Raw genomic sequence first — 56,405 nt, forward strand, 5'->3', positions numbered from 1 at the left:
TGGTCACCGGCGTCTCGGCCGGCCTGGGCGTCGAGACCGCCCGTGTGCTGGCCGCCCACGGCGCGCACGTGGTCGGCGCGGCTCGCGACCTGGCCAAGGCGAAAGGCGCGACCGAGGTCGTCCGCGCGGCCGCGGCCAAGGGCGGTTCGCTGGAGCTGATCGCCCTCGACCTGGCCGACCTTTCGAGCGTGCGGGCCTGCGCCGACGCCCTGGTCGCCGATGGTCGTTCGTTCGACCTGGTGATCGCCAACGCCGGGGTGATGGCCCCGCCGTTCGGCAAGACCGCCGACGGCTTCGAGACCCAGTTCGGCACCAACCACCTGGGCCACTTCGTGCTGATCAACCGCATCGCCAGCCTGCTGAAGCCCGGCGCGCGGGTGGTGTCGCTGGCGTCGTCCGGCCACCGCTTCTCGGACGTGAACCTCGAGGACCCGAACTTCGAGACCACCGAATACACGCCGTTCGGCGCCTATGGCCGCTCCAAGACCGCCAACATCCTGTTCGCCGTCGAGTTCGACCGCCGCCACAAGGATCGCGGCGTGAGGGCCGTGGCCGTGCATCCGGGCGGCATCCAGACCGAGCTGGCTCGCCACCTGGACCCGGCCTTCCTGCAGGGGTGGATCGACGACCTGGCCGCCCAGGCGGCGGCCAAGGGCGAGGCGCCCATGGAATGGAAGACCATCCCGCAGGGCGCGGCCACCAGCGTCTGGGCCGGGGTCGTGGCTCCGATCGAGACCGTCGGCGGCCTCTATTGCGAGGACTGCCACCTGGCCCCGCCAGTCGAGGACGCCGCCGAGGTGCGCTTCGGCGTGCGGGCCTACGCCCTCGACCCCGCCAACGCCCAGGCCCTGTGGGCGCTGAGCGAGCGGATGGTGGGGGAGGCGTTCTAGCGCCTAGCTTCCCTCTCCCCTTGCGGGAGAGGGTGGCCCGCGAAGCGGGTCGGGTGAGGGGTCGCACGACCGGATCCGCCGCGATGGGCGGTCGACACTGGGCGCCAAGCCGACAGGGCTATCGACCCCTCATCCGTCAGCTTCGCTGACACCTTCTCCCGCAAGGGGAGAAGGGATTTACCCCGGCATCCCCTCGAACCGCGTCACGCCTGGGGCCACGGTGTCCCAGGCGTGGCCGCTGGCGGCGAACATCGCCACGGTCGGCTGGTAGCGCTCGGGCTCGTCCAGGCTGCCGGCATGGACGATGAAGATCTCCGGCATGGCCGGGAAGGTCAGGTGGGTCGGCGTTCCGCAGGTCGGGCAGAAGTTGTGGCCCTTGACCGTGCCGAGGTCGCCGGTGACGTGCCAGATCGCGGCCTGGCCGGAGACGGTCACCGTCGCGTCCTTGAAGGTCAGGTATGAGCCGTGGCCCGTGCCGCTGCGGTGCTGGCAGTGCCGGCACTGGCAATCGTTCATCATCAGCGGCTCGCCGGCCACGGCGTAGCGCACCGCGCCGCAGGCGCAGCCGCCGGTGAAAGGTTTCTGGCCGCTCATTGCCCGTCCTCGCCCAGTACGGTGTCCAGCTTCTGGACGACCTTGGTCCAGCCGTCGCTCATGTTGCGGTAGGCGCTGTCGTTGCGCGGCAGCACGAAGCCCGAATGGACCAGGCGCACCCGCGTGCCGCCCTCGCTGGGCGACAGGGTCCAGGTGACCACCGTCTCCAGGCGCGAGCCATAGCCGACATTGGACTCGTGGCCGCCGGTCCAGGCATAGGCGAAGCGCTGGGTCTCGACCACTTCCAGCACCTGGCAATGGATGGTCCCGTCCCATTCGCCGGCCGGGGTGGTCTTGAAGGTGAAGCGGTGGCCCTCGACGGCCGCGAAGTCGGTCGGCGGCATCAGCCAGCGGCCGATCAGGGCGCCGTCGGTCAGGGCCTTCCAGACCACGGCGGGCGTGTGCGGGAAGACCTCGTCGACGACGATCTCTTGGGTGGCGGCCTTTTGGGCGTCGGGCTGGAGGGCCAGGCTGGTCATGGGTTGGGGTCCTTGGGAGAAGAGGGTTCGGGGGGATCGATGTCCTTGAGCAGGGCGCGCAGGTCGTCGAAGCGGTCGCGCCAGAAGACGCCGTACAGGCTCATCCAGTCGACCAGCGGGGCCAGGCCCTTGGGCTCGACCCGGTAGTAGACCTTGCGCCCCTCGGGCCGCTCGGCGACCAGGCCGGCCGTCTTCAGGGACTTCAGGTGCTGGGAGACCGCGCCCTGACTGACGCCGCTGTGGCGGGTCAGGTCGGCCACGGTGATCTCACTGGCGCGGACGATGCGCTCGTAGACCGCCCGCCGGGTCGGATCGGCCAGGGCGCGCATCACGGCGTCGAAGGGGATGGTCTCGGTCATGTCGATTAATTAGTAGTGGCTAATACATTAGTCAATGCTAATTGATTTTGGTAAAAGAAAACCCTCTCCCCTTGCGGGAGAGGGTGGCCCGCGCAGCGGGTCGGGTGAGGGGTCGAAGGCGAGGTCCGCCGCGACGGCGGTGGCGCTGGATGAGGGGCTGACAAGCCTGTCGACCCCTCATCCGGCCCTTCGGGCCACCTTCTCCCGCAAGGGGAGAAGGCAAACCACTACGCGTAGTGGATGTCGTAGTTGCCCGCGCCCGTACCGACCGTCAGGCCGGTGACGCCGACCAGCTTGATCAGCCCGTCGCCGGTGTTGACGCTGGCGCCCATGTTGACGCCGACCGTGGCGTCCTGGGTGTAGACATAGGTGTCGCCGTTCCAGGTGAAGACCGCGGCGGTATTGACCGCGACGTGGGCCGAGACGGCGATCAGCGCGTCGGTCAGCGAGGCCTTGCCGTCGGCATAGGTCTGGACATTGGCGGTGATCGCGTGGGTCAGGGCGTCCAGCACCAGGTGATCGACGCCCTTCTGGAAGCCGATGATCTCGGGCGGACCGCCGACGGTGGTGTTGTTGCGGATGTACAGGTTGGCGAGCGAGGCGGCGCTGGACGCGCCGCCCGCGATCGGGCCCTGGATCATCGTTCCGATGGCGCTGACCGTATCGGCGCCGGCGCCCAGGTAGAACCTCACCGCGGCCGGGTCGAGGTTCGGGGTCAGCGCGCCGCCGAAGAAGACGCTCAGCTGGTTGGTCCCGTCGCCCAGGCGGACGGTCTGGGCGAGGGCGGAGGTCATGGCCTCGTAGGTCAGGGTCAGGTCGCCGGCCTGGGTGGCGTCGACATTGGTGAAGTTGCTGGCGATCTGGGCCGTCAGCTTGCCCGCCCCGGTGATCGTCAGGTTCGACAAGGGGCCCTTGAAGCTGGCGCCCAGGCCCGCGTTGGTGGCGTAGCCGTAGATCAGGCCGGCGGTGCTGTCGGTGTCGACGTGCAGCGCCACCGTCGCGCCAGGGTCCACCGGGCCGGCGGTGTTGGTGACCACGCCGATCGCGCCGCCGTTGGGGATGTAGACGCCGCCCGACGCCGCGTTCACGGCGGTCGTCGGGGCGCCCTGGAAGTTCTGCAGGTGCAGGTCGAGCTTGGTCCCCGAGGTCGCCACCACCGGCATGTCGATCCTGACCGCGTTGGCGGTGTCCTTCAGCACCACCAGCTCGCGGTTGCCGACGCTGATCCCCACTGTGGCGCCGTTGAGGGCCGGCGCGTTGACGACGTCGTAGATCACGGTCGCGCCGGTCACCCCCGGCATATAGAGCGAGTGCAGGTAGACGGTCTGGAAGCCGCTGATCGTTCCGTTGTAGCCGGTGAAATCCGCCGCGCCGGGACGATCGACGTGCAGCGTGTTCGCCGTGCCGGCCGCCGTCAGGCTGGTTCCCTGGGCCATGTCGCCCTTCAGGGTGACCGTATTGCCGTCCGCCCCCAGGGCCACGGTTCCGTACTGGGCCGGCACGCCCAGGGTGGGAGTCGAAGCGCCCAGGGTTCCCAGCGTGACCGTGTCGCCGCCGTCGGCGGTGCTGATCGCGCCGTAGATCACGCCGGTGAGGTTGATCGTGTCGTGACCGGCCCCGGCGTCGATGCTCTGCAACGGGTTGAGGCCGGCCGTCCCGGTGAGGGTGTCGTTGTTGGCGGTCGACCTCAGCAGCGGGTCGGCGGCGGTCGGGGAGATGGACTTGTCGGCGGCCACCGTCAGGGTCGCGCCGGGCGAACCCGCCGCGGGCGTCCCGTAGGCCGCGACCAGGCCGCTGCGGAAGGCGGCCACGCCGTCGAGGCCGAGATCGGCCAGGAAGGCGTCATTGGCCTTGGCGTAGGTCCCGACGTCTTCCCCGGCGGCCGCGGCCAGCAGCCAGCCGACCATCGCCGCCTTGGTTCCCTGGCCGTTCAGGCCATCGCCGCCGTACGCGGCGAAGTACTGTTGCCGGGCGTAGGTCCCGCCCTGGCCGTCGGGCACCTGGTCGTTCAGCAACGCCGTGACCTTGGCGGCGTCGGGCGTGGTTCCGAAGATCTCGGCATAGGCCTTGGTCAACGACTGGCTGAGGGTCAGGGCGCCGTAGTTCGCCGTGAACCACGCCTGGCCGTCGCCGGTCTTGCCCAGGTTCATGGCGAAGTTGATGTAGCGGTTCTCGACGTTGAACGACTGGTAGTAGGCGGAATTCAAGTTGTTGGCGTTCGGGCCACTCGCCGACACCAGATAGTCGAAGCCGTGGCTGAACGGCGTCGACCCGGTGAAGAAGTTGTAGGCCAGGCTGGCGACCGAGGTCGTGTCGTTGGCCAGCTTGGTGATCTGGCTCCGGGCGTCCGCGACGCTGAGCGTTCCGCCATCCACCTGGGTCGACAGGCTGGCCAGCAGCGTCTGGTGCGCCGCCGGGATATGGGCGAAGTCCGCCCGCATGACATTGTCGTAGTAGGTCTTCAGGGTCAGCAGGGTTGTGGCCATCACGCGCGCTCCAATCCCTCGCCTTGCGGCGAACGGTCCTCAATCCCGATAGCCATACAGAGCTCGCCAAACACCCTCAAGCTGAGCCGCGAGGGTTTATCTACCCGAAGGTAGAGTTGGCCGTGGGGACCTGGCTCAGCCCTGGCCCACGGCGTGTTCGAGACGTGGCGAGGCCTCGGTTCCAACCGCGCCCGGATCGAGCGGGAACGACGCCTCGACCGTGAAGCGGCTGCCCCGGCCCGGCGCGCTTTCGACGCTCAGGTCGCCCTGCATCATCTCGACGATCTGGTGGGTGATGCTGAGGCCCAGCCCCGCGCCGCCGCCGCGGCTCAGCTGGTCGCCGACCTGTTCGAACGGGCGGAAGATGTTTTCGATCTGGTCGGCCGCGATACCGACACCGGTGTCTTCGACGATGAAACGCAGCCGCGCCGTCTCTTCGTTCGAGGCGACGGCCACGACCCGCAAGGTGACCGCGCCCCGCTCGGTGAACTTGATCGCGTTGCCGACCAGATTGATCAGCACCTGGCGGATGCGCTTGCGGTCGGCGACGACGGCGGTCGGGACGCCGGGGGCGATCTCGACCGCGAAGTCGAGGCCCTTCTCTTCGGCCGGCAGGCGGAACATCTCGCCGACGCCATCCACGCAGTCGTGCAGATCCAGCGGAGCGGCCAGCAGCTCGAACTTGCCGGCCTCGATCTTGGCGATGTCCAGGATGTCGCTGATCATGGCCAGCAGGTGCTCGCCGCTGGACTGGATGGCCCCGATCGCCTCGCGTTGCTTGGCCGACAGCTCCGTGCGGTTCAGCCAGTAGGCGTAGCCGATCACCGCGTTCAGCGGCGTGCGCAGCTCGTGGCTCATATTGCCCAGGAAGCGCGACTTGGCGCGGCTGGCGGCTTCGGCCGAGGCGTGGGCGCCGGCCAGCAGGCGGGCCTCGTCGGCCTGGCGTCGCTGGCGCGCCTCATAGGCCCGCCGCATCTGGAAGACGCGCAGCACCAGGAAGCCGCCCGCCACGACCAGCCAGACCCCCAGGATGACCAGGTAGAACTGCTCGGTCGAAAAGTGCGTGCCCCTGAATTCGACTTGGTCGACCGTCACGGCCTGGGCGCTCGGCGCCTTGGCGTTGCTGGTGGCGATGGCGACGATGTGGACCTCGTCCAGCACCGGCGCGGCCTCCTCCGGCGACAGTTTGTGGTTGGCCACCCACCATTGTTCGGGCGCCAGCTCGCTAAGTGGCAGTCGCACCACATTGACGCCCTGCACGACCGGGAAGTCGGTCGCCAGCGGCACCAGCTCGCCCTTCAGCTTGGCGCGCAGGGCGGCCGGCGGCGCGCTTCTGACCAGCAGCCGCAGCCGGTCGCCGTCGCCGTGATAGGTGAAACGCAGCGTGACGGTCTGCAGGGTCGAGAAGTTCAACCCCTTGCCGTCGATCGCCCCGGGCTTGCTGGCGGCGTCCAGCTGCAGGCCGTAGCCGCAATAGGGGTAGGTGACGCCCGCGCGGATCTGGCACGACCAGGACAGCGGCCTTTTCGGATCGGCCGAGACGACCGAGCGGCCGCCGTCGTCGGCGTCCGAGAAGGTGTAGCCCGCGAAGCGCCCGGAGTCCGGCGACAGGTCTAGCGTCTGGCTGGTCAGGGCGCTCTTGCCCAGCACCGCCGCGAAGGTGACGGCCAGCAGCAGGAAGATCGCAGCCTCGAGCTTGAGGTTGGCGTAGGCCAGCCAGGGCTTTCGACCATCCCTGACGTCGGCGCGCGCGGGGGCGAGCTCCGTCGAGGATGGGCGATGATCCGGACCGTTCGACACCCTCTTCCCCTCGCCTGCCTCGACGCGGGTCGAAGGCGCTGCGCAGAAACCTGCGTTACTCGGCTTTAGAGCGTCAGCGTTTCCCCATCGTTGAGGAAAGGGGCGGTGCGACATTTTGTTGCGAGGGGGAGGGGCGGCCGTACTCAATTGAACGACCCCTTTCATGTGTCATCCCGGCCGCAGCGAAGCGGAGAGCCGGGACCGCGGAAAGCTCGGCGTTTCCGGCGGTCCCGGATAGCCTCTGCGAGGCTTCCGGGATGACACGGATATGAAGGAGCCTACCGCCGCCCCATCTTCGCCAGCGCCGCCCGCATCGCCGCCGCCTGGGCCGCTGGGGGCTTGGCCCCGGCCGGCTCAGGGGGCGCGGCGTCGGCGGCGTCCATGCGGTCGAAGGCCTCGCGCAACGCGGCGGGCGCGAGGCGGGGCTTTTCGTTGCGGCGTGGGGGAACCAGGGCGGCGATCCGGCGGGCTTCGGCCGCCAGCTGGCCGGCCAGCCGGGCCTTGTCGCGAACCTTGGCGATGACGGCCGGGTCGTCGCTCTTCTCGGCCAAGGCCCAGGCGGCGTCGATCGCGTCCATCAGCTTGCGCTGCAGGACTTCGCACCAGGTGGAGACGGGGGTGTGGGTGTCGCTCATGGAGATAGAGCATGAGGCCGCCGGAAGGGCCGGGGATAAGAAACGTGCGTTTTCCTGTAACGGCCTGTCGAAGAACGGAAACGTTGGTTTTTTAGCGGGGATAAGCACGGGAGTTTCCCTCTCCTCCCCCTCTGGGGGAGGGGGACCGGCGAACGCCGGTGGAGGGGCCCTGTGAGGTGGCGAGTTCACGACCGCTTCGCGGACCCCCTCCGTCTCCGTGCGTATCCGCACGGATCCACCTCCCCCYAATGGGGAGGAGAGATCGGCCCTGTGGATAACTTTTCCCGCTTACGCCCCGAACCCCGCCGCCACGACAGCGTGGGCCAGCTCGGCATGCACCGCGTTGCGGGCGTCGTCGTCGGCGCTGCCGCGATCGTGGAAGGCGGCGATCAGGATCGGCTTGCGGCCGCGCGGCCAGGCGATGGCGATGTCGTTGGTGGTGTCCTTGCCGTTGTTGCCGGTCTTGTCGCCGACCCGCCAGCCGCGCGGCAGGCCCGCCCGCAGGCGCTTGTTCCCGGTGCGGTTGGCCACCAGCCACGCGGTCAGCTGCTTGCGCGAGGCCGGGGAGAGGGCGTCGCCCAGCAGCAAGGTCTTCCAGGTCCCCAGGATGGCCGAGGGCGTGGTGGTGTCGCGCGGGTCGTCGGGGGCGCCGGTGTTCAGCTCGGGCTCGCGGCGGTCGCAGCGGGTGGTCTGGTCGCCAATGGCCCGCAGGAAGCGGGTCAGGCTGGCCGGCCCGCCCGCGCCCGGGCCCAGCGCGTCGAGCAGCAGGTTGGCGGAGGCGTTGTCGCTCCAGGTGATGGTCGCCTCGCACAGGGCGGCCACCATCATGCCTTCGCCGAGATGCTTCTCGACCACGGGTGAATTGCCCATCAGCACGTCGCGGCCGTAGGTGATCCGGCGGTCCAGCTGCTCGCGGCCCTGGTCGACCCGGCGCAGAACGGCGGCGGCCAGCGGCATCTTGAAGGTGCTGCACATCCGGAAGCGGTCGTCGCCGCGCCAGGCGAAGCGACGGCCCGTCTGAGTGTCCAGAACCGCCACGCCCAGGCGGCCGCCGCTGCGCTGCTCCAGGTCGTTAATACGTGAATTAAGGGCTGCCGAGCCCTCTTCGGCGGCCAACGAGAAAGTAGGCAGCACGACGGGCGCGGCCGCCAGGGCCGTGAGGAAGGTTCTGCGATACATGTGAGGTCTCCTTGCCCGCCGAACCTGCCCGGGGCTGGTCATCGCCGCAAACGACGATACCTTGGCTGAGCCCCTAGTTTAATTTGGGTCTACCGCATGAGCCGCGCCCAACTGCCCTTGAATGCCCTGCGCGCCTTCGAGGCGTCGGCCCGGCATCTGTCGTTCACCCGCGCCGCCATCGAGCTGTGCGTGACCCAGGCCGCCGTCAGCCATCAGGTGAAGGGGCTGGAGGCGCGGCTGGGCGCGAGCCTGTTCCGCCGCCTGCCCCGGGGCCTGGCCCTGACCGACGAGGGCCTGGCCCTGCTGCCCAGCGTGCGCGACTCGTTCGACCGGCTGGGCGACACCCTGGCGCGGTTCGAGGGCGGCCGGGTGCTGGAGGTGCTCAGCGTCGGGGTGGTGGGCACCTTCGCGGTCGGCTGGCTGCTGCCGCGCCTGCCGGCTTTCCGCGAGGCCCACCCGTTCATCGACCTGCGCCTGTTCACCAACAACAACCGCACCGACCTGGCCGGCGAGGGCCTGGACTGCGCGGTGCGGTTCGGCGACGGGGCCTGGCACGGGACCGAAGCCGCGCCGCTGTTCGAGGCCCCGATGAGTCCGCTGTGCTCGCCCGCCATCGCCGAGCGGCTGACCGAGCCGGCGGCCCTGTTGGCCGAGACCCTGCTGCGCAGCTACCGCGCCGCCGACTGGCCGGACTGGTTCGCCGCCGCCGGCCTGCCGCCGCCGCCGATCCGCGGGCCGGTGTTCGACAGCTCCTGGGTGATGGTCGAGGCCGCCATGCAAGGAATAGGGGTGGCCCTCGCGCCGCCAATGATGTTTGCTCGCGATCTGCAGCAGGGACGCCTGGTTCGGCCGTTCCCGACTCAGGTCAGCGCGGGTCGCTACTGGCTGACCTGGCTGAAGTCCAAGGCCCCGAGTCCCGCCTTGCGAGCCTTCCAGGCGTGGCTTTCGAGCACCTCCAGTGAATAAAAAATCCCGGGAACCAAAGTCCGTGGACGGCGCTCGCGCGCGGTATAGAAAGTGCTCGAAATAGGCTGCGATATCAACGGTCTAGCTTGGCTTCGAAAGGCCGGAATCGCGCCCATCTTTGGCCTAGTTTGGCTTGCCGATTTGCAACGGCGAGCGTTGCAGGACGTCTCGCACCCCCTACTACGGACGAGACCCAGACAATGATAGCAAGCACGAAGACCATGATGGTCGCCGCCGCCCTGGTGATGGGCGGCCTGTCGGTCAGCGGCTGCGCGACCAAGAAGTTCGTCAATCAGCAGGTCGGCCAGGTCGAGACGCGGGTCAGCGCTCACGACACCCAGATCGGCGAACTGGACAAGACCGCCAAGGAGGCGCTCGATCGCGCCACCGCGGCCGGCAAGCTGGCGGAGGGCAAGTTCCAGTACGCCCTGGTGCTCAGCGATGACTCGGTGAAGTTCCCGGTCAATGCGGCGAACCTCTCGCCGGAAGCCGAGCAACGCCTCGCCGAGTTCACCGAGAAGCTGAAGGCCGACAACAAGAACGTGTACCTGGAAATCCAGGGCCACACCGACAACTCGGGCGCCCCGACCTACAACGAGGAGCTGGGCGAGAAGCGGGCCGAAACGGTGCGTAAGTTCCTCAGCCAGCATGGCGTGGCGCTGAACCGCATGGCCACGATCTCGTACGGCGAAGACGCCCCTGTCGCCCCGAACGAAACGCGCGAAGGCCGGGCCCAGAACCGCCGCGTCGTCGTGATGGTGCTTTCGTAAAGTTCGCGTTCCAGGTCGGCTTCCCGGTAGGCATCAACCCGGGAAGACCGATCAGGGCGGACTCGCCGGCGCGGGAGTGAGCGCCGCGCCGGCGAGGTTTCGCTTCACCTAACAGTAGGCTTAAGCGGCCTTGAACCTGTCCGCCGGATAGCGGCGCGACAGGTTCGGGGCCAGCTTGCCGCGGGCGCCTTGGAAGGCGTCCCAGTCGGCCGGATCGGGCAGCGACGGGATGGTGACCAGCTCGCCCTGGTCGAAGCCGGCAAGCGCCGCGTCGACCAGATCGTCGACGTCCATCACCGTGTTCGGGTCGAGCGCGTCGACGTCGTGGCCGGCCCGTTCCCAGATCTCGGTGCGCGTGGCGCCGGGCAGCACGGCCTGCAGGCGCACGCCGGCCGGGAATTCCTCGCGCAGGGCCTGGGTCAGGTACAGGACGAAGGCCTTGGTCGCGCCGTACACCGGCAAACGGAATTCCGGCATCACCCCGACCACCGAGCCGAGGTTGATGATCGTCCCGCGGTCACGCGGCACGAAGGCCGAGGACGCCGCCTGGGCCAGACGGGTGACGGCCGTGACGTTCAGCTGGATCAGCCGGTCGATCGCGTCGCGGTCGCTGACGGCGAAGCCGGCGAAGCCGCCCGCGCCGGCGTTGTTGACCAGCAGCTCGATGGTCGGGTCGGTCGCCAGGCGCTCTTCCAGCTTCACGAGATCGGCCTTGTCGGTCAGGTCGGCCTTGATGACCTCGACCTTGACGCCGGTCTCGGCGCGCAGGCGCTCGGCCAGGGCGTTCAGGCGGCTTTCGTCGCGGGCCGCCAGGATCAGGTCGTAACCACGCTTGGCCAGGCGGTCGGCATAGACCGCGCCGATGCCGGTCGAGGCGCCGGTGATCAGGGCCACGCCTTTGCTGTTGTTGTCGCTCATCGTCGTCTAAGTCCTTTGCCGAGGCCCCAGCGGTCCGGCGTCCACCCTAGCTATGAGGTAACTTGCATTTCGCAAGTGAGTGGCCAATTTAATCGTCATGAGCAAATCTGAACGCCCTGCCACCCAATGTCCGGTCGCCCGCACGCTGGAGCGGGTCGGCGACGGCTGGACCTTCCTGATCTTGCGCGACGCGGGCCAGGGGCTGACCCGCTTCGACCAGTTCGAGAAGAGCCTGGGCGTGGCCCCCAACATCCTGACCAAGCGGCTGGCGGCCCTGGTCGAGAACGGCCTGCTGGAAAAGCGCCGCTACCAGGAGCGGCCGCCGCGTTTCGAATATCTGCTGACGGACCTCGGCCGCGACTTCGACGCGGTGCTGACGGCGATGATGGCCTTCGGCAACCGCCACTTCGCTCCGGAGGGCGCGGCCAGCCAGCTGGTCGATCGCCAGACGGGCCGGGTCGCCGAGCCGATCCTGGTCGACCGGGTCAGCGGCAAGCCGATCACCGAGGAACACTTCGCCTATTCCCCCGGCCCGGCCGCCGGTCCCGAGGTGCTGGCCCGGGTGGCGTTCATGGCCGAGCGGGCGGGGAAGTAAGAAACCCGACCTCCCCGGCGAACGCCGGGGCCTAGATCTCATGGCGTTTGGGCTGACGGGAAGGGCGCGGCGTTCAAAGAGCCCACCCCAGCGCTCTTCCATCTGGACCCCGGCCTTCGCCGGGGAGGTCGGAAGTTTGGGGGAAGCCGGGAAAGTGTGTTGTCTGAAGATGCGGGCAACGGCAACGTTCGGCCTCAGTTGCTCCGGAGCCCGCATGCGTCTGCCCATCATCCTCGCCGCAAGCCTGGCCCTCGCCAGCGCCGCCCATGCGGAAACTCCGGCGCCTTCCACCGACCAGCCGCTGCTGCGGACGATCGCCGCCGATGTCGATCCCAAGGCGCTGGAGGGCACGATCCGTACGCTGGTCGGCTTCGGCACCCGCCACACTCTGTCGGACACCAAATCGGACAAGCGCGGCATCGGGGCGGCCCGCCGCTGGGCCAAGGCGCGGTTCGAGGCGATCGGCAAGGACTGCGGCGGCTGCCTGACGGTCGAGACGCCCTCGCAGGTCTTCACCAACAAGCGCGCGCCCAACCCGACCGAGGTGATGGACGTGCTGGCCATCCAGAAGGGGACCAGCGACCCCGGCCGGGTGATCATCATCGCCGGCCACCTCGACAGCCGGGTCACCGACGTCATGGACTTCACCAGCGACGCTCCCGGCGCCAATGACGACGCCTCGGGCGTGGCGGCGGTGGTCGAGGCCGCCCGGGTGCTGTCCAAGCACAAGTTCCCGGCCACCCTGGTGTTCGCCGTCCTGTCGGGCGAGGAGCAGGGCCTGCTGGGCGGCAAGGTGCTGGCCGACTACGCACGGGCCCAGGGCTGGAAGGTCGAAGCCGACCTCAACAACGACATCGTCGGCAACAGCCATGGCCAGAGCGGGGTGATGGACAACACCCACGTCCGCGTCTTCTCGGAAGGCACCAAGGCGGTCGAGACGCCCGAGCAGGCCAACGGCCGCCGCTACAACGGCGGCGAGGTCGACAGCCCCTCGCGCAACCTGGCCCGCTTCCTGGACGGCCTGGCCGACCGCTACCTGACCAATTTCGACGTGACCATGGTCTACCGCACCGACCGCTACGGCCGGGGCGGCGACCAGGTGCCGCTGCTCGAGGCCGGCTATCCGGCCGTGCGGGTCACCGAGGCGATCGAGAACTACGACCGCCAGCACCAGACCCTGCGCACCGAGAACGGCAAGGCCTATGGCGACGTGATCGAGGGCGTGGACTTTGCCTACCTGGCCCAGGTCACGCGGCTGAACACCGTCGCCATGGCCAGCCTGGCCTCGGCCCCGCCGCCGCCGTCGGACGTCAAGATCGCCGGCGCGGTCAGCCCCGACACCAAGGTCTCGTGGGCGGAGACGCCGGGCGCGGCCGGCCACCGGGTGTGGTGGCGCGGCACCATCGACCCGACCTGGCGCTTCAGCCGCTGGGTTCCGGACGGCGTGACGACGACCTTGAAGGACGTGGTCATCGACGACTTCTTCTTCGGGGTGTCGGCGGTGAGCGCCGACGGCTGGGAGAGCCCGGTGGTGTTCCCCGGCGCGGCGGGCAGCTTCGAGAGCGTGGTTCCGGCGCCCAAGCAACCCTGAAGCTGTCATCCCGGACAAGCGCGCAGCGCGCCGATCCGGGACCGCCGGAAGCTCTGAGTCTGTGGCGGTCCCGGCTCTCCGCTACGCTGCGGCCGGGATGACAGGTTTGTTGAGGGATATGGACCTAAGCGATCAGGTCCGGATCGTTCCGCTTCAGCCAGGCGGCGGCGTAGGCGCATAGCGGGGTGATCCGCATGCCCTCGGCGCGCGCCGTCTCGGCGACGCGGGTCATCAGGCGTCCGGCCGAGCCCTTGCCGCGCAGGGCGGGGTCGGCCTCGACGTGCGGGATCACCAGCCGGTGCCCGGCCCGCTGATAGTCGGCCCAGGCGAGGAAGCCGTCTTCCTCCAGCTCGTAGCGGCTGAGTTCGGGGTTGTGGCGGAAGGTGTCGGTCATGACGAGGGAACGCGTTTCGCTATGATCTGATCCTCCCCCGCGATGCGGGGGAGGTGGCCCGGAGGGCCGGAGGGGGCCAACGCGGCATGCTTCCAGCTCGCCCCCTCAGTCGCTCCGCGACAGCTCCCCCGCATCGCGGGGGAGCAGACTCGAAGTCTTAAACCAGCTCGATCGCCATCGCCGTGGCCTCGCCGCCGCCGATGCACAAGGACGCCAACCCCTTCTTGCCGCCGCGCGCCTGCAACGCCGAGATCAGGGTGCAGAGGATCCGCGCCCCCGAGGCGCCGATGGGGTGGCCCAAGGCGCAAGCGCCGCCGTTGACGTTCAGCTTGTCGGGATCGAAGCCCAGCTCCTGCTGGGCGATCATGGCGACCACGGCGAAGGCTTCGTTGACCTCGAACAGGTCGACGTCGGCGACCTCCCAGCCGGCCTTCTTCAGCGCCTTGCGCATGGCCGGGACCGGGGCGGTGGTGAACAGGCCCGGCTCGTGGGCGTGGGCGGCGTGGCCGACCACCTTGGCGACGATCGGCAGGCCGAGAGCCTTGGCGACGCTTTCGCGGGTCATGACCAGGGCGGCCGCGCCGTCGCTGATCGACGAGCTGTTGGCCGCCGTGATGCCGCCGTCGCGGGCGAAGGCCGGGCGCAGGGTCGGGATCTTGGCCGGGTCGGCCTTCAGCGGCTGCTCGTCGGTGTCGACGACCTCGGTCCCCTTGCGGGTGGTCACCGTCACCGGGGCGATCTCGGCCTTGAAGGCCCCGCTCTCGATCGCCGCCTTGGCCTTCATCAGGCCCTTGGTCGCGTAGTCGTCCATGGCCTCGCGGGTGAACTGGTAGGTCGCCGCCGTCTCTTCGGCGAAGGCGCCCATCAGCTTGCCCGGGGTGTAGGCGTCCTCGAGACCGTCCAGGTACATCGAGTCCCACATCTGATCGTGGCCGATCCGGGCCCCGCCGCGATGCTTGGACATCAGGTAGGGCGCGCCGGTCATGCTCTCCATGCCGCCGGCCACCACCACGTCGACCGAGCCGGCCGCCAGGGCGTCGTGGGCCAGGATCGCGGCCTGCATGCCGCTGCCGCACATCTTGTTGACCGTGGTCGCCTCGACGGAAAGAGGCAGGCCCGCGCCGATCGCCGCCTGGCGGGCGGGAGCCTGGCCGAGGCCGGCGGGCAGCACGCAGCCCATGATGATCTGCTCGACCTTGTCGCCGGCGACGCCGGCCCGCTCGATCGCGGCCTTGACCGCCGCCGCGCCCAGTTCGGTGGCCTTCACCCCGCCCAGCGCGCCCTGGAAGCCGCCCATCGGCGTGCGGGCGAAGGAGACGATGACGACGGGATCAGCGACGGACATGGATTAGGCTCCCTGAGCGGATTTTGAGGCGAGATAGGCCTTCATGGTCTCATCGTGCGCAAGAGGATTGCGAAGATGTGATGAGAAAGGGGCGAGGCGTCGTTGGGTGGGCCCGCGACGCCTCGCCAGTCGTGCAATAACCGAGAGAGTCAATTGCGATTAAAAACCTATGCCGGTTCATCTTCAAACGCAACGGTCTCTTGCTTTCCCTCGCGGAACGCCGCACCCTGCCAGAATGGGCCGCACTGCTGACTACACCAACGAACGTTGCTCGGTCGCCGCCACCCTCGAGGTCGTGGGTGATCCGTGGACCTTGCTGATCCTGCGCGACGCCTTCACCGGCGTGAAGCGTTTCGAGCAGTGGCAGGAGCGACTGGGCGTCGCCCGCAACGTCCTGGCCGCCCGGCTCAAGACCCTGGTTGCGAACGGCGTCATGGAAACCCGCCGCTATTCGGAGCGCCCGCCGCGCCACGAATATTGGCTGACCCCGAAGGGCCTGGCCCTGTCGCCGGTGCTGCTGACCATGGCCGAGTGGGGCGACCAGCACGTCTACGGCCGTGACAAGTCGCCGGTGATGTTCCGCCACAAGGGCTGCGGCTGCGCCTTCCACCCCGTCCTGGCCTGCGAGGAATGCGGCGAGGTGGTCCAGCGCCGCGACCTCGAACGCGCCCCGCAGGAAGACCAAATGCAGACCGTCGGCGAGGCGCTGGAAGCCTCCCGTATCGCGGCCGAGTGAGCTACCGCTTCCACGTCCATCACACGCGGCCGGCGTACAGGCTGGTAATCGCCGAGGGCGCGCCGTTCCCGGCGGCGGCCCGCGAAGAGGACTGGCGTTTCACCATCTCCCGCGAGCGCGACGACACCGCCGCCGACGTCGCCCGTCTGGTCGACGAGACCGGCTATTGCCTGTTCAAGGTCGGCCTGAGCTTCGAGGAGTTGGCGCGGGCTGAAGACGGATAGCGCAGCGGCGTTGGACTAGTCCGCGATCCCGGCCCGCAGCGGATCCTCGCCCGTCAGGTCCTTGATGTGCTGGCGCTGGCGTCGCACGCCCGCCGCCTTCGTCTCGGCGGCCGGCTGAGGCGTCTTCGGAGCCTTCGGTTTGGGCTCGGGTTTTTTCGGCTTCATCACAGACCTCGTTCAGCGGCGCGGCAGGGCGCGGGTGACCAGCTGGGCGGCGCCGACGGTCAGGGCGTCCTCGACCAGGCCGGTCGAGGTCTGGCCGAACCGGCGCATGGCCTTCATCCGGGCGCCGAAGGTGACATAGGCGGCGGCGACCGCCGCGCTCGCCCCGACCACGGCGCCGAGCACCACCCGTCGCCGAGGCGCGAGAGCCGCGCCGGCCAGGCCGCCGGTGACGAGCCGCGCGGCGATGCCCAGCGGCACGATCCGGTCAGGGGCCGAGGGCAGCTTGTCGCCCCACAGCTCGCCGGCCGCCAAGGCCTTGGAGCCGGCCGCGACCCACGGATGGGCCAGCCAGCGCGCTGGAGGGTTGTCAGCCGCCAGATGGCCGTGACGGGCCGCGTCGCTGACGGCGGCCAGCGGCGTCATCGACCGGGATCCGGCCGAAAGGCCGATGAGCAGGGACTGGAGCATGGGCGGGTCTCCGTGCGCGAAGGGCTTCCGACAGAAACCCCGCGCCGCCCGCTTTGATCCGTGGAGACTAGGCCTCGGCCAGATCCATCTGGCGCGTCGTGCCGGCGATGAAGCCGCCGCCCAGCACCCGTTCTGGATCGGCCGGATCGTAGAGTACGCAGGCCTGGCCGGGCGCGACGCCTTCCTCGGCCCCGTCGAACACGACCGCGACCTGGCCATCCTTGAAGGCCAGGCGGCCGGCGACGGGTTCGCGGGTCGAGCGGACGCGGGCCAGGACCGGTTGGCCCTCTTCGGCGGCGGCTTCCAGGCTGTCCTGGCCGCCCAGCCAGCTGCCTTCCTTGAGGGTCAGCGACGCGGTCAGCAGGGCCTCGCGCGGGCCGACGATGACCTGGCGCTTGTCGGCGTCGATGCGGACCACGAACAGCGGGTCGCCGACGGCGATGTTCAGGCCCCGGCGCTGGCCGATCGTGTAGCGGGTGACGCCCTCGTGGCGGCCCAGCACGCGGCCGTCCAGGTGCACGACGTCGCCCGGCTCCGCGCCTTGCGGGCGGATGCGGTCGATCACCGTGGTGTACTTGCCCTCGGGCACGAAGCAGATGTCCTGGCTGTCGGGCTTGTCGGCGATGGCCAGGCCCAGGCCCGCGGCGACGGCGCGCACGGTCGGCTTGTCCATGCCGCCCAGCGGGAAGCGCAGGAAGTCCAGCTGGTCGCGCGTGGTGGCGAACAGGAAATAGCTCTGGTCCTTGGCCGGGTCGGCGGCGCGGCGCAGCTGCGGGCGGTTGCCGCCGCCCGTAAACGCCCGCTGCACGTAGTGGCCGGTGGCCATGGCCTCGGCGCCCAGGTCGCGGGCCACGTCCAGCAGGTCGCGGAACTTGACGGTCTGGTTGCAGCGCACGCAGGGGATCGGCGTCTCGCCGCGCAGATAGGCGTCGGCGAAGTCCTCGATGACCTGCTCGCGGAAGCGGCTTTCGTAGTCCAGCACGTAGTGCGGGATGCCGATGCGCTCGGCGGCCATGCGGGCGTCCAGGATGTCCTGGCCGGCGCAGCAGGCGCCCTTGCGCGAGATCGCCGCGCCGTGGTCGTAGAGCTGCAGGGTGACGCCCACCACGTCGTAGCCGGCGCGGGCCAGCAGGGCGGCGGTGACGGTGGAGTCCACGCCGCCGGACATGGCCGCGACGATCCGCGTCCCCTCCGGCAGGCCGACGGCCGCGCGCACCTGTTCGACGGCCCGGACGATGAGCGCGTCGGGTTCGTGGGTGGCGGCGGTGGTCAGCAAGGCGGCGTCCATGGCCGCGCATATAGCGGGTCGGCGGCGGTTTTGCGAGGTTGGGGGTAGGAGGTTCCTCCCCCGCAATGCGGGGGAGGTGGCCCGAAGGGCCGGAGGGGGCAAGCTGGATCGAGGCCGAGTTGGCCCCCTCAGTCGCTCCGCGACAGCTCCCCCGCACTGCGGGGGAGCATCTTCTTCCCTACTTCAGCACGTTCAGCAGCGACGAGGCTTGCAGGCTGGTGAACACCTGGGCCGAGGCCTGGACGGCCAGCTTGGCCGACTCCAGCCGGGTGACGGCGTCGGCCATGTCGACGTCGGTGATGCCGCCGACCATGGTGGTCAGGGTGTCGGCCTGGTTGGAGAGATCCGACTGGGCGCTCTCGAAGCGCTTCTGGGTCACGCCGTTCTTGCCCTGCAGGTCGATGACGCCGGTATAGGCGGCGTCGAAGGTCGGCAGCAGGCCTTTGAGGAAGGTGACCTGGGTGTCGGTCAGGTTGCCGGTGAACGGACCGTTGGCGTCGACATAGGCCTGCACCTGCTTGAAGGCGTCGAACACGCCCGTGCCCAGGGCGTCGCCCAGCACGCCGGTCTTGGCGCTGGTCTGCTCGTCGACGCGGTTTGTGGTGATGTACTGGTCATTGTGGAACAGCGACGCCGTCGAGGGCGCGGCGGTCAGGTCGGCCATGGCCGTGGCCGAGGTCGTGGCCGTGTCGGTCTGGGCGCCGGAGAAGACGTAGAGGCCGTTCGACTTGGTGTTCATCCCCTGGACGACGTCGCCGAAATTGGCCTGCAGCTGCTGCATCAGGGTCGCGGCGCTGCCGGCCGCCAGGGCGTTGGCGATGGACTCGCGCGCGGTCTTGGTGGCGTCGGCCACGCGGCCGATGCCGGTGTCCTGCATCTCCAGCCGGTTGGTGACCAGCTTGGCCTGGTCGAGCAGGCCGTTGATCCGGGTGTGGGTCCCGCGCATGGCGGTCAGCACCTCGGCATTCTTGGCGTAGCCCTTCAGGTCGGTGGCGACCTTCTGGCTGGACACCTGGCCGCCGACGTCGTTCTGGCGGATCTGGGCCCGCATCAGGTTGGACGTCATGATGTTGTAGTTCTGGACGGTCGAGACGCGGGTCATGGCTTACCCCATAATTCCGACGAGCACGTCGAACATGTCCTTGGTCGCCTGGATCAGGCGGGCCGAGGCGTTGAAGGCTTGTTGATAGGTGGTCAGGTTGATCAGCTCTTCGTCGAGGTTCACGCCCTCTTCCGACTGGCGCTGGCTGTTGACTTCGCTGGACACCGCCTCGGCGGCGTCCTTGCGGCTCTCGGCCGTGGCCGCCCGGCGGCCGATCGATCCGCTGAAGTCGGAGGCGTAGCGCGAGACGGTCATGGTCACGGCCGAGGCGTCGCCGGCGGCCGAGAAGTTGGTGATGGTCTCGCCGGCCTTGGCCAGGGCCAGCGCGCCGCGACCGTCGCCGATCGCCAGGGCGGGACTGCCGCCGACCGCCTGGGCCAGGTCCAGTTGGGCGAAGGGCAGCAGCTTGGGGTTCTGGTCCATCGCCGCGTTGACGAAGAACTTCTCGCCCCGGGTGCTGCGCTCGGCCGGGCCGATGCCGAACAGCTGGCTGGCCGAGGGCCCCCCGACGCCGCGCTCGGTGGTGTCGGCGACGATCGACATGCTGACCGGCGTGGTCGTGTTCGAGGCGAAGCTGATCTGGCCTTTGCCGTTCAGCGAGAACGTGCCGTAGAGGCCCGTGCCCGAGGCGCGGGAGTTCAGGGCGTCCAGCATGTCCTGCATGGTGCCGCCGATCGGCGGGTCGACGCTGATGTCGCGGATCCGGCCGCCTTCGACGTCGGTCAGGCGGACGGTCATCGTGCCCGAGGTGAAGCCGTTCGGGTCGCCGGCGGTCAGGCCCGTCTCGTACGGCGAATAGCCGTTCGTGCGGATGATGTCGTTGAGGCCGAAATAGTGGCTGAAGCCCTTGCCGGCCTTGGTGGCCGGGGTGGTCGGGTCGTCGGCGACCGCCACGCCCAGTCCGCCGGTTCCATTCAGCGTCAACGCGCCGCCCGAGAAACCGGCCGTGCCTTGACCCCCCATGGCGGCGTTCAGCTTGCTGACGAAGTCGGCCGGCGTGAAGGCCGGCGGCGGCAAGGCGACGCCGTTGACCGTCAGGGTTCCGGTGTCGAAATCGACGTCGATCCTGCGCTGCATCACGCCGCTGGCGTCGGTCAGGGCGATCGTCGTCTTGCCGGTCATGCCGGTCACGGCCGCCGTCGAGTCGAGGCCGGTGTCGCGGCCGCTCAGCGTGGTGGCCGCGGGGACCGACGAGGCGGCGTTGGCGGCGCGGTTGATCTCTTCGGCCGCGCGCGAGGTGAACTCGCCCAGCTGGTCTGACAGGGCGACCAGGTCGGTGTTGCGGACCTCCATCAGCCCCTTGATCTCGCCGCTGGAGATGTTCAGCGGGGTGGGCATCACCGAGCCGTTGGCCAACTGCACCGTCAGATAGCCGGTGGCGGTCGCCGAGGTCTGGTAGGTGACCTTGGCCGCGCCGTCGCCGGCCAGGTTCAGGCCTTCGGTCGAGCGGACGACCACGCCGCCCATGGTGCGCGGGCTGACCTGGACGTTCATCAGCTTGGACAGCTCGTCGACCAGGCCGCTCTGGACGTTCTCGGCGCCGGTGGCGTCGGCCCCGGCCACCTTGGCGCGGGTGATGTCGGTGTTGAGGCCGTCGATCTGGCTCAGCAGGTCGTTGACCCGGTCGACGTCGGCCGAGATGCGGGTGTCGGCGTCCTTGCCCAGCTTGGACAGCGACGAGGTGATCCGGCTCGATTCACTGAGGAAGTCGTCCACCCGCGTGAGCGCCTGGGTGCGCAGCAGGGAAGACGACGGATCGTCCTGGGCCGAGGAGAAGGCTGTGAAGATGTCGTCCAGGGTCGAGAAGAAGCTGGTGTCGCCGCTGGGGTCGCCGAACAGCTGCTGGGCGGTGTTCAGGGCCTGCGAGATGGCGCCGGCCCGGTTGCTGTCCGAGGCGGCGTTCAGGCTGGCCGACTGCAGGAAGCGGTCGGTGGCGCGCTTGATGGCGTCGATGCTGACGCCGACGCCCATGCCGCCCGACAGCAGGTTCGACTGGGCGATCGTCTTGCGGACGTAGCCCGTGGTGTTGACGTTGGCGATGTTGTCCGACGTGACGCGCAGACCCGTCTGCGCGGCCATCATGCCGGACGTCGCCGTGTTCATGATCGCATTCAGCGACATGCGGAGACTCCCTTAAGCTGGGCAAACCGCGCAACACATGACGCGCCCTTGCCCGGCGAAACTTGCCGGGCGGGGGAGGGGATCAAGCCCCTGATTTGTACCAAGCCATTGAAATTCATGGCGATATGTTCCGGCGGTCGGAAATTCGACAGGTCACACTGCGCAAGGACGGCGCCAACTGACCCAGGGGCGTCCTTGCGACGCGGCGACGCGGCAACTCCCGTCCGTCGCGACCGATCGGACTCGGCAAAAAGCGCCGCATCGAGAGCGATTTTGCTTCGTAAACAAGCCATTAAAACGAATGAAATCATGGGCTTGATGACGTTTTGGCGAGTTGGCCCGACCGTTGCTCAGAGGAAGGCCGACACCGGCGTGTTCGTCATGGACCGCCACCCCACCGAGCCCAAGCGAGCAACGACTGCGAATGACCGCGATCGCCGCCCCTACCGCCGCTCTACCCGCCGCGCCGACCCCGGCCGCGGGCGCCAAGTCGTCCAGCGACGGCTTCGACGCCCTGCTGTCGATCGCCGGCAGGACCGACGACACGCCGGCGCCCCGCGCCCAGGCTCCCTCGCGGCCGGACAGCAAGCGCGACGACCGCGACGCGGATCGTGACGCCAAGGCCGCCGACAAGCCGGCCAAGGCCGATGGCAAGGCCGCCGACGCCAAGGCCGCAGATCGCGCCGACGCCAAGGCCGACAAGACCGACGCCAAGGTCGATGAGCGCGCCGACGCGGCTCAGGACGCCAAGGCCGACGCCGTCGCCGATCGGGCCGCCGATCGCGCCGACGCCGCCAAGGACGCCAAGAGCGACGCCGCCGCCGACAAGGGCGACGACAAGGCTTCGGACAAGGCCTCTAATAAGGACGCCGGCCAGGTCGACGCGACCGACGCCGCCGCCCAGGCCGCCGCCACCCTGATCGCGGCCATGACCGTTCCCGTGCAGGCCCCGGTCCAGACCGAGGTCGTCACCGCCGCCCAGCCGGCGGTCGACGCCACGGCCGTCGCGGCCGGCCAGGCGGCCGACTTCGCCGCCGCCGTCGAGGCCGCGCCGGTCGCCGCCCCCGTCGCTGCTCAAGCCGCTCAAACCCTTCAGGCGGCTCAAGCTCAGCCGGCGGCCGCTCCGGCCGCCGCGCCGGTCGCCCAGGCCGCCGTCGCGCCGGAAGGCCAGGCCGTTGACGCCGCCGCTCTGGAAGCCCTGGCGCAGCTGGGCGCCGACGACGCGACCTCGATCGCGGCCGGCGACCTGACCACGCCGCAGGCCGCGGACGTCAAGACCGCCGAGACCAAGACCCCCGACGCCGGCAAGCCGGCCGAAGCGCCGAAGGCGGCGATCGCCCAGCCCGCCGCTCCGGCCCCCGTGGCCGCACCGCTCGCCGCGCCCGTCCAGGCCCAGATCGTCGCCGAGACCGCGCCGGTCGCCGGCGAGGCCGTCGCGACCGAGGTCGTCGCGAACGTCGCGGATGTCGCCGAGGCCGCCGCGCCGGAAGCCGCCGCCCAGACCAAGACCGCCGAGGCCCCGAAGGCCGCGCCGTCGCCCCTGGCCGCCCAGGCCAAGGCCGCCGACGCCGTCGCCGTCGAGACCGCCCAGGCCGTGACCGCCGTCGCCGCCGGCTCCGCCGGCCATGGGGGCAGCGACACGAACGCGGACTCGAAGGGCTCGGACAACACCGCCGCGACGATCGCGCCGGTCGACGCTCCGGCCGCCGCCAGCGCCGCGATCGACACCAACGCCCTGGCCGCGCCGGCCCCCGTCGTCCAGGCCCAGGCCGCCAGCGCCCCGGCCGCCGCCCCGGCGCCGGTCCGCGGCTCGCCCGAGACCGTCGCGGCCCTGTCGGCCGAGATCGTCAAGAAGGCCGACGCCAAGGCCACCCGCTTCGACGTGACCCTGACCCCGGACAATCTGGGCAAGGTCGACGTGCGCATCGAGATCGGCCGCGACGGCGCCCTGACCGCGGCGCTGAAGTTCGACACCGTCCACGCCGCCCAGGAACTGCGCGGCAAGGCCAATGAGCTCCGCCAGGCCCTGGCCGACGCCGGTTTCAACGTGGCCGACAACGCTCTGAGCTTCGACGTGTCGAGCCAGAACGGCGGCCAGAACCCGAACCCCTTCTTCGCCTTCGACGGCTGGAACGACCAGGGCCAGCGCGCCTTCTCGGGTCGCGCCTTCAAGGCCGCCATGAACGCCGAAGACGACATCGCCCTCACCCCCGAACTGCTGCCAGGCCTGAAGACGGTCGCGGACAGCGGTTTGGACATCCGGATCTAAGGAAGGAACGAGCCATGGCTACCGCCGTCTCGTCGCAGAACACCTCGTCGGTCCTGGACAAGATCAACAACTCGCGCACGTCTCTCGCCGCCAACAAGGAGACGTTCCTGAAGCTGCTGACCACCCAGCTGAAGAACCAGGATCCGCTGTCGCCCACCGACACGACCCAGATGACTCAGCAGATCACGTCCATGACGGGCGTCGAGCAGCAGCTGGTCACCAACGACCTGCTGGCCGCCCTGGTCGGCATGAACACCGGCACGGGCCTGTCCGAAGGCGTCTCGATGATCGGCAAGCAGGTGACGGCGACCTCCGACAGCTCGACCCTGAAGGACAAGCAGGCGACGTTCTCGTGGACCCAGCCGAGCGCCTCGACCTCGCTGATCGTGGAAGTGAAGAACGCCGCCGGCAAGGTCGTCCGCACTCTGAAGCCGGAAGACCAGAAGAGCGGCAACCACGAGATCACCTGGGACGGCAAGGACGACAGCGGGGCCCAACTGCCCGACGGCGGCGTCTACACCGTCGCGGTCACCGCCAAGAGCGGCGACGGCAAGGAGATCAAGGCCTCCAACATCAAGGGCCGCACCGAAGGCGTCGTGACCGGCGTCGACAACGCCTCCGGCCAGACGATGGTCATGATCGGCGGCGTCTCCATCCCGATCGACAGCGTGGTGGGGGTGAAGAACCCTCCCGTCGCGGCCGCCGCCTAACACCGACGAACACCCATCGAACGGGCGTCAGAACGACGCCGACGCGGTCCCCCGGAAGACGGTCTTCCCCCGGACCCAAACGCAAACAGCGCTGAACCCTTCGAACCCCATTTAGAAGCAGGAATTCAGTCATGAGCATCAACAGCGCCATGCTCGCCGGCGTCTCCGGCCTGATCGCGAACTCGTCGGCCCTGGCCGCCATCTCGGACAACATCGCCAACGTCAACACGGTCGGCTACAAGCGCTCCAGCGCCAACTTCTCGACCCTGGTGACCTCGGGCTCGAAGAACCAGGCTTACAGCGCCGGCGGCGTGAAGGCCCAGACGCACCAGTATGTCAGCCAGCAGGGCCTGACCCAGTCGACGACCTCGAACCTCGATCTGTCGATCTCGGGCTCGGGCTTCTTTGTCACCACCGAAAAGCCGGAAGACCTGACCGCGACCGACACCCGCTCGTTCACCCGCGCCGGTTCGTTCCAGCTGGACAACCTGGGCTACCTGCGCAACGACGCCGGCCTCTATCTGCAAGGCTGGCTGGCCGATCCGGTCAGCGGCATGATCACGCCCGACCCGTCGGACCTGATGCAGCTGTCGTCGATCAACGTCGGCACCGTCGGCGGCACGGCCGAGAAGACCACCCGCGTCGGCGTCAACGCCAACCTCCGCTCGGAACAGCCGGTGGCCGCGGCCGTCTCGTACAAGGTCGGCACCGCCGGCTCGCCGTCGAAGACCCTCGTGCCGGACAGCGCCACGCCGTCGGTGAACCACAACTACGACGTGGTCTACAGCTCGACCGGCCTGGCCAACCCGGCCGCTTCGGGCAACAACGAGTATCAGCTGGACATCAAGGAAAACGGCGTCCTCGTCGCCACCGGCACGGTCGGCTACGACCCGGCCACCGGCGCCCTGGTCAGCTCCACCCTGGCCCCGAAGGGGGTGACGCCCAGCGCCAGCCTGACGACCGTCGACATCGACGGCGCCGGCACCACGGTCAACCTCGCCGCCCTGGGCGTGGTCGGCGGCGCCACCGACGACGTCGACGCCAAGGCCGGCAAGCTTTACGACCCGGCCACCTGGTCGATGTCGGACTACGCCCAGGACAACACCAAGGGCGTGAAGCCGGACTTCGAGATCCAGATCCCGCTGTCGGACTCCAAGGGCGGCCAGCGCACGGTCACCCTGTCGATGCTGAAGGGCCCCGGCCCGAACCAGTGGTACGCCGAACTGCGCGCCAAGCCGGGCGACCTGTCCAACAACGGCAACGGTCTGATCAGCACGGGCATCGTCACCTTCACCACCGACGGCAAGCTGCAGAGCACCGGCGGCCTGTTCGGCCTGACGAACCCGACCTCGATCACCATCCAGGCCTCGGGCACCCCGCCGGTCCCGGTCACCGTGCCGCCGACCCCGCAGCCGCCGACCTGGGCCGACGCCCTGGGCATCGACACCCAGGCCGTCCAGATCGACCTGGCCAACGCCGCCGGCGGCCTGACCCAGTACAACAGCCAGTCGGTCGTCCAGTCGGTGAACACCAACGGTACGGCGTTCGGCAACCTGACCAACATCGAGGTGGATGACGACGGCTATGTCTCGGCCATCTTCGACAACGGCGTCACCCGCCGGATCGCCCAGGTCGCCGTGGCCACCTTCAGCAACCCGAACGGCCTGAAGGGCGTCAACGGCAACGCCTATCGCGTCACCAACGAGAGCGGCACCTACAGCCTCAAGGCTCCGGGCCAGGGCGGCGCCGGCGCGCTGGCCCCCTCGACCTTGGAAGCTTCGACTGTCGACCTGTCGACGGAGTTCACGGGCCTGATCACGACCCAGCGTGCTTACTCGGCGTCGTCGAAGATCATTACAACCGCGGATCAGATGCTTGAAGAGCTTCTGAATATTAAGCGCTGATCATAGGGATTAACGCTCTTTAATTCTTGTGTTTCACATCGAGACACTACGGATTGTTGAGGAGCCGTCTTGTTTAGGCCTTTCTTTACTATTGGAATTAAGCCGCTGTTATTAGGCGGCGCCTATAGTGGCCTTCAACAGTGATGGTTGTGGAAAGGCGTAAAGCCATGTTGCAGCAGCAGCGCACGAACAGCCGGGGTGAGAAGTACGTGATCGGTCCGACCGGCGCGCCTCTAACTCTCTCCGATTTGCCGCCTCCGGAAACCCAGCGTTGGGTGATCCGGCGCAAGGCCGAGGTGGTCGCCGCCGTCCGCGGGGGCCTGCTCTCGCTCGACGAGGCGTGCGACCGCTACAAGCTGACCAACGAGGAATTCCTCGCCTGGCAGCAGTCGATCGACCGGCACGGCCTGGCGGGTCTGCGTACGACGCGGATCCAGCAGTACCGTTAAGGGTCTGCTCAGGGATGTTTTGAAGGGTGCGTTAATGTGACCACCCCTCGTCGTCCCTAAAAACCTCGCGGGCCTTGCGCCCAAAGGGGTTGAAGACGTTCAGCGGCCGCGCCCGAAAGGGCGCGGCCGCGACGTTTTGGCGCCATCGGAAGCCCCTCCGGCGGCCAAATATAAACGCCTCGTTTACCTTGAACTGGGTAAATCCTGCCTACCGACGGACGGTTTTCGTTCGGACGTCGGGCGTCCCTTCGGGGGCGTTGAGCAGGGGATGGGGCTTCGTGGAAAGCTTTCTAGGTTCAATTCAGCGTTTCGGCGTCGGGCGTCTGGCCGCGATGCTCGGTGTCGGCGCGGGTGTCGTCGCCGTGCTGGTCGCGCTGGTCATGTTCATGGGCAAGGAGCCCAATGAGCTGCTCTATTCGAACCTGGACCTGAAGGAAGCCTCGGAAGTCACCGCGGCGCTCGACCAGGCCGGCATCAAGTACCAGGCCAAGGGCGACGGCTCGACGATCATGGTGGCGCGCGACAAGGTCGCCAGCGCCCGCCTGATGGTCGCCGGCAAGGGCCTCGTGAGCTCGGGCTCGATCGGCTACGAAATCTTCGACGGCAACAACGCGCTGGGTCAGACCGACTTCGTCCAGCAACTGAACCGTCAACGCGCCCTGCAGGGCGAGCTGGAACGCACCATCAAGGCCATGCAGGGCGTCAACAGCGTCCGCGTCCATCTGGTGCTGCCCAAGCGCCAGCTGTTCGAGGAGGACGCCGAGCAACCGTCGGCCGCCGTCACCATCGGCGTCGGGGCCCGCGAGCCGGCCACCGACATGGTCCGCGCCATCCAGAACCTGGTGTCCTCGTCGGTCCCGAACATGAAGGCCGAAAAGGTCGCGGTCATCGACCAGCACGGCAAGACCCTGTCGGCCCCCAGCGACGAGAGCCTGGCCGGCAAGGAAGCCGCCGACCGCCGCACCGAGGCCGAGGCCCGCATCGCCAAGACCGTCAAGGACATGATCGAGGGCGTCCTGGGCCCGGGCAAGGCGCGGGTCAACGTCACCGCCGACCTGGACCTGAACCGCGTCACCACCCAGGAAGAGCGCTTCGATCCCGATGGCCAGGTGATCCGTTCGGAAAGCACCAACGAAGCCGGCAACAGCGAAACCAAGAACGACGACACCTCGGGCGTCACCGCGGCGGCCAACGTGCCGGGCGGCCAGGGCGCCAACGGCTTCCAGCAGTTGGGCTCGCGCTCGAACCAGAACGAGAGCGTCACCAACTACGAGATCTCCAAGTCCGTGAAGACCACGGTCCAGGAGCCGGGCACGATCAAGAAGGTCGCCGTGGCCGTCGCCATCGACGGGATCACCGCGCCCGCCGGCAAGGATGGCAAGCCGGGCGCCTATACCCCGCGCACCGCCCAGGAGATCGCGCAGATCGAGGAACTGGTGAAGACCGCCGTCGGCTTCGACGCCGCCCGCGGCGACCAGGTCAAGGTCACCAACATCAAGTTCCCGCAGCCCGAGGACCAGGGCCTGGAGAAGCAGGGCCTGCTGGCCGGCTTCGACAAGAACGACATCATGCGCTTCGCCGAACTGGGCGTCCTGGGCGTCGTGGCCTTGCTGGTCATGCTGTTCGCGGTCCGCCCGTTCATCAAGAACCTGTCGGCGCCGGCCCCGGCCCAGATGGCTCTGGCTGGTCCCACGGGCCAGGCGGTCACCCGCCTGGTCACCCTGTCGGACGGCACCCAGCAGCAGGTCGTGGTCGACCAGGCGGGSGAGCCGATGGCGATCGCCGGTCCCTCGGGGGGCAGCGACATCGACCAGCGCATCGACATCGCCAAGATCGAGGGCCAGGTTAAGGCCTCGTCGATCAAGCGTGTCTCCGAGTTCGTCGAGAAGCATCCCGACGAGTCGGTGGCGATCCTCCGTAACTGGCTGCACGAGTCGACCTGATGGCCATGAAAGCCGCCATCAATGACGTGAAGAACCTTTCGGGGCCCGAGAAGGCCGCGATCGTTCTGCTCGCGCTCGGCGAGGATCACACCAAGATCTGGGAAGCCCTGGACGACGAGGAGATCAAGGAAGTCTCCCAGGCCATGGCCGGCCTTGGCACGGTTTCCGCCTCCGTCGTGGAAGAGCTGCTGGTCGAGTTCGTCTCGGGCATGAGCTCGACGGGCGCGATCATGGGCTCGTACGAACAGACCCAGCGCCTGCTGGCGGCCTTCATGCCGCAGGAGAAGGTCGACGCCCTGATGGAGGAGATCCGCGGTCCGGCGGGTCGAACCATGTGGGACAAGCTCGGCAACGTGAACGAGGCCGTGCTCGCCAACTATCTGAAGAACGAATACCCGCAGACCGTCGCGGTGGTGCTGTCGAAGGTGAAGAGCGACCACGCCGCCCGCGTGCTGGCCTGCCTGCCGGAAGACTTCGCCCTGGAATGCGTCACCCGCATGTTGCGGATGGAGCCGGTGCAGCGCGAGATCCTCGACAAGATCGAGATGACCCTGCGCACCGAATTCATGTCGAACCTGGCGCGCACGTCCAAGCGCGACAGCCACGAGATGATGGCCGAGATCTTCAACAACTTCGACCGCCAGACCGAAGCCCGCTTCATCGCCGCGCTGGAAGAGCGCAACCGCGAGGCGGCCGAGCGCATCCGCGCCCTGATGTTCGTGTTCGAGGATCTGGCCAAGCTGGACCCGGGCGGCATCCAGACGCTGCTGCGCGGCACCAGCAAGGAACAGCTGGCCCTGGCCCTGAAGGGCGCCTCGGACAAGCTGCGCGACCTGTTCTTCTCGAACATGTCGGAACGCGCCGCCAAGATCATGCGCGAGGACATGGAAAGCATGGGCCCCGTGCGCCTGAAGGACGTCGACGCCGCCCAGGTGGGCATGGTGCAGGTCGCCAAGGATCTGGCCGCCAAGGGCGAGATCATGCTGGCCGGCTCGGGCGGCGACGACGAGCTGATCTACTGAGGCGGATGGCATGAACGACACCCCTCACCGCAGATTTGGCTTCGACACGGTCTTCGACGACCGCGGCGGCTCCTACACGCCGCCGAAGGTGAAGAAGAACTTCACCCTCGAGGAGGTCGAGGCCGCCAAGGCTCAGGCCTACCAGGACGGCGAGCGTTCGGCCGTGGCCCGCGCCGAGCAGGAGGCCGCCCAGGCTCTGGGCGAGGTCGCCCACGCCGTGCAGCAGGCCTTCGAGACCCTGACCCACGTGGCGCACGAGCACCGCGAAGGCTCGGCCATGCTGGCCCTGGCCTGCGGCCGCAAGATCGCCGACGCGGCCCTGATCCACTTCCCCGAGGCCCCGGTCACGGCGGCCCTCGAGGCCCTGGCCCGCGAGGTCGAGGCCCAACCGCGCATCTTCGTCCGGGTCTCGCCCGAGCTGGAGGAGCGCACCCAGCAGGCGCTGGAGCACGTGGCGGTTCAGATCGGCTTCCAGGGCCAGATCGTCGCCCGCGCCGACGGCGCCATGGCCCCCGCGGCCTTCACTTTCGACTGGGGCGAGGGCCGCGCGGCCTTCGACCCGGAAGGCGCCGCCCAGCGCGTCGCCGAAGCGCTGGAAGCGGCCATCGCCGCCGAAGGCCTCCACGCCGAACCCCTGTTCACTTAGCAAGATTACCCAGCGAAGGCTGACTGTGATGGCCGAAGACAATCTCCCGCTCGACGAATTCGGAAGCGCCATGCTGGCGTCCGAAGCGCCGGTCGAGCTCAGCGACAAGACCGCCTCGGACCTGGCCCCCGTCTTCGACGTGCCGGTCAACATCTCGGCGGTGCTGGGGCGCGCCCACATGTCGGTGGCGCAGCTGCTGCAGCTTTCGCAGGGGTCGATCCTGGAACTGGACCGCAAGGTCGGCGAGGCCATCGACATCTACGTCAACAACCGCCTGGTCGCCCGGGGCGAGGTCGTCGTCGTCGACGAGCGCCTGGGCGTGACCATGACGGAAATCATCAAGGACGGCGACCAGGGCTAAGCCCTGCTGTCCGTGAGGGAGAGTAGAACATGCGGCTTCTGGTCGTCGGAAAACTGAACGGGCAGCTCTCGGTCGCCGTGAAGATGGCGATGAACGCGGGCGCGAAGGTCTCGCACGTCGAAACGGCGGAGCAGGCGACCAACGCGCTGCGCGCGGGGCAGGGCGCCGACCTCCTGATGGTCGACTACGCGCTGGACATCGCCGCGCTGATCGCGGCCAACGAGGCCGAGCGGATGCGGGTGCCGGTGGTGGCCTGCGGCGTCGACGCCGACCCGATGCGCGCCGCCGCCGCCATCAAGGCCGGGGCCAAGGAATTCATCCCGCTGCCGCCGGACGCCGAGCTGATCGCCGCCGTCCTGGCCGCGGTCACCGACGACGAAAAGCCGATGGTCGTCCGCGACCCGGCCATGGAGTCGGTGATCAAGCTGGCCGACCAGGTCGCCCCGTCCGACGCCTCGATCCTGATCACCGGCGAAAGCGGTTCGGGTAAGGAGGTCATGGCCCGCTACGTCCACGGCAAGTCGCGCCGGGCCAAGGCGCCGTTCATCTCGGTCAACTGCGCCGCCATCCCCGAGAACCTGCTGGAAAGCGAGCTGTTCGGCCACGAGAAGGGCGCCTTCACCGGCGCCATGGCCCGCCGCATCGGCAAGTTCGAGGAAGCCGACGGCGGCACCCTGCTGCTGGACGAAATCAGCGAAATGGACGTGCGCCTGCAGGCCAAGCTGCTGCGCGCCATCCAGGAACGCGAGATCGACCGCGTCGGCGGCTCCAAGCCGGTCAAGGTCAATATCCGCATCCTGGCCACCAGCAACCGCGACCTCGTCCAGTCCGTGAAGGACGGCGTGTTCCGCGAAGACCTGCTCTACCGCCTGAACGTCGTGAACCTGCGCCTGCCGCCGCTGCGCGAGCGTCCGGGCGACGTGTTCAGCCTGTGCGAGTTCTTCGTGAAGAAGTACTCGGCCGCCAACGGCGTGCCGGAAAAGCCCATCTCGGCCGAGGCCAAGCGCCGGCTGCTCGCCCACCGCTGGCCGGGCAACGTCCGGGAGCTGGAAAACGCCATGCACCGCGCGGTGCTGCTGTCGACCGGCCCGGAGATCGAGGAGTTCGCCATCCGCCTGCCGGACGGTCAGCAGCTGGCGCCCGCGCCGGCCCCGGACGTCGCGGTGGCCCGCGGCGCCCAGATGGCCGCCGACGCCGTCTCGCGCACCTTCGTCGGCTCGACCGTCGCCGAGGTCGAGCAGCAGCTGATCATCGACACCCTGGAGCACTGCCTGGGCAACCGCACCCACGCCGCCAACATCCTGGGCATCTCGATCCGCACCCTGCGCAACAAGCTGAAGGAATATTCGGACGCCGGCGTCCCGGTTCCGCCGCCGCAAGGGGGCATCGGCGCCGCCGCCTGAGGGCGGTCAACATGTCGCGGCGCCGCGACCATCCGTCCGGCGCCGAACATGGCTAATTTTGGTTAAGGAGATGGCGGCGGGCCGCAAATCGCTTCAAGCGCTGGTCTAGCTCCATCCACGGTTCAAGGTTCCGAATGGCCGACGCCGCCGCCCCGACCGCCAGATCCATGCCCAGCGCCAGGTCGCTGCTGGACGGGTTCCTGCGCGGCGAAATGGGCCTGGCTCTGGGCGTCGTCGGCATCATCGTCCTGTTGATCCTGCCCGTCCCGCCGGTCCTGCTGGACCTGCTGCTGGCGGTCTCGCTGACGGGGTCGGTGCTGATCCTGATGACGGCGGTGCTGATCAAGAAGCCGCTGGAATTCACCTCGTTCCCGACCGTCCTGCTGGTCGCGACCCTGTATCGCCTGGGCCTGAACGTCGCCTCGACCCGCCTGATCCTCGGCCACGGCCAGGAAGGCACCGGCGGGGCCGGCGCGGTCATCGAGGCCTTCGGTCACCTGATGATGCAGGGCAACTTCGTCATCGGGGTGATCATCTTCATCATCCTGGTGGTGGTGAACTTCATGGTCGTCACCAAGGGTTCGGGCCGGATCGCCGAAGTGGCGGCCCGCTTCACCCTGGACTCCATGCCCGGCAAGCAGATGGCGATCGACGCCGATCTGTCGACGGGCCTGATCGACCAGGAACACGCCAAGATCCGCCGCAAGGAACTGGAGCAGGAAAGCACGTTCTTCGGGGCCATGGACGGCGCCAGCAAGTTCGTGAAGGGCGACGCGATCGCCGGCCTGATCATCACCGGCATCAACATCATCGGCGGCATCATCATCGGTGTCGTCCAGCACAAGATCCCGATCGGCGAGGCCGCGTCCTCGTACACGATCATGACCATCGGCGACGGCCTGGTCAGCCAGATCCCGGCCCTGGTCATCTCGATCGCCGCCGGCATGGTCGTCTCCAAGGCCGGCGTCGAAGGCTCGGCGGACAAGGCCCTGGTCACCCAGCTGGCCATGAACCCGGCCGCACTGGGCATGGTCTCGGCCTCGGCCGGCATCATCGCCCTGATCCCGGGCATGCCGATCATCCCGTTCGCGGCGGTGTCCCTGGGCGCGGGGGCCCTGGCCTACAAGCGCATCCAGGACGCCAAGAAACCAAAGCCCATCGATCCGTCCCTGCTGGAAGCGGCCACGCCGGCGGAGGCCGAGGAAGAGCCGATCAGCGCCTCGCTAGCCATCGACGACGTCAAGATCGAGCTGGGCTACGGCCTGCTGACCCTGATCAACGACCTGGACGGCCGCAAGCTGACCGACCAGATCCGCGCCCTGCGCAAGACCCTGGCCGGCGAGTTCGGCTTCGTCATGCCGCCGGTGCGGATCCTCGACAACATGCGCCTGGCCAACCAGGGCTACGCGATCCGCATCAAGGAGATGGAGGCCGGGGCCGGCGAGGTGCGCCTGGGCTGCCTGATGGCCATGGACCCGCGTGGCGGCCAGGTCGAGCTGCCCGGCGAGCACGTGCGCGAGCCCGCCTTCGGCCTGCCGGCCACCTGGATCGCCGACGACCTGCGCGAGGAAGCCACCTTCCGCGGCTACACGGTCGTCGATCCGGCCACGGTGCTGACCACGCACCTGACCGAGATCCTCAAGGAGAACATGGCCGACCTGCTGTCCTACGCCGAGGTCCAGAAGCTCCTGAAGGAGCTGCCCGAGGCGCAGCGCAAGCTGGTCGACGACCTGATCCCCGGCACCGCCACGGCCACCACGGTCCAGCGCGTGCTGCAGTCGCTGTTGCGCGAGCGGGTCTCGATCCGCGACCTGCCGCAGATCCTGGAAGGCATCGGCGAGGCCGCGCCGCACACCGCCTCGGTTACCCAGCTCGTCGAGCAGGTCCGCGCCCGTCTGGCCCGCCAGCTGTGCTGGGCCAACCGCGGCGACGACGGCGCGCTGCCGATCATCACCCTGTCGGCCGAATGGGAGCAGGCGTTCGCCGAAGCCCTGATCGGGCCCGGCGACGACAAGCAGCTGGCCCTGCCGCCCTCGCGCCTGCAGGACTTCATCCGCGGCGTCCGCGACGCCTTCGAGCGCGCCGCCCTGGCCGGCGAGGCCGCCGTGCTGCTGACCAGCCCCGGCGTGCGTCCCTACGTCCGCTCGATCATCGAGCGCTTCCGCGGCCAGACCGTGGTGATGAGCCAGAACGAGATCCACCCCCGCGCCCGCCTGAAGACGGTGGGAATGGTCTAAAGACCGCGTCTCTAAAAAGGAGCGGCCGCGCCAGGGCCGACCGCCCATTTTGTCGCGGGCGTCACATAAAACACGCGCCGATCGCGACATGCGTCGACTCTCCGACGGAACCGTCACGGCAAGGTCACGTTGTTTCCGCCGGGAGGGGCCCCCGACGGAGAGTAATGAGATGACCCATAAGCTTGCCCTGCTCGCCGCCGCTGCGTCCCTGACGTTCGCCGGCGCCGCTTACGCACAGAGCACCTCGACCACCAGCCCGGGTGCGACCAGCTCGACCCAGAGCACGACGCCTGGCGCCTCGGCCACCGCGCCGGGCCAGTCCACCGCTCCGGGTCAATCGATGACCAAGCCGGGCGCCACGCCCGCCAGCCCAGCCACCCCGGCGAATCCGGGTGTCAGCTCCGCCAACCCGGCCACGCCGGCCACGCCGCCTTCGGCCAGCACGGCCGACAGCGCCGCCACCCCCAGCTCGGCCAATGTCGCCAGCTTCAAGACCGGTTCGTCGGTGAAGGACGCCCAAGGCGTCGCCGTGGGCCAGATCACCGGCACCAGCACGGGCGCCGACGGCTCGACCAACGTCATCGTCACCAACGGCGGCGTGAAGTTCGCCCTGCCGGCCAACAGCCTCAGCGCCGGGGCGGACGGCAGCGTCTCGACCACGGCCACCAAGGCCCAGATCGACGCGACGGTCGCGGGCGCCAAGCCGCAACAATAAGGTCCGCGCACAAGACGTTGCGACCGCGAGCCCGCTCGGCATTGCCGAGCGGGCTCGTCACTGATAGCGATGGCCCCATAAGCGGGCGTTTTTCGCCGACTTGGGGTTCCGTATGCCTCCGGCCAATAAGACCAAGCGTGGGTCCAACTCACTGCTGTGGGATTTGCTGACGTTCGATCGCCTGGTCACCGGGCCAGTGATTCACTTCATCTATTGGGCTGGCCTCGGGGTCGTGGCCCTGTTCGGCTTCTCGGTCGTCGGCGCCGCCGTCGGCCTGGCCCTGAAGGAGCCGGGCGTCGGCTCGCTGCTGCTGGCCTTCCCGGTGCTGATCGCCGGCCTGCTGGTCGCCGGGGCGCTGGTGCTGCTGTGGCGCGCCTTCTGCGAGTTCTACGTCGCCATCTTCCGGATCAGCGAGGACCTGCGGGCCCTGCGCCAGACCAGCGACGCCGACCATGCCGTCTTCCGCGCTCGCCAGACGCCGCCGCCGCAAGGCCAACCGCCCCGGCAGCAGGTCTAGCCCTATTTCGCGAGCGTCTTGAGGCGCTCGCGCAGCGTCCCCACCGCCTCCAGCGGCATGTCCAGAGCGCAGAACAGCTTTTCGGGAATCGTCTCGGCCTGGTCGCGCAGGGCGCGGCCCTTGTCGGTCAGGGCCACGATGACCCGTCGCTCGTCGTCGGGATCGCGGTGGCGCTCGACCAGGCCGCCGGCTTCCAGGCGCTTGAGCAGCGGGGTCAGGGTGCTGGAGTCGAGGTCCAGGGCGTCGCCCAGGGCGCCGACCGTCCGGGGACTGGCCTCCCACAGCACCAGCATGGCCAGGTACTGCGGATAGGTCAGGCCCAGGGCGTCCAGCATCGGCCGATAAAGCCGCGTCATCCGATTGGCCGCGCCGTAGAGGGCGAAGCACAGCTGGTTGTCCAGGCGCAGGGCCTCGGGCGGACGATCGGACGACGCGGGTTTCTGGCTCATCGGACTATCGATTACGCCGCCTTGACGGTGATGGCCACGTCGAGATTGCCGCGCGTGGCGTTGGAATAGGGGCAGACCTGGTGGGCGGTGGCGACCAGCGCCTCGGCGTCGGCCTGCGACAGGCCCTGGGTCTCGACCTCCAGCGCGACTTCCAGCTTGAAGCCGACCTCCTGGGTGGCGAGGCCGACCTGGCCGGTCACGGTCGAGCCGGTCAGGGCGATCTTCTGGGTGCGGGCGACGTGGGCCATGGCGCTTTGGAAGCAGGCGGCGTAGCCGGCGGCGAACAGCTGCTCGGGATTGGTCCCGGTTTCCTTGCCGCCCAGCGCCTTGGGCATCGACAGCTGCACGTCCAGCAGGCCGTCCTCGCTGCGGGCGTGGCCGTCACGGCCGCCGACGACGGTGGCGCGGGTGGTGTAGAGGGTGGTCATCGGAGAGGTCCTTGGCTTGATTGATGTGAACGATTTAATCGTGCGCGATATAAATGCAAGGGCGCGACCGTGAAAAAGATCGCGCGCGATTGAATTTTGTTTGATGGGCGCCGTTTAGCGTCGACTTTCCTCCCCCTCTGGGGGAGGGGGACCGCCGAACGGCGGTGGAGGGGCCCTGCGCATCGGCGGACGCCCCGCCGCTTCGCGGACCCCCTCCGTCTCGATGCGTATTCGCAGCGAGCCACCTCCCCCTAATGGGGAGGAGAGTTCGCTTTCAAGCCGCCCAGGCCGCGGCGAAGCGCTTCAGCAGGGACCGGGCCGGGCTTTCGGCGCCGGCTTCGGCGGCTTCCAGGCGCAGGAAGAGGTCGCCGGCCTTGTGAGCGGCGCGGGCGGGCAGGCCCTGGCCGGGCAGGCGGACCAGGCCGCGGGCGGCGGCCTTGGTCGAGATCCAGGCCGGGCGCGGGCCCAGCGGGGTGTCGGCGTCGACCCGGCCGCCCTCGGCCAGGACGCGCGGATCGACCTTGCCGGTCAGCCAGATGTCGTCGCCGCGCACCAGGGCGCCGTCCTGGGCCCGCAGGCGGACCTCGAACGTCACGCCCTCGACACGGACCTTGTCGCCTTCGCGCAGGCCGGCCGGCAGCTTCAGGCGCAGATGGCGGCCATCGATGGCCAGGTCCTCGGCGCCGCCGGCCACGGCCGTGGCGATGTCGATCTCCAGGAAGACGCGGTCGACGACCGGGACGGCGTTGGTCACGGCCGGCGGGAAGGTCGTCGGCTGGAACGGGTGGTCCTGCAGCAGGCGGTAGGCGGCCAGCACGTCGCGGAACAGGGCCGCGTCGCCGGTCGGACGGTCGGGGTGGGCCCGCTTGGCGGCCTCACGATAGGCGGTGCGCAGCTCGCGCTCGTCCGCGTCCGGCGCCACGCCCAGCAGGGCGCGGGCGGCCGAAAGGGTCAGGGCGGAGGCGCGGGCAGTCATGCGGCGACCCTGACGCCGGATGGTCAACGGCGGGTTAAGTTAAGACTTTCAGGGCTGTGGCCCCTCGCGCGCCGGCGGCCTATATCAGTCCCATGAGCGCCGACCCGACCCTGATCCCCGCCTCGCCCAGCGAGGACGACTATGTCCGCCAGGTGACCGAGGCGACGCCGCCGGCCCTGCTGTCGGAGGAGGATCCGTTCGCCCTGTTCGCCGAATGGCTGGAGGAAGCGGGCAAGAAGGAGCCCAGCGATCCCAACGCCATGGCCGTCTCGACCGTCGACGCCGACGGCATGCCGGACTCGCGCATGGTGCTGCTGAAGGACTTCGATCCGCGTGGCTTCGTCTTCTACACCAACACCCACAGCGCCAAGGGCCGCGAGCTGGAAGGCCAGCCCAAGGCGGCGCTGCTGTTCCACTGGAAGTCGCTGCGCCGCCAGGTGCGGATCCGGGGCGTGGTCGAGCCGGTCAGCGAGGCCGAGGCCGACGCCTATTTCGCCAGCCGCGCGCGCCACAGCCAGCTGGGCGCCTGGGCCAGCGACCAGTCGCGGCCGCTGCCCGACCGCTTGGCCCTGGAGAAGCGGGTCGCCGAGATGGGCCTGAAGTTCGGCCTTTCCAAGGTGCCCCGACCGCCGCACTGGTCGGGCTATCGCGTCGTCCCGGTCAGCATCGAGTTCTGGCGCGACCGTCCGTTCCGCCTTCACGAGCGGCTGGTGTTCGATCGCGCCGAGGGCGGCTGGACGACCAAGCGGCTATTTCCCTGATGAGCCGCACGGGTTCGCGCCCGCCTTCGACACGGCGTGGAATTCGATCAGCATCCCCAGGTCGCCTTGGGTCGGGGCCAGGAACGCCTCGCCCGACAGGCCGGCATAGCGGGTCAGCTTGCGCTCATAGCCGCGCTCGACCCAGCGCTGGGCGCGGCCGAGGTCGGCGGTGGCAAGACTGACGCCCAGGATGCGCGGGCCCAGGGCCAGCGTCTCCGCCGCCGCGCCCGGACCGTCAGGAGCCAGGGTCAGCAGGGCCGTCGGGCCGACCGGCACGCAATAGCCCTTGGCCCCCAGCGCCGGCAGGCTGACCGGGACCGCGCCGCCGTGGCCCATGCGCTCCAGAGCCTTGCGATCGGCCTCGGGATCGCTCGACACCAGCCAGATCGCCGACAGGCTCCGGGCGCTGTTGGGATGCTCGCGCGTCACCCGCCAGTCGTCCTTATTGGCCGGGTCGGCCTGGTCCGGCGCGTAGGCGGGGTTGTAGTCGATATAGAAGGTGTTGCTGGACAGCGGGGCCTTGTCGAAGGCGAACAGGCGCCAGCCGGGCTTGCTGCTGTCGGGGCCGGCGAACATCGGAGTGACCGGATAGCCCAGGCCCCTCAGCGAGGTCTGGACGGCGTCGACGTTCGACGAGCGGAAGCCGAAGGTGCGCGCGCCAGGCTGCTCCTTCAGGGCGATCCGGTCGTCCTTCATGCCCGGATCGTAGTCAGGATTGGCGCGGGTGACGCCCAGCAGCTCGATGAAGCTGGTGTCGGAAAAGCGGATATAGCGGTTGGCGACGCCGCCGGTGTCGCGGCCGGCGCGGACCTGGAAGCCCAGCTTCACGGCCATGATCGAGGTCACCTCGTCGATGCCGCGCCCCCACAGCAGCACGTGGTCGAGCCGGGTCGTCGGCGCGACCGGCGCGGCGGTCGCCGGCGCCGCCGCCGACAGGGCCAGCATCAGGCCGATGGTCAGAAAGGATTTCACGCGTCGTCTCCCGCGGCCCGATCGCCGCGTCGGCAAGCTAGGGCGTGGCGGGAATGCGGATCAATGACCTGGAGGTCATGGCGCGATGACCTTGGAGGTCATTGACGTCGTGACGTCGTGGCTTAGCTTCGCGAGGTGCTCTCGACCCCGCATTTCGGCGCTCTGTTGCGCGGCTGGCGCGCCGCGCGCCGGATGAGTCAGATGGACCTGGCCACGGCCGCGGACGTCTCGTCGCGCCATTTCAGCTGCGTCGAGACCGGCAAGGCCCAGCCGGGCCGGGACGTGGTGATCCGCATCGCCGAGACGCTGGAGATCCCGCTTCGCGACCGCAACGCCCTGTTGATGGCGGCCGGCTACGCCCCGATCTATCCCGAGACCGCCCTGGCCACTTCGCATTTGACCGAGGTCCGCCGCGCGATCGACCTGCTGCTGGCCCAGCAGGAGCCGTTTCCCGCCAGCGTGCTGGACCGGCACTGGAACATCGTCCAGTCCAACAAGGGCTTCGACCGCATAGTCTCGCACGTGCTGGGCGGGCGCCCGTCGCGGCACGCCAACATGATCCGGCAGATCTTCGACCCGGAAGACGTGCGCCGCACGATCGTCAATTGGGACGAGATCGCCGGGGCGGTGATCGGCAACCTGCAGCACGCCCTGGCCGCCACGCCTGGCGACGAGGTCGGCCACGCCCTGGTCGCCGAAGTCCTCGCCTATCCCGGCGTGCCGACCCGCTGGCGCCAGCTGGACTTCGCGACCCCGCCGTCGCCGCTGCTGACCACCGTCATGCGCGATGGGGAAGGGGAGCTCTCGTTCTTCTCGACCATCACCACCTTCGCCATGCCGCGCGACGTGACCCTGGAGGAACTGCGGATCGAGTGCTGCTTCCCGACCGACGCACGCACCCGCGAGGTCTTGGAGGGCTTGGCTCAACGCGCCCCGTAGCGCGCCAGGAACGTCTCCACCGCGTCCTCGGCGATGACTTTCAGCGGCCGCCGAGGCTGGACCTCGTCGCCGGCCGAGAGGCCCAGGACCAGGGTCACGTGGTCCAGCATGCCCATCAGCTGGCCGGCCGCCCACGAGGGCTTCTCGACCTTGAGCTCGCCGGTCTTGACCAGGTCGTTGATCACTGAGATCGCCGCCCCGCCCAGTTCGTCGCGGGCGCTCTGCAGGAAGTATTCGGCGACGTCCTCGAACCGGCGGCGCTCGGCCGTGACCATGCGGAACATAGCCCGGGTGTCGGGACGCGAGAAGAAGGTGGCGTAGGCGACAGCCAGGGCGGTCAGCCGCGTGCGGGCGTCGCCCTTGGTCCGTACGGCCTCGCGCACCGGGGCGGCGATGCCGCTGACCGTCTCCAGGACGATGGCCTTGAACAGGTCGGCCTTGCTGGGGAAGTAGGCGTACAGGGTCGCCGTCGAGACCCCCGCCACGCGCGCCACCACCTCCATGCCGGCGTCGGCATAGCCCTGGCGCAAGAACAAATTCCTGGCCGAGCCGAGGATTTCCTCGCGCTTGTGCCCCGATCGCTTCAGACCCGCGCCGACAAGCATGTGAGACTCGCACTGTTAGGCTTCGATGCAATCTAGCCGCGAAAATGGACCCTAAGCAAGGGTTGCGCGAGAGGACTCGTCTGTTGGTTTCGGCTATGCAGCCCCGGCGCCGATTTTCGCGCGGGCACTGATGGGATCGAAGGCGTGATCAAGGACGCGGAAGCCGCGCGCGAGCAGGAAGTGGCCGCCTGGTTCGAAGGCCGGGCGGAGAGCACGATCGAGACCTCGTGCGCTCGGGTGTTCCTGATCGGCGGCTCGGCCTTCAAGGTGAAGCGGCCGGTCGACTTCGGCTTCCTGGATTACTCGACGCTGGAGCTGCGCCGCTGGGCGCTGGAGCGCGAGCTGACCTTCAACCGCGCCGCCGCGCCGGACATCTATCGCGAGGTGCGCTGCCTGACCCGCATGACCGACGGCGGGCTCGAGCTCGACGGCGGCGGCGAGATCGTCGAATACCTGCTGGAGATGCGCCGCTTCGATCAGAACGGGGTTCTGGCCACCCAGCCCTGGGCGATCGACGACGCGCTGGAGGATTCGCTGGGCCGCACGGTGGCCCGCTTCCACGCCGGCTCGGCCCTGCGTCCGCAAGGCGGCGGGGTCTCGGCCCTGGGCTACACGATCCGCTCGAACGCCAACCTGCTGCGCGGCCTCTCCGGTCGCCTGGGCAAGCAGGCGGTCGAGCGCCTGGTGCACGAGACCGACATCGCCCTGGAGCGGCTCGCGCCCCTGCTGGACGGCCGCGCCAAGGACGGCTTCGCCCGCCACTGCCACGGCGACCTGCACCTGGGAAATATCCTGATCGAGAACGGCCAGCCGATCCTGTTCGACTGCATCGAGTTCAACGACACCCTGTCGGACATCGACGTGCAGTACGACCTGGCCTTCCTGCTGATGGACCTGGATTTCCGCCGCCGCCGCGACGCGGCGGGCCGGGTGCTGAACGCCTATCTGGACGAGGCCGCCCGTACGTTCGGCGAAGGCCTGTGGACCGGCTTGGCCGCCTTGCCGCTGATGCTCAGCGTCCGCGCCGCCGTGCGCACCCACGTTTGGGCCTATACCGGCGACGACGAGGCCGCGCGGGCCTATCTGCAGACCGCCCTCGAGCACCTGGCGCCGCGTCCGGTCAGCTTGGTGGCGGCCGGCGGCCTGTCGGGCTCGGGCAAGTCGACCTTCTCGCGGGTCTGCGCCCCCGGCCTGGGCTCGGCCCCCGGCGCGGTGGTCCTGCGCACCGACGAGATCCGCAAGCGCCTGTGGGGCGTCCCCTCGCTGCAGCGCCTGCCGCGCGAGGCCTATACGCCGGAGATGAGCACGCGGGTCTACGACCAGCTGTTCGGCGACGCGGCCCTGTGCCTGAAGGCCGGCCGCTCGGTGGTGCTGGACGCGGTGTTCCTCAAGCCCGAGGAGCGCGCCCGCGCCGAGGCGCTGGCCAGCAGCGTCGACGTCGCGTTCCAGGGCGTCTGGCTGGAGGCGCCGCCCGAGGTGCTGCGCGCCCGCGTCGCGGCCCGCGTCAACGACGCCTCGGACGCCGACGTGGCGGTGCTGGAAAGTCAGCTGGCCCGCGACACCGGCGAGATCGCCTGGCGCCGGGTCGACACCGTCAGCGCCTTCGAGGACGAGGCCCGGGCCCTGGCGGAGGCGATGGGGTGATTTTTTCCCTTCTCCCCTTGCGGGAGAAGGTGTCGGCGAAGCCGACGGATGAGGGGTCGATAGTCCTGTCGGCTTGGCGCCCGGGATCGACCGCCATCGCGGCGGAACTCGCCTTCGACCCCTCACCCGACCGCCTCCGGCGGCCACCCTCTCCCGCAGGGGAAGAGGGATAATCAAGCCGCCTGCAGACCCTCGTCCGGCGGATCCGGATTCACCGCGCGGATGATGGCCGTGATCAGGTCCATGGGCTTGACCGGCTTGCCCAGGTGGTCGTCAAAGCCCAGCCCCAGGAACCGCTCGCGGTCGCCGGCCATGGCCGAGGCGGTCAGGGCGATGACCGGCAGGCCGGGATCGCCCGCGCGGCCGGCGCGGATGGCTTCCAGGGCGGTGATGCCGTCCATCACCGGCATGTTGATGTCCATCAGCACGCAATCGTAGTGCTCCTGCGACATGGCCTCGAGAGCCTCCTGGCCGTTCTCGACCACGGTCAGGGCCACGCCGGCGGGCTCCAGCATGGTGCGCACCACCAGCTGGTTGACGGCGTTGTCCTCGGCCATCAGCACGTGGATCTGACCGAGCGCCTCGTCGTCGACCTGCGGCTCCGGCTCGGGCGCGATCGGCGCCAGCGCCAAGGGCGCGCGGATGCTCAGCACGAAACAGGCGCCGACGGCGCTGGGGGTCAGCACCAGGTCACCGCCCAGCTGGCGGGCCACGGCGCGCGAGATGGCCAGGCCCAGCCCGGCGCCGCCATAGCCGCGCGAGATCGTCTCGTCGGCCTGGGTGAAGCTGTCGAACACCCGGTCGATCGCCTCGACCGGCACGCCGGGACCGGTGTCGGAAACGGCGAAGCGGATCAGGCGCCCGCCGTCCGCCGGCTCGGCGCTGACCGAGACGCCGACCTGGCCCCGCGCCGTGAACTTGACCGCGTTGGAGACGAGGTTGGTCAGCACCTGGCGAATGCGCAGCGGGTCGGCCGCGATGCAGGCGGGGACCTCGTCGCCAAAGCGGACGACCAGCGACAGGCCCTTGGCCTCGGCCGCCGCGCGCCAGGCGTCGACCACGTCGGCGACGACGACGCGCGGATCGACTGGCTCCGGCGTCAGCTCGACCTTGCCGGCCTCGACCCGCGAGAGGTCCAGCACGTCGTTGAGCAGCCGCATCAGGCTGTCGCCCGACTTGATCATCAGCTCCACCTGCTGGCGCTGCCCCGGCGCGAGGTCCGAGCGCTCCAGCGCGTGGGCCATGCCCAGCAGGCCGTTCATCGGCGTGCGCAGTTCGTGACCGGCGACGGCGACGAAGGTCGACTTGGCGCGGGCGGCGGCCAGGGCGCGTTCGCGCTCGTCGCGCAGACCCCGGGTCAGCTCGTCCATCCGCTGGGCCGCGGCGCGGTTGCGCAGGGCCACATTGACGGTAACGGCGATCAGCAGCACCAGCGACCAGCGCGTGGCCTGGGTCACCGGGTCGGACCCGGCCAGGAAGAAGAACGGAAAGACGATCAGGCACAGCACCGGGGCCAGGCCGCTGAGGATCAGCAGGGCCAAGGGCTGGTGCCGATACTGTTGGGTGAAGATCAGCTGGCCGCACCAGATGGCCACCGCCGCGATCTTCAGCTTGTCGGAACCTTGCATCCACAGCAGCGTGGCCAGCACCGCCCAGCTCCCGTTGACGGGAATGGCGGCCAGCATGAACGCCGCGCGCTCGTGGCGCTTGCCCGGGCGGCCGCGCCCGAAGGTCCGCGTCGCCAGGAACGCCAGGCCCTCGGCGGCGAGGAAGCTGGCCAGCCAGGCCAGGGCGATCCGGTAGCCCAGCCCCAGGCCGATCACGCCGGCGCCGAGGCAGCCGGAGACGATGCGCGAGGGCCCCAGCCGCCGGATGTCGGCCGCGACCTCGTCCAGCCGCTCGTCGGCCAGTGTCTCCGCCAGCCAGCTCAAGAGGCGTCTCCTAGCGGGCGAACCGTGTTCGCCCAGACGATGACTATCCCGCGATCGCAACCAAGAGTCTCTGAAGGCGACCTGCGACCGATTAACGCGGATCGTCGGCTAGTCGACCAACGCGTTCGCGCCTGGTCTGTTCGCGTCCTCTCTGTTCGCGCCCCCTCTGTTCGCGCCTGGAGGGCTGCGCGTTGCGCGCCGCGCCGCACACCGATAGCCTCGCCTGAACAACGATAAGCCATAACGATAAGCGACCGAGAGAGCGGGTTCGATGCAGGGATTGATGCAGCATGGGGCGCTGACCCTCGACAAGATCATCGACCACGCCGCCCAGTGGCATGGCGGTCGCGAGGTGGTCAGCCGTTCGGTCGAGGGGCCGATCGTGCGCACGACCTACGCCCGGATCCACGAGCGCGCCAAGCGCGTCTCCAACGCCCTGCTGGCCCTGGGGATCAAGCCGGGCGACCGGGTCGGAACCCTGGCCTGGAACACCGGCCGGCACATGGAGGCCTGGTACGGCATCATGGGCATCGGCGCGGTGTGCCACACCCTGAACCCGCGCCTGTTCCCCGAGCAGATCGCCTGGATCGCCGACCACGCCGGCGACCGGGTGATCTTCACCGACCTGACCTTCCTGCCGATCCTCCAGGCGGTGCTGCCGCGCCTGCCGCACGTCGAGCACGTGGTCGTGTTCACCGATCGTGACCATATGCCGGCCGAGTTCCCGCTGGCCGGCGAGGCGCTGCATTTCAAGGGTCTGCTGGCCTATGAGGACCTGGTCGAGCAGCACCACGCCGACTGCGCCTGGGGCGGGTTCGACGAGGGCACGGCCGCGGGCCTCTGCTACACCTCGGGCACGACCGGCGACCCCAAGGGCGTGCTGTACTCGCACCGCTCCAACTTCCTGCACACCTTCATCACCCTGCAGCCCGACGTGATGGGCCTGTCGCAGAACGACGTGATCCTGCCGGTCGTGCCGATGTTCCACGCCAATGCATGGGGCGTGGCGTTCTCGGCTCCCGGGACCGGCGCCAAGATGGTGATGCCGGGCGCCAGGATGGACGGCGCCTCGATCTACGAACTGCTCGATACCGAGGGGGTGACCTTCTCGGCCGCCGTGCCCACCGTCTGGCAGATGCTGCTGCAGCACCTGAAGAGCACCGGCGCCAAGCTGCCCACCCTGAAGAAGGTGGTGATCGGCGGCGCGGCCTGCCCCGAGAGCATCATCCGCGCCTTCCAGGAGGACTATGACGTCGAGGTGGTCCACGCCTGGGGCATGACCGAGACCTCGCCGGTCGGGACGCTGTCGGTGATGACCGACGAGCTGGCCAAGCTGCCCTACGACCAGCAGATGCCGTATCGCCTGAAGCAGGGCCGGCCGCCGCTGGGCGTCGAGCTGTGCCTGACCGACGACGACGGCAAGCCGCTGCCGCACGACGGCCACGCCTTCGGCCACCTGAAGATCCGCGGCCCGATCATCGCCGCCGAGTACTTCCGGGGCGCGGGCGGCAAGATCCTGGACGAGGACGGCTTCTTCGATACGGGCGACATCGCCACGATCGACGCGCACGGCTTCATGCAGATCACCGACCGCGCCAAGGATGTGGTGAAGTCCGGCGGCGAGTGGATCAGCACGATCGAGATCGAGAACATCGCCGTCGGCCATCCCAAGGTCGCCCTGGCCGCGGTGGTCGGCGCGGCCCATCCCAAGTGGGACGAGCGCCCGGTGCTGCTGATCAAGCTGAAGGACGGCGAGACGGCGACCAAGGAGGAGTTCATCGACTACCTCCAGGGCAAGATCGCCAAGTGGTGGCTGCCCGACGACGTGCTGTTCGTCGACGAGATTCCGCTGGGGGCGACCGGCAAGATCGACAAGAAGCTGATCCGCAAGCGCCTGGCCGACGAGGGCTACAAGCTGCCGGACACGCCGGTCCAGCCGACCCCGGCTCCGGAGCCTGAGCCTGAGTCAGCCGTAGTCCCGACCCTGGCGGCCGCCGACGGGGCCCATGCCTCGGTGATCTATGCGCCGGACCCGCCGCGCGAGGTCGAGCCCGAGGCCGTGCTCGACGCGACCGCGCTTGAGGTCGAACCCGCCGCCCACGCCGAACCCGAGCCCTTGGAGTCCGAGCTCCAGGACCCCGACGTCGCGGAGCCCGAACCCTCGGCCGTGTCGGCCACGGACACGATCATCGCCGAGGCCGCCGCGATCGCCGCCGCCGGAGAACCAGCCCAGCCGGCGCCCCAGGCCGAGGCCACGACCGTCGCGGCGCCGCCTATCCCGCCGGAACCCGAGCCGCCGCTGCGCCTGCACGAACCCTCCAAGGCCGAGGCGCCCCGGGTCAAGCCGGTGACGGGGGAGGCCGCCGAGCCCTTGCCGTTCGCCATGCCGATCACGCCGGGCAGGCGCGCGAAGGCGAAGACGGCCAAGTCCGCCAAGAGTTCGGCCAAGGCTTCCGGCAAGCCGCCGGCCTGGGCTCGACTTTATCTGGACCTGGCGATCCTGGCCGCCCTGGCGCCCGCCATCCTGGCCGGCGGCGGCGCGCTGGGCGTCAAGCTGGGCTTGATCGGCCTGCCGCTGGGCTACACCTCCATGACCCTGGACTGGGCGCCGAAGCTGGCCTTCGTCAGCGTCGCCACCGGCCTGCTGGGTGTCGTCGTCGCCCTGATCGGCGGTTTCGCCCGCCTGTGGAAGGCGGCGGTGTTCAGTTTGGTGATCACGGCCGCCACCTTCGCGGTGATGTACGGGGCCAAGGCGCTGCTGGGGCAGTCGCCGCCCATCCACGACGTTTCGACCGACTGGAAGACGCCGCTGGCGTTGTCGGACGCGGCCATGGCGGCGCGCGGCGGCTCGGCCGAGCTGGTCGACGACGATCCCAGCCTGCCGGTCGGCTCGGCCGCCTATGCGGGCCGGCGCCTGGCCGAGATCAACGCCGAGACCTGCCCGGCCGCCCGTCCCCTGGTCAGCGCGCGCGCGCCGGGCGACGCCTACGAGGCGGTGAAGGCGGCGGTGATGGCCTCGGGCATGACCCTGGTCACCGACGACCCGATGGACGGGCGCCTGGAGGCCACCGCTCGCAGCTTCTGGTACGGCCTGACCGACGACCTGGTGGTGCGGGTGCGCCCGGACGCCCAAGGCTCTCGCCTGGACATGCGCTCGATCGGCCGCGACGCCGGCCCCGACCAGGGCCGCAACTGCGCGCGGATCGGCGGGCTGATCAAGGCGGTGAGGGGGTAGGTCTCAATAGATCCGATCTCCCCGGCGAAAGCCGGGGCCCAGATCTCGAAGCGCTGGAGATGATTGGATCGGCGTTACGTTTCTAGAGCCCACCCCAGCGCTCTTCCATCGGGGTCCCGGCTTTCGCCAGGAAGGTCGGAGTAAGAGGCCCTCAAGCCAGCCCGTACGCCGTATCGATCCCCGGCTCCCCGGCCGCCACGACCCGCCCTTCCCGAACCAGCTGGATCATGTGGGCCAGCACGGAGTGGGCGGCGGCCGGGTGCAGGCGGGGGTCCACGGCGGCGTAGAGGCTGGGCACCATGGCCTTGATGGTCGTGAAGCCCGCGCCCAGGGCCGCCAGGATCTGGGCCTCGCGGGCCCGGCGGTGGGCGACATAGGCGTCGACGAACGGCGCGACCTCGCGCACCGGCGCGCCGTGGGTCGGCCACAGGGTGTCGAAGGCCCGCCCCCGCACCTTCTCCAGGCTGGCGAAATAGTCGGCCATGTCGCCGTCGGGCGGCGTGATCACCGTGGTCGACCAGCCCATGATGTGGTCGCCACTGAACAGGGCGTTTTCTTCCCTCAGCGCGAAGCAGACATGGTTCGAGGTGTGGCCGGGCGTGGTCACCGTCTCCAGCGTCCAGCCAGGACCGGACAGCACGTCCCCGTCGGCGAGCTCGACGTCGGGCCGAAAGCGGCCGTCGGCGCCTTCCTCGAGGCCGGGCGCGGCGGCTTCGCCGTGATCGACCGGCGCGGGCCGGCCGTAGACCTTGGCGCCGAACGCTTCGGCCAGCGGATGGGCGAGGGGAGAGTGGTCCAGGTGATGGTGGGTGACCAGCACGTGGGTCACCCGCTCGCCGGCCAGGGCGGTCTTGAGGGCCTCGAAATGCTCGGCCTGGTCCGGGCCTGGGTCGATCACCGCCACCTCGCTCCGGCCGACGATATAGACGCCGGTGCCGGTGTAGGTGAACGGGCCGGGATTGCGGGCGATCACCCGCCGGATCAGCGGCGAGACCTGGTCGCAGCGGCCGTATTCGAACTCCAGCTCGCGGACGAAGGGGATCATCGGAACGCTCCTTCTCCAAGGGTTGGCCCAAAAGGGCGGCCAGATCGCCGGCGCCGGTCTTGCGCTGGAGCCCTCCAGTAACCCTGGAAGGACTGGCCATGACGGCGGACGCGGCGATTTTTGTCTCGAAACGGCTCCAGCGCGCGGCCTTCGCCATCCTGTGTATCATTCTGGCCCAGTTCGCCCTGGCCAGCTGCCAGCCCGAACCGACGCCGATGGCGGCCCGCGAGTCGACCGCCTTCTAAGACCTAAGGGAGCACCCCCGACAGGTCGTAGCCCGCTTCACGGCCCTGGTTGACCAGGGTCTCGCGATCCTCGCCCGCCAGCGCCTGGCCGATCGACCAGGTGACGATCGAGCGCGTACCCGAGCGGCAGAAGGCCAGGACCGGTCCGTTCGCGGCCTCGACCGCCGCGCGCACCGCGTCGACCTGCGCCTGGGTCGGCCCGCCGCGCACCGGCACGTGCAGATAATCCAGGCCCGCCGCCCGCGCCGCCGCCTCGATCGCCGCGCCGGACGGCTGGCTGGGGTCCTCGCCATCGGGGCGGTTGTTGATCACCAGCGCGAATCCCTCAGCCGCGGCCCGGGCCATGTCGGCTTCGGTGACCTGCGGGCTGACGGAGAGAGAGTCGGTGACGCGTCGGAAATCGCTCATGGGTTCGCCGGAACAAGATTGCGCGGCGCACGCCGCCGCCGCCGCATCTTCGCGATGGGCGGGCGCCTAGGCAATGGTCACCGGTGTCCATAAGCGTGCGCGCGAAACGAGCTTTGCCGAAAGGAACGTGCTCGTTTCGCGCCAAAGATTAAAAAACTTTTATCCTTGGTCCGCTGGACATGGAACGATTTGGCAATTGTCAATCAGGTCGGGGTATGTTGTCGCAAAGAATTCTTAGAAACACGAATTCCGAAAACGACGTTCGACTTAGGCGAAATTGCCACGAAAAAACAATCGGGTGATCAAAGTCTTCCAGGCTTTTGCGTGGGCGGGGTATCCACGTTGAGCGTTGATCTTTCGAAAAGCGGCGACCCTGTGGCGATTTTGCGACAGGGGGTGGCGATGTGGATTACAAATTTGCAATGACAATTGACCCTCGGTGGCGCGCCCCCCTAACGTCGCCCTAACCGGGGAAATGTTTCCGGGACACCAGTGATCTCGTGGCGCCGTTAGGCGGATTTCCGCTCCAGGTCGGACAAAGTTTCTAGAGGGGTTTTTGTCCGGTCTGCCGCCCAGCGCCACGCTCAGAGGGGATTTTTATGAGCAACCATTCCACGAAGGGTAGCGCGCGCGCGCGTCTACTGACATCGACGCTGCTCGCGGGCCTCGCGATCGCGGCGCCGATCGCGGTCACGGCGATCGCCACCACGATCCCGACCATGGCTTTGGCGCAGGACTATACGAGCGGCACGCTGAACGGTCGCGTCCTGGACTCGGCCGGCGCTCCCGTCGCCGGCGCGGCGGTGACCGTGCGCTCGCAACAGACGGGCGTTACGCAGAACTCGACGACCGACGCCAACGGCGCCTTCCGCGCGCCGCTGATCCCGACCGGCGCCTACACGGTGACGGTCTCGAAGGACGGCTTCCAGCCCAGCAACAACGCCGGCCTCGCGGTCCGCGCGGGTGGTGAGTCGAACTACACCTTCACCATGGCCGGCGTCGGCGAAGTCGCCGAGGTGGTGATCACGGCCACGGCTCGGCCGGAGCTGGACTTTTCCCAAACCACGACCGGCCTGGCCGTGGACGTGGAACAGCTCGTGAAGTCGGTCCCCGTGGTCCGCAGCGCCCAGGGTCTGGCCCTGCTCGCGCCTGGCGCCATTCAAGGCGCGGCCGGCAACTATGCGGGCCAGGTGGCCGTCGGCGGCGCCTCGGTGTCGGAGAACGCCTTCTTCATCAACGGCCTGAACATCACCAACTTCAACACCTATCTCGGCGGCGCCAACGTGCCGTTCGACTTCTACAAGACGTTTGAAGTGAAGACCGGCGGCTATCCCGCCGAGTTCGGCCGCGCGACCGGCGGTGTCATCACCGCCACGACCAAGTCCGGCACGAACGACTTCATGTTCGCCGTTCACGGCAACTACGAGCCGAACAAGTGGCGGTCCGACCAGAAGGACACCTATCTGAACGCGGGCAACCACCTGAAGCGCAGCTCCAAGGACCTGGTCTTCGAAGCCGGCGGCCCGATCATCAAGGACCACCTGTTCCTGTACGCCTTGGCGCAACTGCGCAATCTGGAAACCAATCCGGCCAACCAGCCCACCCGCACGGCCAGCGCCACCTCGGCTAGAGAGACGGCGAACCCGAACGGCGCCGAGAACCTCACCGTCGACCGGTCGGGCCAAGCCTTCTACGGGGCCAAGCTCGACGCCTATCTGACGTCGCGCCAGCACCTGGAAGCCACCTACTTCCGGACCAACGACGTCACCAAGCGCCGCGTCTACGGCTACAACCAGTTCACCGACAAGGTCGGCGCCTTCAAGTCGGGCTCCAACTTCCCGACGGGCGGCGAGAACTTCGTGTTCAAGTACACGGGCTCGTTCACCGACTGGTTCACCCTGTCGGCCGCCTATGGCCGCAACCAGGACAACCTCGCGGTCCTGCCGCTGAACACCACCGACCCGCTCGTACAGGATGGGCGCACCGGCACCGCATCGACGATCAGCCAGCAGTCGGTCTCGGCGATCCAGCAGCCCTACAAGACCAAGCGCAACTTCTATCGCGTCGACGCCGACCTCTATTTCGATCTCGTGGGCACGCACCACATCCGGGGCGGCTATGACCACGAAGACGACTATCTGACCCACTTCTCGAAATACACCGGCAACGCGGCGTACACCTACCAGACCGCGGTCGCGGGTAACGTCTACGGCCTCGCCGCGGGGACGCAGTACCTCGAAGCCCGCACCTTCATCTCCGGCGGCGAGTTCGACGGCGAGAACAAGGCCTGGTACGTCCAGGACTCCTGGGAGCCTATCCGTGGCGTGACGCTCAACCTCGGGGTCCGCAGCGACAGCTTCAAGCAGGCGGGTTCGAACGGCGTCGTCTTCGCCAATCTGAAGAACAACATCGCCCCGCGCATCGGCGTCACCTGGGACCCCACCGGTGAAGGTCGCGACAAGCTGTTCGCGAACTACGGCAAGTACTTCCTGCCCATCGCCGGCAACACGGCCTATCGTCAGGCGGCTGGCACCTACGACTTCACCTCGCGCTACTACAATCTGGCCGGCTACACGCCGAACCCGACGACCGGTCTGCCGACCGGCGGGCTTGGAACCCAACTCGTCGGCTTCACGGGCGCTCGCGCCTGTATCGCCGGCGGCGCCTCGGCCGCGGGCGTGATCGGCTGTACCTACCAGAACGATGGCTCGTTCTACGCCGCCGACCAGCAGCACAGCAAAGAGCTGAAGGCCACGGAAGAAGACGAGTACATCATCGGCTACAGCCACAAGTTCGAGAACCTGTGGACCGTCGGCGTGACCCTGACCTATCGGAACCTGGTTGAAGGCGCCGACGACGTGGCCATCGACTACGCCGTGCGCGCCTACTGCAAGCAAAAGGGCCTTTCCCTGGCGCCGGGCGGCGGCTGCGACAACTACGACGGCACGCTGAACGACTACGCGATCATCAACCCGGGCTCGGCCGCGACCGTTCGCCTGCAGAACCCGCTGTCCTCGACGAGCACCGTTCTGCCGACGATCACCTTCACGGCCGATCAGCTTGGTTATCCGAAGCCCAAGCGTGAATACACCGCGCTGGATTTCTCGTTCGACCGGGCCTTCGACGGCAAGTGGGGCTTCCACGGCACCTACACCCTGTCGGAGCTGAAGGGTAACTACGAAGGCTCGTCGTACAGCGACTACGCCAGCGGCCAGACGGACTCGGGCATCACCCTGCAGTTCGACACGCCGACCCTGGTCGAAGGCGCCTACGGCCTGCTGCCGAACCACCACGCCCACGTCTTCAAGGGCTATGGTTCGTATCAGGTGTTCGACGGCCTGCTGCTCGGCGCCAGCGGCACGATCATCTCGCCCCGTCGGGTGGGTTGCATCGGCTACGACCCGAACGACCCGGTCCTGGAAGCCAACTACGGCCCGTCGTTCGCCCACTACTGCGGTGGCAAGCTGGTGCCGCAAGGCAAGGGCGTCAGCACGCCTTGGGCGAGCGCGTTCGACACCTCGCTGCGCTACACGGTGCCGAAGTTCGTCCCCTATCAGGGCGACCTCGTCCTGCGCGTGGATGTCTTCAACATCTTCAACTCGCGCAAGCCGGTGAACGTCCAGAACGTCGCTGAAAACGGCGGCACCCTCTACACGGCGCCCGCCGCCGGCAGCCCGCTCTCGGCGAGCCGCAAGCCGGTGTTCGGCCAGCCGACCACCTACCAGACGCCGCGCTATGTTCGCGTCGGCTTCGACCTGACCTTCTAAGAAGCGACGGACTAGACCTGAAGATGGCGGCGGGCTCCGAAAGGAGCCCGCCGTTTTCTTTTGGGCGGGAGGTTCCGGCGGCGACGCTGCTTGGCGCAGAGCTTTGTGGGACCGCTTGCCGCTCAGGCCGGCATTGCCGCTTCCGACCCTGAGCGGAAGTTCGACTTACTCGTCCGTTGGCCAAGCCGAGATATCGTCGACAGGTTGGGGCAGGCGGCTCTCCAGCCAATCAGCAACCGTTCCAGGCTTCAGGGTTTGATCCCGGCACTCGACGACCCAGGAGAGATAGTCGCGCGGCCCGCCATTCAGATATGGCGGCGGCGACACCGGCTTGAACACCGTCGGCAAGCGCTCGGAGACGGATAGTTCGTTGAGGACGTAGCCTATCTCCTGCACGACGTTCCAGGCGAGAGGATGGTCGATGTCCAGCGATAGCTTCACCCACCATCCGCTTTCGTCGATACCCGTACCAAATCCACCCCACGGCGTTTCATTGGTCTGCACGGCAGGGATACTCGCGAGGAAGGCGAGCAGCTTCAGAAAGCTCGGATGATGTTTGGTAGGCGTCGTCATGTCGCCAGGATAGCCGACGCATGTCCGCTCATCACCCGCAACGGACGATCAAAATGTCCGCTCCTAGCGCCCGCGCGCTGAGCCTCGGTTCTCCTGGACCGAATACGAAAAAGGCCGCCCGGCGAACGGGCGGCCTTCGTCGTTTCGAGACCGCTCGCGGGTCTAGCGCAGCGGCGTATCCGCCAGCACCGAAGCGCCGCCCGGGGCCGCGCGGAGGCGGGCGTGGGCCATCTCGTCCAGGATCGCCTGCGAGCGCGGGTCGCCCAGCACCCAGGCGGCGGCCGCCAGGGTCTTGGCCGAGGTCTCGCTGACGCCCAGGAAGCGTTCGAACGCCTCGAACGGCGACTTGCCGCCGTCCATGCGCTTCAGGCGGACGTCGCCGTCCAGCTTGGCCAGGGCCTTGGCCTTGTCGACGGCCTGGTAAAAGCCGCCGAGTTCGTCGACCAGGCCCAGCTGCTTGGCCTGCTCTCCGGTCCAGACCCGGCCCTTGGCGATCTCGCGCACGCGTTCGGGCGGGAGCTTGCGGCCCTCGGCCACGCGGCTGATGAAGCCGGCATAGATGCGGTCCATCCAGCCGGCGAACTTGGCGCGCTGGTCGGGGGTAAAGCCTTCCGCCGACCCGAAGGCCTCGGAATAGGCGCCGCCGACGTGCAGGTCCTTGGTGTCGACGCCGAAGCGGGCCAGGGCGTCGCCCAGAGCGAACTTGCCGCCATAGACGCCGATCGAGCCGGTCAGGGTCGAAGGCTCGGCGACGATCGCATTGGCCTGGCTGGAGATCCAGTAGCCGCCCGAGGCCGCATAGGTGCCCATGCTGACCACGACGGGCTTGCCGGCGGCCTTGGCGCTCTTCATGGCCGCCAGGATCTGCTCCGAGGCGGTGTCCGAGCCGCCCGGCGAGGAGACGCGGAACACGATGGCCTTGACGTCCTTGTCCTCGGCCGCGTCGCGGAAGGCCTTGGCCACCTCGTCGGAATAGACGTTGCTGTCGCCGCCGAACGGGCCGCCGCCGCCGCCCGCGCCGGTGACGATCGCGCCCTCGGCCCCGATCACGGCGATGGCCGGGCCGGTCTTCACGGTCGGCGGCTTGGAGCGGCTGGCATAGTCGTCGAAGTCGACCAGCTTGGCGCCCTTGCCCGCCTTGTCGAGGGCGAAGGCCTGGATGTCGCTGACCTGGCCGACCTTGTCGATCAGGCCCTTTGCCTGCGCCTCCTGGGCGCTGTAGGGGCCGTCTTCCATGGTCTTGGTCAGCAGGGCCGGGTCCTTGTGGCGGTCGACGGCGGCGCTGGTCAGGGCCGTGCGATAGACCGACCCCATCCACGACAGCGTCGATTCCCGGTGGGCCGGGGTGTAGTCGCTGTAGAGGTACGGGTTGACCGCGTTCTTGTACTCGTAGCGCTGCTCGTACTCGGCCTTGACGCCGTACTTGTCGAAGAAGCGCTTGAAGAACATCGATTCAGACGAGACTCCGACGGCCTGGAAGCTCGAGTCGGGCTGCATCCAGAACTCGCTGGTCGCCGCGCCCAGCATGTAGGTCGAGGTGATCATGCCCGAAGGGTAGAGCCCCTGGCTGTGGGCGTAGATCGGCTTTTTGCCGACCTCGCGGAAGTGCTTGAAGGCCAGGCGCAGCTCGTCGGCGGCGGCCGGGGCGACGCCGCCCTCGGGCAGGCGCACCAGGATCGCCTCGACCTTGTCGTCCTTCTCGGCGCGACGCAGCGTTTCGATGATCGACATCACCGAGTCGCCGCCGCCGCCGCTGAAGGCCGCGAACGGGCTCTTGGGCGCTTGGTCCGAGAGGCCGCCGCGCAGGTCCAGCTGCAGTACGGTATGGGTGGGAACGGGCGCGGGCCGCGCGGCGCCGGCGGCCATCACGATCAGCAGGAAAGGCACTCCGACCACGAACAACAAGAGGCCGACGAAGACGCCGGCGACGGTCAGGAAGAACTGCTTCATCGGAGGTCCTGCTTGCGAAAACGCCGACAAGCTAACCGCTGTTCTGGTTGCGACCAAATGAAGAGCGCGCAACGAAACGGGTCTTGGCCGGCGCACAGGCCAAACGCCGCTTTCGCGGCGTTTAAGCTTCTGTTTTCTTGGCAGGTTTCCCGCTTCTGGCTAGCGGGGGAGAAATGGTCGGAGTGGCAGGATTCGAACCTGCGACCCCTGCGTCCCGAACGCAGTGCTCTACCAGACTGAGCCACACTCCGACTTGGAGGCCGGCCTTATAGGAGGGCGTTCCGGAGGGCGCAAGCGCCTTTTTCGAGGTTCGTGTGACAGCGCGAGAAAACTTCTGAAAAGTCCCGTTGCATCCGTCCGACTCGTGCGCTATCTCCACCGCCTCGCCGGGCCCTGACGGGTCTCGCCGTTCCTGCTGGGGAATGGTGTAATGGTAACACTGCGGTTTTTGGTACCGTCATTCTAGGTTCGAGTCCTAGTTCCCCAGCCACTTCTTCCCGCCAATAGTCCGGTTATCTTGGGGCCCTCTCTTGGGCCTCGGGCGCTTCCGCGCGCCGAACGTCGGCCACGACCTCGTGGCGGGTCGTCATGTCGGTGAAGCTTGGTCGGGCGGCGACCTATACGCTCACGAACCGTTCCCGATCTTGGCTCGCCGCCGATCGAATGTTCCGCCGATAGGTGCAGATGCGCAATTGTCGAGACAATGACGCGTCGGGCGAAGACGCCAAGGCCGTTCCTGGCCTTTCGTGGCGGTGCGAGTCGGCCGTACGGCGGTATTTGCCCGGTAATCCGTCACAAGGCGGCAAGTTGAGTTCGCAGTTGCGAGATAGAGCAGCGCACGCAAGGGTTTAGCTTCCGGTTTCGTGTCTGAGAACAACGTTGTCATCGGTATAGTTGACGAAAATTCGCCTCGTTGAACCCGCTCCTCGATAGTCGATTGTTACGAGAATTCACGAAGTCAGATGAGAATCTGGCCTCGAACTACTTGTGTTTCTGATGCTAGGGTGTATTTGCGGATAAAAGGGGAATGGAGTTATAATCGTGGAAGACAAAGCTACCCTGATCGAGCTTACGGCTGAAATCGTGGCCAACTATGTGGCCAATAACGTCACGCCAGTTTCGGAACTTCCGGCGTTGATCCGCGCTACGCATGACGCTTTGGCTGGTATTGGCGCGCCGCCCGCGCCGACCGTCGA

Annotated in this window: 50 protein-coding genes, 2 tRNA genes and 1 pseudogene (2 of these 53 only partly in view); 27 read left to right on the plus strand and 26 right to left on the minus strand. The window is 68.6% G+C overall.

Translation table 11 applies throughout. The annotated features are described in order from the left end of the window. On the plus strand, window positions 1-890 hold the 3' portion of the coding sequence (locus tag ASC70_RS08785; RefSeq protein WP_056049017.1) for an SDR family NAD(P)-dependent oxidoreductase. Its footprint begins 76 nt before the window's first position; the window shows 890 of its 966 coding nt (coding positions 77-966); the start codon falls outside the window, past its left edge; it ends in the stop codon at window positions 888-890. Window positions 891-1,067: 177 nt separating this feature from the next. On the opposite strand, the gene ASC70_RS08790 is transcribed toward ASC70_RS08785, so the two are convergent. The 7 genes from ASC70_RS08790 to bla all read right to left on the minus strand — a co-directional run bounded on the left by ASC70_RS08790 (window position 1,068) and on the right by bla (window position 8,422). Next, window positions 1,068-1,484: a GFA family protein gene (locus tag ASC70_RS08790; protein WP_056049020.1), complete on the minus strand. Its 417-nt coding sequence runs from the start codon at window positions 1,482-1,484 to the stop codon at window positions 1,068-1,070. Next, window positions 1,481-1,963 (minus strand): SRPBCC domain-containing protein, encoded by a 483-nt coding sequence (locus tag ASC70_RS08795; protein WP_056049024.1) that lies wholly within the window; start codon window positions 1,961-1,963, stop codon window positions 1,481-1,483. Before ASC70_RS08795 ends, ASC70_RS08790 begins: the two co-directional genes overlap by 4 nt. Continuing rightward, window positions 1,960-2,322, minus strand: a complete 363-nt coding sequence (locus tag ASC70_RS08800) for a helix-turn-helix transcriptional regulator (protein WP_056049029.1) — start codon at window positions 2,320-2,322, stop codon at window positions 1,960-1,962. The genes ASC70_RS08795 and ASC70_RS08800 overlap by 4 nt, the downstream gene beginning before the upstream one ends. A 227-nt stretch (window positions 2,323-2,549) precedes the next feature. Beyond that, window positions 2,550-4,808: a hypothetical protein gene (locus ASC70_RS25275; RefSeq protein ID WP_056049032.1), complete on the minus strand. Its 2,259-nt coding sequence runs from the start codon at window positions 4,806-4,808 to the stop codon at window positions 2,550-2,552. Between the two features lie 135 nt (window positions 4,809-4,943). Next, window positions 4,944-6,608, minus strand: coding sequence for a HAMP domain-containing sensor histidine kinase (locus ASC70_RS08810; RefSeq protein ID WP_056049035.1), 1,665 nt, complete (start codon window positions 6,606-6,608; stop codon window positions 4,944-4,946). A gap of 278 nt (window positions 6,609-6,886) precedes the next feature. After that, window positions 6,887-7,243 (minus strand): hypothetical protein, encoded by a 357-nt coding sequence (locus ASC70_RS08815; protein ID WP_056049037.1) that lies wholly within the window; start codon window positions 7,241-7,243, stop codon window positions 6,887-6,889. Window positions 7,244-7,531: 288 nt separating this feature from the next. Then, on the minus strand, window positions 7,532-8,422 hold the full coding sequence (gene bla, locus ASC70_RS08820) for a class A beta-lactamase (protein WP_056049040.1): 891 nt from the start codon (window positions 8,420-8,422) through the stop codon (window positions 7,532-7,534). Between the two features lie 96 nt (window positions 8,423-8,518). On the opposite strand from bla, the gene ASC70_RS08825 reads away from it, so the two are divergent. Then, window positions 8,519-9,388 carry a LysR family transcriptional regulator gene (locus tag ASC70_RS08825; RefSeq protein ID WP_056049043.1) on the plus strand — a complete coding sequence of 290 codons (870 nt, stop codon included), beginning with the start codon at window positions 8,519-8,521 and terminating at the stop codon, window positions 9,386-9,388. A 200-nt stretch (window positions 9,389-9,588) separates the two neighbouring features. Continuing rightward, window positions 9,589-10,158 carry an OmpA family protein gene (locus ASC70_RS08830; protein ID WP_047410376.1) on the plus strand — a complete coding sequence of 190 codons (570 nt, stop codon included), beginning with the start codon at window positions 9,589-9,591 and terminating at the stop codon, window positions 10,156-10,158. Between the two features lie 120 nt (window positions 10,159-10,278). Here ASC70_RS08830 and ASC70_RS08835 read toward each other — a convergent pair whose 3' ends face one another. After that, complete coding sequence (locus tag ASC70_RS08835; protein WP_056049045.1) at window positions 10,279-11,076, minus strand: SDR family oxidoreductase; 798 nt, start codon at window positions 11,074-11,076, stop codon at window positions 10,279-10,281. A 97-nt stretch (window positions 11,077-11,173) separates the two neighbouring features. Here ASC70_RS08835 and ASC70_RS08840 point away from each other — a divergent pair, with 97 nt between their 5' ends. Beyond that, on the plus strand, window positions 11,174-11,671 hold the full coding sequence (locus tag ASC70_RS08840) for a helix-turn-helix domain-containing protein (protein WP_056049048.1): 498 nt from the start codon (window positions 11,174-11,176) through the stop codon (window positions 11,669-11,671). Window positions 11,672-11,885: 214 nt separating this feature from the next. Further along, complete coding sequence (locus ASC70_RS08845) at window positions 11,886-13,262, plus strand: M20/M25/M40 family metallo-hydrolase (RefSeq protein WP_056049050.1); 1,377 nt, start codon at window positions 11,886-11,888, stop codon at window positions 13,260-13,262. 124 nt (window positions 13,263-13,386) lie between these two features. Here ASC70_RS08845 and ASC70_RS08850 read toward each other — a convergent pair whose 3' ends face one another. Together ASC70_RS08850 and ASC70_RS08855 are read right to left on the minus strand one after the other, a co-directional pair. After that, window positions 13,387-13,656, minus strand: a complete 270-nt coding sequence (locus ASC70_RS08850; RefSeq protein ID WP_056049053.1) for a GNAT family N-acetyltransferase — start codon at window positions 13,654-13,656, stop codon at window positions 13,387-13,389. Between the two features lie 157 nt (window positions 13,657-13,813). Next, window positions 13,814-15,001 (minus strand): acetyl-CoA C-acyltransferase, encoded by a 1,188-nt coding sequence (locus ASC70_RS08855; protein WP_056049056.1) that lies wholly within the window; start codon window positions 14,999-15,001, stop codon window positions 13,814-13,816. Between the two features lie 235 nt (window positions 15,002-15,236). Between ASC70_RS08855 and ASC70_RS08860 the strand changes: the two genes are divergently transcribed. Continuing rightward, window positions 15,237-15,737, plus strand: coding sequence for a helix-turn-helix domain-containing protein (locus ASC70_RS08860; protein WP_056049059.1), 501 nt, complete (start codon window positions 15,237-15,239; stop codon window positions 15,735-15,737). Continuing rightward, complete coding sequence (locus ASC70_RS08865) at window positions 15,734-15,961, plus strand: hypothetical protein (protein ID WP_056049061.1); 228 nt, start codon at window positions 15,734-15,736, stop codon at window positions 15,959-15,961. The genes ASC70_RS08860 and ASC70_RS08865 overlap by 4 nt, the downstream gene beginning before the upstream one ends. A gap of 15 nt (window positions 15,962-15,976) precedes the next feature. Here the strand turns inward: ASC70_RS08865 and ASC70_RS25170 are convergent, their stop codons facing one another. The 5 genes from ASC70_RS25170 to flgK form a co-directional block, all read right to left on the minus strand. Then, window positions 15,977-16,126: a hypothetical protein gene (locus ASC70_RS25170; protein ID WP_162247193.1), complete on the minus strand. Its 150-nt coding sequence runs from the start codon at window positions 16,124-16,126 to the stop codon at window positions 15,977-15,979. A 12-nt stretch (window positions 16,127-16,138) separates the two neighbouring features. After that, on the minus strand, window positions 16,139-16,594 hold the full coding sequence (locus ASC70_RS08870; RefSeq protein ID WP_056049064.1) for a DUF4126 family protein: 456 nt from the start codon (window positions 16,592-16,594) through the stop codon (window positions 16,139-16,141). Between the two features lie 67 nt (window positions 16,595-16,661). After that, the gene (gene mnmA / locus ASC70_RS08875; RefSeq protein WP_056049067.1) at window positions 16,662-17,882 is read right to left on the minus strand and encodes a tRNA 2-thiouridine(34) synthase MnmA; all 1,221 of its coding nucleotides are present in this window, start codon (window positions 17,880-17,882) and stop codon (window positions 16,662-16,664) included. Window positions 17,883-18,060: 178 nt separating this feature from the next. Then, entirely contained in the window at window positions 18,061-18,984 is a 924-nt protein-coding gene (locus ASC70_RS08880; RefSeq protein WP_056049071.1) for a flagellin, read from the minus strand. A gap of 3 nt (window positions 18,985-18,987) precedes the next feature. Next, window positions 18,988-21,105: a flagellar hook-associated protein FlgK gene (gene flgK, locus ASC70_RS08885; RefSeq protein WP_056049074.1), complete on the minus strand. Its 2,118-nt coding sequence runs from the start codon at window positions 21,103-21,105 to the stop codon at window positions 18,988-18,990. A 1,771-nt stretch (window positions 21,106-22,876) separates the two neighbouring features. On the opposite strand from flgK, the pseudogene ASC70_RS25965 reads away from it, so the two are divergent. The 12 genes and pseudogenes from ASC70_RS25965 to ASC70_RS08945 all read left to right on the plus strand — a co-directional run. Then, a pseudogene (locus tag ASC70_RS25965) lies at window positions 22,877-23,374 on the plus strand (flagellar hook-length control protein FliK); the annotation flags it as partial. A 14-nt stretch (window positions 23,375-23,388) separates the two neighbouring features. Continuing rightward, entirely contained in the window at window positions 23,389-24,084 is a 696-nt protein-coding gene (locus ASC70_RS08895; protein WP_056049080.1) for a flagellar hook assembly protein FlgD, read from the plus strand. A 131-nt stretch (window positions 24,085-24,215) separates the two neighbouring features. Then, entirely contained in the window at window positions 24,216-25,988 is a 1,773-nt protein-coding gene (flgE, locus tag ASC70_RS08900; RefSeq protein ID WP_056049083.1) for a flagellar hook protein FlgE, read from the plus strand. A gap of 167 nt (window positions 25,989-26,155) precedes the next feature. Further along, window positions 26,156-26,437 carry a CtrA inhibitor SciP gene (gene sciP, locus ASC70_RS08905; RefSeq protein ID WP_047410412.1) on the plus strand — a complete coding sequence of 94 codons (282 nt, stop codon included), beginning with the start codon at window positions 26,156-26,158 and terminating at the stop codon, window positions 26,435-26,437. Window positions 26,438-26,715: 278 nt separating this feature from the next. Continuing rightward, window positions 26,716-28,380, plus strand: a complete 1,665-nt coding sequence (fliF, locus tag ASC70_RS08910) for a flagellar basal-body MS-ring/collar protein FliF (protein WP_056049086.1) — start codon at window positions 26,716-26,718, stop codon at window positions 28,378-28,380. Then, complete coding sequence (fliG, locus tag ASC70_RS08915; RefSeq protein ID WP_047410418.1) at window positions 28,380-29,402, plus strand: flagellar motor switch protein FliG; 1,023 nt, start codon at window positions 28,380-28,382, stop codon at window positions 29,400-29,402. The genes fliF and fliG overlap by 1 nt, the downstream gene beginning before the upstream one ends. Window positions 29,403-29,412: 10 nt before the next feature. After that, window positions 29,413-30,048, plus strand: coding sequence for a flagellar assembly protein FliH (locus tag ASC70_RS08920; protein ID WP_047410420.1), 636 nt, complete (start codon window positions 29,413-29,415; stop codon window positions 30,046-30,048). A 28-nt stretch (window positions 30,049-30,076) separates the two neighbouring features. Continuing rightward, the gene (gene fliN / locus ASC70_RS08925) at window positions 30,077-30,409 is read left to right on the plus strand and encodes a flagellar motor switch protein FliN (protein WP_047410423.1); all 333 of its coding nucleotides are present in this window, start codon (window positions 30,077-30,079) and stop codon (window positions 30,407-30,409) included. Between the two features lie 29 nt (window positions 30,410-30,438). Then, a complete protein-coding gene (flbD, locus tag ASC70_RS08930; protein ID WP_056049087.1) occupies window positions 30,439-31,812 on the plus strand; it encodes a sigma-54-dependent transcriptional regulator FlbD in 1,374 nt (457 codons plus the stop codon). A 134-nt stretch (window positions 31,813-31,946) separates the two neighbouring features. Then, a complete protein-coding gene (gene flhA, locus ASC70_RS08935; RefSeq protein ID WP_056049090.1) occupies window positions 31,947-34,049 on the plus strand; it encodes a flagellar biosynthesis protein FlhA in 2,103 nt (700 codons plus the stop codon). A gap of 169 nt (window positions 34,050-34,218) precedes the next feature. Beyond that, complete coding sequence (locus tag ASC70_RS08940; protein ID WP_056049093.1) at window positions 34,219-34,764, plus strand: hypothetical protein; 546 nt, start codon at window positions 34,219-34,221, stop codon at window positions 34,762-34,764. A gap of 100 nt (window positions 34,765-34,864) precedes the next feature. Continuing rightward, window positions 34,865-35,281: a DUF4282 domain-containing protein gene (locus ASC70_RS08945; RefSeq protein ID WP_162247195.1), complete on the plus strand. Its 417-nt coding sequence runs from the start codon at window positions 34,865-34,867 to the stop codon at window positions 35,279-35,281. A gap of 2 nt (window positions 35,282-35,283) precedes the next feature. On the opposite strand, the gene ASC70_RS08950 is transcribed toward ASC70_RS08945, so the two are convergent. The 3 genes from ASC70_RS08950 to ASC70_RS08960 all read right to left on the minus strand — a co-directional run bounded on the left by ASC70_RS08950 (window position 35,284) and on the right by ASC70_RS08960 (window position 37,134). Next, complete coding sequence (locus tag ASC70_RS08950; RefSeq protein WP_056049095.1) at window positions 35,284-35,730, minus strand: MarR family winged helix-turn-helix transcriptional regulator; 447 nt, start codon at window positions 35,728-35,730, stop codon at window positions 35,284-35,286. Window positions 35,731-35,741: 11 nt separating this feature from the next. Further along, window positions 35,742-36,158, minus strand: coding sequence for an organic hydroperoxide resistance protein (locus tag ASC70_RS08955; RefSeq protein WP_056049097.1), 417 nt, complete (start codon window positions 36,156-36,158; stop codon window positions 35,742-35,744). Between the two features lie 274 nt (window positions 36,159-36,432). Beyond that, window positions 36,433-37,134, minus strand: coding sequence for a DnaJ domain-containing protein (locus tag ASC70_RS08960; RefSeq protein ID WP_056050538.1), 702 nt, complete (start codon window positions 37,132-37,134; stop codon window positions 36,433-36,435). Between the two features lie 92 nt (window positions 37,135-37,226). On the opposite strand from ASC70_RS08960, the gene pdxH reads away from it, so the two are divergent. Next, the gene (gene pdxH / locus ASC70_RS08965; RefSeq protein ID WP_056049100.1) at window positions 37,227-37,895 is read left to right on the plus strand and encodes a pyridoxamine 5'-phosphate oxidase; all 669 of its coding nucleotides are present in this window, start codon (window positions 37,227-37,229) and stop codon (window positions 37,893-37,895) included. Here the strand turns inward: pdxH and ASC70_RS08970 are convergent. Next, entirely contained in the window at window positions 37,884-38,867 is a 984-nt protein-coding gene (locus ASC70_RS08970; RefSeq protein ID WP_056049104.1) for a VOC family protein, read from the minus strand. The genes pdxH and ASC70_RS08970 overlap by 12 nt on opposite strands. A 135-nt stretch (window positions 38,868-39,002) precedes the next feature. Between ASC70_RS08970 and ASC70_RS08975 the strand changes: the two genes are divergently transcribed. Continuing rightward, window positions 39,003-39,806, plus strand: coding sequence for a helix-turn-helix domain-containing protein (locus ASC70_RS08975; RefSeq protein ID WP_056049107.1), 804 nt, complete (start codon window positions 39,003-39,005; stop codon window positions 39,804-39,806). On the opposite strand, the gene ASC70_RS08980 is transcribed toward ASC70_RS08975, so the two are convergent. Continuing rightward, window positions 39,791-40,411 (minus strand): TetR/AcrR family transcriptional regulator, encoded by a 621-nt coding sequence (locus tag ASC70_RS08980; protein ID WP_047410454.1) that lies wholly within the window; start codon window positions 40,409-40,411, stop codon window positions 39,791-39,793. The genes ASC70_RS08975 and ASC70_RS08980 overlap by 16 nt on opposite strands. Window positions 40,412-40,555: 144 nt before the next feature. On the opposite strand from ASC70_RS08980, the gene ASC70_RS08985 reads away from it, so the two are divergent. Beyond that, window positions 40,556-42,055 carry a bifunctional aminoglycoside phosphotransferase/ATP-binding protein gene (locus ASC70_RS08985; RefSeq protein ID WP_056049110.1) on the plus strand — a complete coding sequence of 500 codons (1,500 nt, stop codon included), beginning with the start codon at window positions 40,556-40,558 and terminating at the stop codon, window positions 42,053-42,055. Window positions 42,056-42,228: 173 nt separating this feature from the next. Here ASC70_RS08985 and ASC70_RS08990 read toward each other — a convergent pair whose 3' ends face one another. Beyond that, entirely contained in the window at window positions 42,229-43,986 is a 1,758-nt protein-coding gene (locus ASC70_RS08990; RefSeq protein ID WP_056049111.1) for a response regulator, read from the minus strand. A gap of 271 nt (window positions 43,987-44,257) precedes the next feature. Here ASC70_RS08990 and ASC70_RS08995 point away from each other — a divergent pair, with 271 nt between their 5' ends. Then, complete coding sequence (locus ASC70_RS08995) at window positions 44,258-47,221, plus strand: long-chain-fatty-acid--CoA ligase (RefSeq protein WP_056049114.1); 2,964 nt, start codon at window positions 44,258-44,260, stop codon at window positions 47,219-47,221. 151 nt (window positions 47,222-47,372) lie between these two features. Here ASC70_RS08995 and ASC70_RS09000 read toward each other — a convergent pair whose 3' ends face one another. After that, entirely contained in the window at window positions 47,373-48,266 is an 894-nt protein-coding gene (locus tag ASC70_RS09000) for an MBL fold metallo-hydrolase (RefSeq protein WP_056049117.1), read from the minus strand. A 98-nt stretch (window positions 48,267-48,364) separates the two neighbouring features. Here ASC70_RS09000 and ASC70_RS24895 point away from each other — a divergent pair, with 98 nt between their 5' ends. Next, the gene (locus ASC70_RS24895; protein WP_156136831.1) at window positions 48,365-48,511 is read left to right on the plus strand and encodes a hypothetical protein; all 147 of its coding nucleotides are present in this window, start codon (window positions 48,365-48,367) and stop codon (window positions 48,509-48,511) included. A gap of 3 nt (window positions 48,512-48,514) precedes the next feature. On the opposite strand, the gene ASC70_RS09005 is transcribed toward ASC70_RS24895, so the two are convergent. After that, complete coding sequence (locus tag ASC70_RS09005; RefSeq protein ID WP_056049119.1) at window positions 48,515-48,919, minus strand: TIGR01244 family sulfur transferase; 405 nt, start codon at window positions 48,917-48,919, stop codon at window positions 48,515-48,517. Window positions 48,920-49,518: 599 nt separating this feature from the next. Between ASC70_RS09005 and ASC70_RS09010 the strand changes: the two genes are divergently transcribed. Beyond that, on the plus strand, window positions 49,519-52,686 hold the full coding sequence (locus ASC70_RS09010) for a carboxypeptidase regulatory-like domain-containing protein (protein ID WP_056049121.1): 3,168 nt from the start codon (window positions 49,519-49,521) through the stop codon (window positions 52,684-52,686). Window positions 52,687-52,851: 165 nt separating this feature from the next. Here the strand turns inward: ASC70_RS09010 and ASC70_RS09015 are convergent, their stop codons facing one another. From ASC70_RS09015 to ASC70_RS09025, 3 genes are all read right to left on the minus strand, one after another. After that, window positions 52,852-53,259, minus strand: coding sequence for a hypothetical protein (locus ASC70_RS09015; protein WP_047410474.1), 408 nt, complete (start codon window positions 53,257-53,259; stop codon window positions 52,852-52,854). Between the two features lie 162 nt (window positions 53,260-53,421). Then, complete coding sequence (gene sppA / locus ASC70_RS09020) at window positions 53,422-55,209, minus strand: signal peptide peptidase SppA (protein ID WP_047410477.1); 1,788 nt, start codon at window positions 55,207-55,209, stop codon at window positions 53,422-53,424. A gap of 174 nt (window positions 55,210-55,383) precedes the next feature. Further along, window positions 55,384-55,460, minus strand: a tRNA-Pro gene (locus ASC70_RS09025). A gap of 165 nt (window positions 55,461-55,625) precedes the next feature. On the opposite strand from ASC70_RS09025, the gene ASC70_RS09030 reads away from it, so the two are divergent. Next, window positions 55,626-55,699, plus strand: a tRNA-Gln gene (locus ASC70_RS09030). Window positions 55,700-56,250: 551 nt separating this feature from the next. Then, window positions 56,251-56,405, plus strand: partial view of a MucR family transcriptional regulator gene (locus tag ASC70_RS09035; protein WP_056049124.1) — the 5' end (the start) only. 277 nt of this gene lie beyond the right edge of the window; only the first 155 of its 432 coding nucleotides appear in the window; it begins with the start codon at window positions 56,251-56,253; the stop codon falls past the right edge of the window.

Origin of the sequence: Caulobacter sp. Root343 (assembly GCF_001425745.1) — a bacterium.
Lineage (GTDB): Bacteria > Pseudomonadota > Alphaproteobacteria > Caulobacterales > Caulobacteraceae > Caulobacter.

Excerpts from the sequence above, each read along its gene's own strand:
- ASC70_RS08790 (WP_056049020.1), bottom strand. The coding sequence starts at position 1,484 with ATGAGCGGCCAGAAACCTTTCACCGGCGGCTGCGCCTGCGGCGCGGTG.
- ASC70_RS08795 (WP_056049024.1), bottom strand. The coding sequence starts at position 1,963 with ATGACCAGCCTGGCCCTCCAGCCCGACGCCCAAAAGGCCGCCACCCAA.
- ASC70_RS08800 (WP_056049029.1), bottom strand. The coding sequence starts at position 2,322 with ATGACCGAGACCATCCCCTTCGACGCCGTGATGCGCGCCCTGGCCGAT.
- ASC70_RS25275 (WP_056049032.1), bottom strand. The coding sequence starts at position 4,808 with ATGGCCACAACCCTGCTGACCCTGAAGACCTACTACGACAATGTCATG.
- ASC70_RS08815 (WP_056049037.1), bottom strand. The coding sequence starts at position 7,243 with ATGAGCGACACCCACACCCCCGTCTCCACCTGGTGCGAAGTCCTGCAG.
- bla (WP_056049040.1), bottom strand. The coding sequence starts at position 8,422 with ATGTATCGCAGAACCTTCCTCACGGCCCTGGCGGCCGCGCCCGTCGTG.
- ASC70_RS08825 (WP_056049043.1), top strand. The coding sequence starts at position 8,519 with ATGAGCCGCGCCCAACTGCCCTTGAATGCCCTGCGCGCCTTCGAGGCG.
- ASC70_RS08830 (WP_047410376.1), top strand. The coding sequence starts at position 9,589 with ATGATAGCAAGCACGAAGACCATGATGGTCGCCGCCGCCCTGGTGATG.
- ASC70_RS08835 (WP_056049045.1), bottom strand. The coding sequence starts at position 11,076 with ATGAGCGACAACAACAGCAAAGGCGTGGCCCTGATCACCGGCGCCTCG.
- ASC70_RS08840 (WP_056049048.1), top strand. The coding sequence starts at position 11,174 with ATGAGCAAATCTGAACGCCCTGCCACCCAATGTCCGGTCGCCCGCACG.
- ASC70_RS08845 (WP_056049050.1), top strand. The coding sequence starts at position 11,886 with ATGCGTCTGCCCATCATCCTCGCCGCAAGCCTGGCCCTCGCCAGCGCC.
- ASC70_RS08850 (WP_056049053.1), bottom strand. The coding sequence starts at position 13,656 with ATGACCGACACCTTCCGCCACAACCCCGAACTCAGCCGCTACGAGCTG.
- ASC70_RS08855 (WP_056049056.1), bottom strand. The coding sequence starts at position 15,001 with ATGTCCGTCGCTGATCCCGTCGTCATCGTCTCCTTCGCCCGCACGCCG.
- ASC70_RS08860 (WP_056049059.1), top strand. The coding sequence starts at position 15,237 with ATGGGCCGCACTGCTGACTACACCAACGAACGTTGCTCGGTCGCCGCC.
- ASC70_RS25170 (WP_162247193.1), bottom strand. The coding sequence starts at position 16,126 with ATGAAGCCGAAAAAACCCGAGCCCAAACCGAAGGCTCCGAAGACGCCT.
- ASC70_RS08870 (WP_056049064.1), bottom strand. The coding sequence starts at position 16,594 with ATGCTCCAGTCCCTGCTCATCGGCCTTTCGGCCGGATCCCGGTCGATG.
- mnmA (WP_056049067.1), bottom strand. The coding sequence starts at position 17,882 with ATGGACGCCGCCTTGCTGACCACCGCCGCCACCCACGAACCCGACGCG.
- ASC70_RS08880 (WP_056049071.1), bottom strand. The coding sequence starts at position 18,984 with ATGACCCGCGTCTCGACCGTCCAGAACTACAACATCATGACGTCCAAC.
- flgK (WP_056049074.1), bottom strand. The coding sequence starts at position 21,105 with ATGTCGCTGAATGCGATCATGAACACGGCGACGTCCGGCATGATGGCC.
- ASC70_RS08895 (WP_056049080.1), top strand. The coding sequence starts at position 23,389 with ATGGCTACCGCCGTCTCGTCGCAGAACACCTCGTCGGTCCTGGACAAG.
- flgE (WP_056049083.1), top strand. The coding sequence starts at position 24,216 with ATGAGCATCAACAGCGCCATGCTCGCCGGCGTCTCCGGCCTGATCGCG.
- sciP (WP_047410412.1), top strand. The coding sequence starts at position 26,156 with ATGTTGCAGCAGCAGCGCACGAACAGCCGGGGTGAGAAGTACGTGATC.
- fliG (WP_047410418.1), top strand. The coding sequence starts at position 28,380 with ATGGCCATGAAAGCCGCCATCAATGACGTGAAGAACCTTTCGGGGCCC.
- ASC70_RS08920 (WP_047410420.1), top strand. The coding sequence starts at position 29,413 with ATGAACGACACCCCTCACCGCAGATTTGGCTTCGACACGGTCTTCGAC.
- fliN (WP_047410423.1), top strand. The coding sequence starts at position 30,077 with ATGGCCGAAGACAATCTCCCGCTCGACGAATTCGGAAGCGCCATGCTG.
- flbD (WP_056049087.1), top strand. The coding sequence starts at position 30,439 with ATGCGGCTTCTGGTCGTCGGAAAACTGAACGGGCAGCTCTCGGTCGCC.
- flhA (WP_056049090.1), top strand. The coding sequence starts at position 31,947 with ATGGCCGACGCCGCCGCCCCGACCGCCAGATCCATGCCCAGCGCCAGG.
- ASC70_RS08940 (WP_056049093.1), top strand. The coding sequence starts at position 34,219 with ATGACCCATAAGCTTGCCCTGCTCGCCGCCGCTGCGTCCCTGACGTTC.
- ASC70_RS08950 (WP_056049095.1), bottom strand. The coding sequence starts at position 35,730 with ATGAGCCAGAAACCCGCGTCGTCCGATCGTCCGCCCGAGGCCCTGCGC.
- ASC70_RS08955 (WP_056049097.1), bottom strand. The coding sequence starts at position 36,158 with ATGACCACCCTCTACACCACCCGCGCCACCGTCGTCGGCGGCCGTGAC.
- ASC70_RS08960 (WP_056050538.1), bottom strand. The coding sequence starts at position 37,134 with ATGACTGCCCGCGCCTCCGCCCTGACCCTTTCGGCCGCCCGCGCCCTG.
- pdxH (WP_056049100.1), top strand. The coding sequence starts at position 37,227 with ATGAGCGCCGACCCGACCCTGATCCCCGCCTCGCCCAGCGAGGACGAC.
- ASC70_RS08980 (WP_047410454.1), bottom strand. The coding sequence starts at position 40,411 with ATGCTTGTCGGCGCGGGTCTGAAGCGATCGGGGCACAAGCGCGAGGAA.
- ASC70_RS08995 (WP_056049114.1), top strand. The coding sequence starts at position 44,258 with ATGCAGGGATTGATGCAGCATGGGGCGCTGACCCTCGACAAGATCATC.
- ASC70_RS09000 (WP_056049117.1), bottom strand. The coding sequence starts at position 48,266 with ATGATCCCCTTCGTCCGCGAGCTGGAGTTCGAATACGGCCGCTGCGAC.
- ASC70_RS24895 (WP_156136831.1), top strand. The coding sequence starts at position 48,365 with ATGACGGCGGACGCGGCGATTTTTGTCTCGAAACGGCTCCAGCGCGCG.
- ASC70_RS09005 (WP_056049119.1), bottom strand. The coding sequence starts at position 48,919 with ATGAGCGATTTCCGACGCGTCACCGACTCTCTCTCCGTCAGCCCGCAG.
- ASC70_RS09010 (WP_056049121.1), top strand. The coding sequence starts at position 49,519 with ATGAGCAACCATTCCACGAAGGGTAGCGCGCGCGCGCGTCTACTGACA.
- ASC70_RS09015 (WP_047410474.1), bottom strand. The coding sequence starts at position 53,259 with ATGACGACGCCTACCAAACATCATCCGAGCTTTCTGAAGCTGCTCGCC.
- sppA (WP_047410477.1), bottom strand. The coding sequence starts at position 55,209 with ATGAAGCAGTTCTTCCTGACCGTCGCCGGCGTCTTCGTCGGCCTCTTG.